At 54.4% G+C, this 45,541-nt stretch carries 44 protein-coding genes (1 of these 44 running past the window's edge); 32 read left to right on the forward strand and 12 right to left on the reverse strand.

Going from position 1 to position 45,541, the window contains the following annotated elements; all coding sequences use genetic code 11:
* On the reverse strand, positions 1-894 hold the 5' portion of the coding sequence (locus BUE18_RS15810; RefSeq protein ID WP_073477172.1) for an ABC transporter substrate-binding protein. The gene continues 366 nt to the left of window position 1, outside the view; the window shows 894 of its 1,260 coding nt (coding positions 1-894); its start codon is at positions 892-894; its stop codon lies beyond the left edge, outside the window.
* 221 nt (positions 895-1,115) lie between these two features.
* Here BUE18_RS15810 and BUE18_RS15815 point away from each other — a divergent pair, with 221 nt between their 5' ends.
* The 9 genes from BUE18_RS15815 (at position 1,116) to BUE18_RS15855 (ending at position 12,890) form a co-directional block, all read left to right on the forward strand.
* Positions 1,116-1,937 carry a purine-nucleoside phosphorylase gene (locus BUE18_RS15815; protein WP_073477173.1) on the forward strand — a complete coding sequence of 274 codons (822 nt, stop codon included), beginning with the start codon at positions 1,116-1,118 and terminating at the stop codon, positions 1,935-1,937.
* A 35-nt stretch (positions 1,938-1,972) separates the two neighbouring features.
* Positions 1,973-3,274 carry an amidohydrolase gene (locus tag BUE18_RS15820; protein WP_073477174.1) on the forward strand — a complete coding sequence of 434 codons (1,302 nt, stop codon included), beginning with the start codon at positions 1,973-1,975 and terminating at the stop codon, positions 3,272-3,274.
* 20 nt (positions 3,275-3,294) lie between these two features.
* The gene (locus BUE18_RS15825; RefSeq protein ID WP_073477175.1) at positions 3,295-4,179 is read left to right on the forward strand and encodes a YitT family protein; all 885 of its coding nucleotides are present in this window, start codon (positions 3,295-3,297) and stop codon (positions 4,177-4,179) included.
* A gap of 416 nt (positions 4,180-4,595) precedes the next feature.
* A complete protein-coding gene (locus BUE18_RS15830; protein WP_073477176.1) occupies positions 4,596-6,074 on the forward strand; it encodes a PAS domain-containing protein in 1,479 nt (492 codons plus the stop codon).
* A 395-nt stretch (positions 6,075-6,469) separates the two neighbouring features.
* A complete protein-coding gene (locus BUE18_RS15835) occupies positions 6,470-8,044 on the forward strand; it encodes a class I adenylate-forming enzyme family protein (RefSeq protein ID WP_073477177.1) in 1,575 nt (524 codons plus the stop codon).
* 114 nt (positions 8,045-8,158) lie between these two features.
* Positions 8,159-10,072, forward strand: coding sequence for a bifunctional acetyl-CoA hydrolase/transferase family protein/GNAT family N-acetyltransferase (locus BUE18_RS15840; protein WP_083611067.1), 1,914 nt, complete (start codon positions 8,159-8,161; stop codon positions 10,070-10,072).
* Entirely contained in the window at positions 10,069-10,542 is a 474-nt protein-coding gene (locus tag BUE18_RS15845) for a hypothetical protein (protein ID WP_073477178.1), read from the forward strand. Before BUE18_RS15840 ends, BUE18_RS15845 begins: the two co-directional genes overlap by 4 nt.
* 240 nt (positions 10,543-10,782) lie before the next feature.
* Entirely contained in the window at positions 10,783-12,162 is a 1,380-nt protein-coding gene (locus tag BUE18_RS15850; protein WP_073477179.1) for a TrkH family potassium uptake protein, read from the forward strand.
* 71 nt (positions 12,163-12,233) lie between these two features.
* Positions 12,234-12,890: a potassium channel family protein gene (locus BUE18_RS15855; RefSeq protein ID WP_073477180.1), complete on the forward strand. Its 657-nt coding sequence runs from the start codon at positions 12,234-12,236 to the stop codon at positions 12,888-12,890.
* Positions 12,891-13,004: 114 nt separating this feature from the next.
* Here the strand turns inward: BUE18_RS15855 and BUE18_RS15860 are convergent, their stop codons facing one another.
* The 7 genes from BUE18_RS15860 to BUE18_RS15890 form a co-directional block, all read right to left on the reverse strand.
* Positions 13,005-13,550, reverse strand: a complete 546-nt coding sequence (locus BUE18_RS15860) for a DUF2284 domain-containing protein (protein ID WP_073477181.1) — start codon at positions 13,548-13,550, stop codon at positions 13,005-13,007.
* A 175-nt stretch (positions 13,551-13,725) separates the two neighbouring features.
* Complete coding sequence (locus BUE18_RS15865) at positions 13,726-14,622, reverse strand: transporter (RefSeq protein ID WP_073477182.1); 897 nt, start codon at positions 14,620-14,622, stop codon at positions 13,726-13,728.
* A 93-nt stretch (positions 14,623-14,715) separates the two neighbouring features.
* On the reverse strand, positions 14,716-16,041 hold the full coding sequence (locus BUE18_RS15870; RefSeq protein ID WP_073477183.1) for a uroporphyrinogen decarboxylase family protein: 1,326 nt from the start codon (positions 16,039-16,041) through the stop codon (positions 14,716-14,718).
* 47 nt (positions 16,042-16,088) lie between these two features.
* Complete coding sequence (locus tag BUE18_RS15875; RefSeq protein WP_073477184.1) at positions 16,089-16,721, reverse strand: cobalamin B12-binding domain-containing protein; 633 nt, start codon at positions 16,719-16,721, stop codon at positions 16,089-16,091.
* 318 nt (positions 16,722-17,039) lie between these two features.
* On the reverse strand, positions 17,040-18,365 hold the full coding sequence (locus BUE18_RS15880; RefSeq protein ID WP_073477185.1) for a uroporphyrinogen decarboxylase family protein: 1,326 nt from the start codon (positions 18,363-18,365) through the stop codon (positions 17,040-17,042).
* A 41-nt stretch (positions 18,366-18,406) separates the two neighbouring features.
* Positions 18,407-19,042 (reverse strand): cobalamin B12-binding domain-containing protein, encoded by a 636-nt coding sequence (locus tag BUE18_RS15885; RefSeq protein WP_073477186.1) that lies wholly within the window; start codon positions 19,040-19,042, stop codon positions 18,407-18,409.
* Between the two features lie 65 nt (positions 19,043-19,107).
* A complete protein-coding gene (locus tag BUE18_RS15890) occupies positions 19,108-19,917 on the reverse strand; it encodes a dihydropteroate synthase (protein WP_073477187.1) in 810 nt (269 codons plus the stop codon).
* A 257-nt stretch (positions 19,918-20,174) separates the two neighbouring features.
* Here BUE18_RS15890 and BUE18_RS15895 point away from each other — a divergent pair, with 257 nt between their 5' ends.
* Positions 20,175-21,737, forward strand: a complete 1,563-nt coding sequence (locus BUE18_RS15895; RefSeq protein WP_073477188.1) for an ASKHA domain-containing protein — start codon at positions 20,175-20,177, stop codon at positions 21,735-21,737.
* Here the strand turns inward: BUE18_RS15895 and BUE18_RS15900 are convergent.
* Both BUE18_RS15900 and BUE18_RS15905 read right to left on the reverse strand, forming a co-directional pair.
* Positions 21,734-22,411 (reverse strand): cobalamin B12-binding domain-containing protein, encoded by a 678-nt coding sequence (locus BUE18_RS15900; protein WP_073477189.1) that lies wholly within the window; start codon positions 22,409-22,411, stop codon positions 21,734-21,736. The two genes, BUE18_RS15895 and BUE18_RS15900, sit on opposite strands and share 4 nt — an antisense overlap.
* Positions 22,404-23,147 carry a GntR family transcriptional regulator gene (locus BUE18_RS15905; protein WP_073477190.1) on the reverse strand — a complete coding sequence of 248 codons (744 nt, stop codon included), beginning with the start codon at positions 23,145-23,147 and terminating at the stop codon, positions 22,404-22,406. The genes BUE18_RS15900 and BUE18_RS15905 overlap by 8 nt, the downstream gene beginning before the upstream one ends.
* A gap of 160 nt (positions 23,148-23,307) precedes the next feature.
* On the opposite strand from BUE18_RS15905, the gene BUE18_RS15910 reads away from it, so the two are divergent.
* On the forward strand, positions 23,308-23,946 hold the full coding sequence (locus BUE18_RS15910; protein ID WP_170868383.1) for a DUF1638 domain-containing protein: 639 nt from the start codon (positions 23,308-23,310) through the stop codon (positions 23,944-23,946).
* A gap of 43 nt (positions 23,947-23,989) precedes the next feature.
* Here BUE18_RS15910 and BUE18_RS15915 read toward each other — a convergent pair whose 3' ends face one another.
* Together BUE18_RS15915 and BUE18_RS15920 are read right to left on the reverse strand one after the other, a co-directional pair.
* Positions 23,990-24,637, reverse strand: a complete 648-nt coding sequence (locus BUE18_RS15915) for a cytidylate kinase-like family protein (protein WP_073477192.1) — start codon at positions 24,635-24,637, stop codon at positions 23,990-23,992.
* A gap of 97 nt (positions 24,638-24,734) precedes the next feature.
* A complete protein-coding gene (locus BUE18_RS15920; RefSeq protein WP_073477193.1) occupies positions 24,735-25,358 on the reverse strand; it encodes a cytidylate kinase-like family protein in 624 nt (207 codons plus the stop codon).
* A 379-nt stretch (positions 25,359-25,737) separates the two neighbouring features.
* On the opposite strand from BUE18_RS15920, the gene BUE18_RS15925 reads away from it, so the two are divergent.
* The 21 genes from BUE18_RS15925 to csx2 all read left to right on the forward strand — a co-directional run bounded on the left by BUE18_RS15925 (position 25,738) and on the right by csx2 (position 45,225).
* Positions 25,738-26,322 (forward strand): Na+/H+ antiporter subunit E, encoded by a 585-nt coding sequence (locus BUE18_RS15925; RefSeq protein ID WP_083611068.1) that lies wholly within the window; start codon positions 25,738-25,740, stop codon positions 26,320-26,322.
* Position 26,323: 1 nt separating this feature from the next.
* A complete protein-coding gene (locus BUE18_RS15930; RefSeq protein WP_073477194.1) occupies positions 26,324-26,632 on the forward strand; it encodes an MrpF/PhaF family protein in 309 nt (102 codons plus the stop codon).
* An 11-nt stretch (positions 26,633-26,643) separates the two neighbouring features.
* Positions 26,644-26,973: a monovalent cation/H(+) antiporter subunit G gene (mnhG, locus tag BUE18_RS15935; RefSeq protein WP_073477195.1), complete on the forward strand. Its 330-nt coding sequence runs from the start codon at positions 26,644-26,646 to the stop codon at positions 26,971-26,973.
* Entirely contained in the window at positions 26,970-27,215 is a 246-nt protein-coding gene (locus BUE18_RS15940) for a Na(+)/H(+) antiporter subunit B (protein WP_073477196.1), read from the forward strand. Before mnhG ends, BUE18_RS15940 begins: the two co-directional genes overlap by 4 nt.
* A gap of 19 nt (positions 27,216-27,234) precedes the next feature.
* Complete coding sequence (locus tag BUE18_RS15945; RefSeq protein WP_244549332.1) at positions 27,235-28,053, forward strand: Na(+)/H(+) antiporter subunit B; 819 nt, start codon at positions 27,235-27,237, stop codon at positions 28,051-28,053.
* 6 nt (positions 28,054-28,059) lie between these two features.
* Positions 28,060-28,458: a cation:proton antiporter subunit C gene (locus BUE18_RS15950; RefSeq protein WP_073477197.1), complete on the forward strand. Its 399-nt coding sequence runs from the start codon at positions 28,060-28,062 to the stop codon at positions 28,456-28,458.
* On the forward strand, positions 28,455-29,930 hold the full coding sequence (locus tag BUE18_RS15955) for a proton-conducting transporter transmembrane domain-containing protein (protein WP_073477198.1): 1,476 nt from the start codon (positions 28,455-28,457) through the stop codon (positions 29,928-29,930). The genes BUE18_RS15950 and BUE18_RS15955 overlap by 4 nt, the downstream gene beginning before the upstream one ends.
* Positions 29,931-29,952: 22 nt before the next feature.
* Positions 29,953-31,431 carry a monovalent cation/H+ antiporter subunit D family protein gene (locus BUE18_RS15960; protein WP_073477199.1) on the forward strand — a complete coding sequence of 493 codons (1,479 nt, stop codon included), beginning with the start codon at positions 29,953-29,955 and terminating at the stop codon, positions 31,429-31,431.
* Between the two features lie 2 nt (positions 31,432-31,433).
* Positions 31,434-31,586, forward strand: a complete 153-nt coding sequence (locus BUE18_RS27985; protein ID WP_157468615.1) for a hypothetical protein — start codon at positions 31,434-31,436, stop codon at positions 31,584-31,586.
* The gene (locus BUE18_RS15965) at positions 31,579-31,824 is read left to right on the forward strand and encodes a hypothetical protein (protein WP_073477200.1); all 246 of its coding nucleotides are present in this window, start codon (positions 31,579-31,581) and stop codon (positions 31,822-31,824) included. The genes BUE18_RS27985 and BUE18_RS15965 overlap by 8 nt, the downstream gene beginning before the upstream one ends.
* A complete protein-coding gene (locus BUE18_RS15970; protein WP_073477201.1) occupies positions 31,814-33,586 on the forward strand; it encodes a Na(+)/H(+) antiporter subunit D in 1,773 nt (590 codons plus the stop codon). The genes BUE18_RS15965 and BUE18_RS15970 overlap by 11 nt, the downstream gene beginning before the upstream one ends.
* A gap of 142 nt (positions 33,587-33,728) precedes the next feature.
* Positions 33,729-34,217 carry a cyclic nucleotide-binding domain-containing protein gene (locus BUE18_RS15975; protein WP_073477202.1) on the forward strand — a complete coding sequence of 163 codons (489 nt, stop codon included), beginning with the start codon at positions 33,729-33,731 and terminating at the stop codon, positions 34,215-34,217.
* Positions 34,218-34,853: 636 nt separating this feature from the next.
* Positions 34,854-35,846 (forward strand): CRISPR system precrRNA processing endoribonuclease RAMP protein Cas6, encoded by a 993-nt coding sequence (cas6, locus tag BUE18_RS15980; RefSeq protein ID WP_051327383.1) that lies wholly within the window; start codon positions 34,854-34,856, stop codon positions 35,844-35,846.
* On the forward strand, positions 35,843-36,973 hold the full coding sequence (csm6, locus tag BUE18_RS15985) for a CRISPR-associated ring nuclease Csm6 (protein WP_073477203.1): 1,131 nt from the start codon (positions 35,843-35,845) through the stop codon (positions 36,971-36,973). The genes cas6 and csm6 overlap by 4 nt, the downstream gene beginning before the upstream one ends.
* 130 nt (positions 36,974-37,103) lie before the next feature.
* The gene (gene cas10, locus BUE18_RS15990; protein WP_073477204.1) at positions 37,104-39,560 is read left to right on the forward strand and encodes a type III-A CRISPR-associated protein Cas10/Csm1; all 2,457 of its coding nucleotides are present in this window, start codon (positions 37,104-37,106) and stop codon (positions 39,558-39,560) included.
* A 42-nt stretch (positions 39,561-39,602) separates the two neighbouring features.
* Entirely contained in the window at positions 39,603-40,022 is a 420-nt protein-coding gene (csm2, locus tag BUE18_RS15995; protein ID WP_073477205.1) for a type III-A CRISPR-associated protein Csm2, read from the forward strand.
* A 16-nt stretch (positions 40,023-40,038) separates the two neighbouring features.
* Positions 40,039-40,737 carry a type III-A CRISPR-associated RAMP protein Csm3 gene (csm3, locus tag BUE18_RS16000; protein WP_073477206.1) on the forward strand — a complete coding sequence of 233 codons (699 nt, stop codon included), beginning with the start codon at positions 40,039-40,041 and terminating at the stop codon, positions 40,735-40,737.
* 13 nt (positions 40,738-40,750) lie between these two features.
* Positions 40,751-41,779, forward strand: a complete 1,029-nt coding sequence (gene csm4 / locus BUE18_RS16005) for a type III-A CRISPR-associated RAMP protein Csm4 (RefSeq protein WP_073477207.1) — start codon at positions 40,751-40,753, stop codon at positions 41,777-41,779.
* Positions 41,760-43,193, forward strand: a complete 1,434-nt coding sequence (csm5, locus tag BUE18_RS16010; protein ID WP_073477208.1) for a type III-A CRISPR-associated RAMP protein Csm5 — start codon at positions 41,760-41,762, stop codon at positions 43,191-43,193. Before csm4 ends, csm5 begins: the two co-directional genes overlap by 20 nt.
* 326 nt (positions 43,194-43,519) lie before the next feature.
* Positions 43,520-43,909 (forward strand): CRISPR-associated protein Csx20, encoded by a 390-nt coding sequence (csx20, locus tag BUE18_RS16015; protein ID WP_028315707.1) that lies wholly within the window; start codon positions 43,520-43,522, stop codon positions 43,907-43,909.
* Between the two features lie 2 nt (positions 43,910-43,911).
* Positions 43,912-45,225, forward strand: a complete 1,314-nt coding sequence (gene csx2 / locus BUE18_RS16020; RefSeq protein ID WP_028315706.1) for a TIGR02221 family CRISPR-associated protein — start codon at positions 43,912-43,914, stop codon at positions 45,223-45,225.
* Positions 45,226-45,541: the final 316 nt, after the last annotated feature.

Consider the following 45,541-nt stretch of genomic DNA (forward strand, 5'->3'; position numbering starts at 1 on the left):
CCTGGCGTACGGGGCCAGCTTGGAGTAATCCGTCATGCCGAAATATTTTTCCACGGCAGGCCCCAGTTCCTCGACAAATTGGCGGGAAATCATTGTAGCCCCCATGTTGACAAGGGGGATGTCCATCCCGCTCGCCTCCATGGCCCGGGCGGCCAACAGGCTGTCGTGGTCGTACATGGCCGTCAGGATGGCGTCCGGTTTGGCGTCCAGCGCCTTTTCGACCTCCTGGGTCATATCAACGACCCCGGCGGCGCGGTAGCTCACTTCCCCGGCAATTTCCAGGTCCGTGCTTGTCAGGTGCTTTTTCAGGGCAAAGGCGCATGCAGTGCCATAGGCCGTGTTTTCGTACAGCAGCGCCGTTTTGTGTAAGGAACGGTTTGTCAAGCGGGAAAAATCCAAGAGAAATGACACCATATCGCGGCCGAAATGCTCCGCCTTCGCCATAAGCCTGAAGGTGTATTGGAATCCTCGATCCGTAATGATGTCAGCCATGCCCGAGCTTATAATTATGGGCGCGCCCAGCCTCTCGCAAACCTTGGCCGCCGCCTCGGCCGCGCTGCTTTGATAGGCTCCTATAATGACCAAAACCCCTTCTTCACTAATCAGGCGTTCGGCCTCCCGGGCGGCTATCAGGCTTTGCCCCCGGGTGTCGCCGTAAACCAACTCCAGGGGCTGCCCGCCCATGGACCGGACGCCTCCGCCGGAGTTTATCTTTTCAACGGCCAGGCGAATGGCCTGAAGATTGGAAAGCCCCGCCTCTTCCAGGGAGCCGCTCATGGGAAAAAGCACGCCGATTCGCAAGGGGTTTTCTACAACATTTTTCCGATTGCACGCCAGCGGCTGAAATAAAAGCATGACGACGACGAACGCACAAAATCTTTGGAATCCGGTCATGGGTTCACTCCTTCCGCCTTTTGAGTCAGGCCCTTTGGGTGCAGTATGAATTATGCAAAATGCATGCACAATCAGACTGAGACGCCGCCAGGGAAAGCGCGAGGGCCTTTTCAGGGATTGCGTTTTTGAGGTGGATACGCTGTTGATTTTCCGGCTGTTTTGGGTAATGTTGTTTTGTTTCCAGTCAGAGGGAGACCTTACCACATAACGGAGGTTTATACATGACCGTATACAAAGAGCAAGTGGAACAGGCGGCGGCCTGGATCCGGGAGCGATTCGGCCGCGCCCCGGCTTTTGGATTCATCTTCGGGACGGGCCTTGGGGCCAGCGTGCAAACCCTGAAAGTGGAGACAAGCCTGGACTACGCCGACATTCCGAATTTTCCCGTGTCCACGGTCCAGAGCCATGAGGGGCGCCTTTTATGCGGGACCGCGGGGGACCAGGCCTTTGTCGCCCTCCAGGGGCGTTTCCACTTGTATGAAGGATATTCCGCCAAGCAAATCACCTTTCCCATCCGGGTCATGCAGGAGCTTGGGGTGAAAACCCTGATATTCGCCAGTGCGGTGGGCGGCCTCAATCCGGAATTCACTCCCGGAGACATAATGATTGTGGAGGACCACATCAATCTGTCGGGGGAAAACCCCTTAGTGGGCGAAAATGTCGACTCCTGGGGGGTTCGCTTTCCCGAAATGTTTGAGGCCTATGATAACGGGCTTATCCAAAAAGCGCAAAGCGCTTCGGAAAAGCTGGACATTCCGTTGCGCCGGGGAGTCTACGTGGGTTTGAAGGGCCCCTCTTTGGAAACCCCCGCGGAAATGCGCTTTTTACGCGCCATCGGAGCGGACGCCGTGGGTCTTTCCACCGTCAACGAGGTGATAGCCGCAGTGCACGGAGGCATGAAAGTCCTGGGCTTTGCCATCATCACCAACGTCAATGTGCCCGGCATGCTCACCCCGGCATCCATTGATGAAATCGTAGCCGTGGCGGACGCCGCCTCCCCCCGGGTGGGGGCGATAATCAACCGGGTCCTGCAAAATCTCTAGCAGATGCGAAAAATAAGCCTTTAAGGAAGGATGCCATGAACGCGGATATTCTTATAAAAAATGGAATCGTACTGACCATGGATGAAAATGGCGCCGTTGTGGACAAAGGCGCGGTCGTCGTCAAAGACTCCCTCATCGCCTGGATCGGGCCGGACGACCAGGCCGGCGATATTCAGGCGGAAAAGGTTCTGGATGCGGAAGGCGGAATCATCATGCCGGGCCTCATCAACGCCCATACCCACGCCTCCATGACCTGCTTCAGGGGGCTTGCTGACGACCTGCCTCTCATGACGTGGCTGAACGATCATATTTTTCCCGCGGAAGCCAAGCTGACCGAGGACATGGTTTACAAGGGCGCCATACTGGCCTGCGCCGAAATGATTCTTTCCGGGACCACCAGCTTTTGCGACATGTACCTGTTTGAGGGCGCCGTGGCAAAGGCCGCCCATGACGCGGGAATGCGGGCCGTTGTGGGCGAAGTGCTGTACGACTTCCCCTCCCCCAATTACGGTCCTCTGGAAAACGGATTCGCCTACACCCGGGACTTGTTGGAGGAGTACAAGGGGAACGACCGGGTCCGTATTGCGGTGGAGCCTCATTCCCCTTATCTTTGCGCTCCGGATTTATTAAAGAAAGCCCGGGAAATTGCCGAGGAGTGGAACGCGCCTTTGGTGATTCACGCATCCGAATCGGAAAACGAAGTCGCACAGATTAAGGAAAAGTACGGCTGTACGCCTATTGAGCATCTGGCCAAAATCGGCTTTTTATGCCCCAGGCTTATGGCGGACCATTGCGTGGTTCTGACCGACAACGACATCAGCTTGCTGGCGAAAAATGAGGTGAAGGCGGTGCACAACCCGGAAAGCAATATGAAGCTGGCTTCCGGCATTGCTCCGGTTCCGGCCCTCCTGGAAGCGGGAGTATGCGTTTCCCTGGGTACGGACGGATGCGCCAGCAACAACAATCTGGACATGATGGCGGAAATGGATGCAGCGGCGAAAATCCACAAGGCGGCGGCCTTGGATCCGACGGTCATGGATGCAAAGACGGTTTTGACGATGGCCACCCAAAACGGCGCCTCCGCTTTAGGGCTGGACGGACGGTGTGGAGCCATCGAGCAGGGCAAACTGGCGGATGTCATTATTCTTGACGTCAACCGGCCCCACCTCGTACCCATGTACAATCCCATGTCTCATGTGGTGTATTCGGCGCGGGGAGGCGACGTGCGCCATTCCATCATCCATGGAAAACTGGTTATGGAGGACCGCCGGGTCCTGACCATTGATGTAAAACAAGCCATGGCCCACGTCCGTGAGCTGGCCAAGGCCATCGCCTGATTAGTCCGGAGCCCTGTAACATGACATTTAAGCAGCAACTGGAGTGCGCGACGCAGGATGGCGGAGGCGCCTATGCATGGGCCTGGAACGTTCTGCTGATTACCGTAGGCAGCCTGGTGGTGGCCATGGGATTGAAGGCCATTGCCTTGCCCCACAATTTCGTCTCCGGGGGCATTTTCGGCACGGCCCTTTTGTTTGATTACGCAACGGGCCTGCTTTCCCCCGGCTACGGATACTTCTTGTTGAACATCCCCTTGTTCATTCTTGGCTGGCTGTACGTCAGCCGCCGATTCATATTCTATACGATATACGCGGTTGTGGTCGCCACCCTGGCCTTTGAGTTTATGCCCTGGAATTTTCATATCAAGCAGCAGATATACGCCGCCATTGCCTGCGGAGGCATTAACGGCGCCGGATGCGGATTGGTGTTGCGCAGCCTGGGCTCCAACGGCGGGCTGGACATCATGGCCGTCATCCTGAACCAAAAATTCAACCTGGGCATCGGCAAGTTTTATTTTGCATTCAACCTGGTGCTCTTCAGCGCGGCCTCCATATTTCTGGACATCGACCAGGTCATCGCCAGCCTCATCGTCGTCTTTGTGACCTCCGTGGTCCTGGATTATGTGCTTTCCCTCTTTAACCAGAGGAAGCTGGTTCTCATTATCTCGGAGCAAAACGAGCAAATCGCCGAAACCGTCATGAGCCTTGGCCTTGGAGCCACCTACCTGAAAGGCAAAGGCGCCTACACCGGGCAGGAAAAAGACATCCTGATGACCATCACCAATAACGTGAGGCTGAAAAGGCTGGAGGAAATCGTTTTTTGTGCGGACCCGGACGCCATTTTTATTGTGGAAAACACCTTCAACGTTTTGGGCTCCGGTTTTTCCAAACGAAAAATCTACTGACCCCTCAAAAAACATACGCAAGCCAAAGAAAAAGCCCCTGAGCCGCCTGATATTTTGAGCGCAGGGGTTTTTTTTAGGTCCAGAGATAAAAAAGACTTGGAAAAAAACTTGATCATACAAAGCCCCGGAGAGTATCCTGCCCTTTCTAACGACGAATACCCCTGAGTGCGACTACACAAACCGGGCGATTTGGTTCGCAAAGCCAGTCGAACACAAAGCCAATCGGTTACTGAAGAACGAAGATAGCATGGCGGAAATAGCACAAAAAGCAACTTTGGAAACTACACTATACGTTTTAAAGCCCCCGGGATATCCATTTTCGTTAAACTTTCCCCGCGTTGCTGTTGAAAACCGCCCGGGCTGCAAATCGCCCTCAGCCGGCATAAACCCTTTGCCCCCGCCAAAGAGACGCGACCATGCCTGAAAAGCCTTGTTACAAAGAGCCAGATGAAAACCTACGTCTGTTAAAAAAGCCGCCGGCCAGGAGGAGCAGTTCCTATGATGACGGCGAAGAAGACAGGATCAAGTACAAAAACCTGTTCGAGGACGCGCCTATCGGCATCGGCGCCGTGGAGAAAGAAAACCGCATAACCTCCGCCAACCCATGCCTTTGCCGTCTGTTGGGCCGCCGAAAGGACGAATTGGTCGGACTGCGATTCGAAGACATCGCCCATCCGGACGACTACCAACAAATCAAGGATTTCGTGGAGGCAAAAGCGGCAAAAGGGCTCCCATTAAGCAGTATTCGCCGCGAAGTCCGCCTCCTTAAAAAAGACGGCCAATACGTGTGGACCGAACTGGTCACGTCGGCGATGGAATATGAGGACGGCCAACTGTCCTTCGGCATGGGCATGATTGTGGATTTGAGCGAACGCAAACACACGGAACAGGCCCTGAAGCAGAGTGAAAAGAGATACCGCTCCATCTACTCCCAATCGCCCATAGCCATAGAACTTTTTGACCGGAACGGGGTGTTGCTTGACGTCAATCAGGCCTGTCTGGATATTTTCGGCGTCCAATCCATTGAAAGCGTTCAGGAGCACAATCTTTTCGACGCTCGAAGCATTCCCCCCGAGCAACAAGAAATTCTGCAATGCGGCGAGCCGGTGCGATTTCAAACCATTTTTGACTTTGAAGTCGTTAAGAAGCATCATTTATACCCAACCTCCAAAAACGGCAAAATCTGGCTGGATGTCTTCATCACGCCCACCGGCCCTCCCAACTTTGAATATTTACTTCAAATTCAAGATATTACTTTAAGAAAACTCACCGAGATCAAGCTACAGGAAAGCGAGAGCCGCTGGAAGTTCGCCCTGGAAGGCGCCGGGGACGGCGTGTGGGACTGGAACGTACAAACCAGTGAAGTGTATTTTTCGAACCAGTGGAAAGCCATGTTAGGCTATAATGACGAAGACATCGGCCCCACCCTGGAGGAATGGGAAAAGCGGGTCCATCCTGAAGATCGGAAGGAAACCTTGGAGGATGTGCGCGATCATTTATCCGGAAAAACCCGGGTCTATCAAAACGAACACAGGGTGCTGTGCAAGGACGGCTCTTACAAGTGGGTATTGGACCGGGGGAAAACTGTGGAAAGGAGCGGGGACGGGACTCCCTTAAGGGTAATCGGAACCCACAGCGACATCTCTGATCGTAAGGAATGGGAGCTTGAAAGAGAGCATCTCATTCAAGAGTTGAGGCAAACCCTGGACCAGGTGAAAACCTTGAGCGGGCTGCTTCCCATTTGCTCATTTTGCAAAAAGATACGGAACGACGAAGGATCGTGGGATAAACTGGAGTCCTATATTCAAAAGCACTCCGAAGCCACGTTCAGCCATGGCGTGTGTAAAGAATGCGCAAAAATCCATTATCCTGAATTGAAACTTTATGAAGAATAGAGGCATTACGGATTGATCTGCCGCTTAAGGCCTTGATATCCTTATGCCGGGCTTCCTGAGCTTCGCATTCGCGTCCGTCCAAGGAGAGGTTTGGACGCCCAGCCAAGTCGAGATTGAAGAAAACAGCTCCGAAACATGAAAAAAAATTTTCCATGTCCTGTCCCTGGCGGGCGTTTCCGCAGTTTTTGCTTTTTGGGTTATAGACATCCTGAAACAGGATTACGGCGACCTATTTCCATACACAGCCCTCCATGACCATGAAGCTCCACGAAGGCGGCGCTTAGCCATACAGCTATTCCTCCCCCATGATTCGCCAAACTTGACCCCATGCTCCTTTCCATGTATCTAACCAACAACACGGTGCTTTTTGCGCCATTCATGAAAGGAATATCGTTGTGATCATAACGGAAATACTCGCCAGAAACGCCCGAATGTACGGGAAGGAAACGGCTCTGGTGGAAAGGGAGCCGGAAAAACGAAGCCGCCGGGAAATCACATGGAATCATTTTAAGGAGGACGCCGACACCCTGGCGTACGCCTTAGCCATGGCCGGCGTTTCCAAAGGGGACAAGGTCGTTCAGCTCATGACCAATTGTCTGGAATGGCTGCCTGTCTATTTCGGCATTCTTTCGTCCGGCGCCGTGGCCGTTCCTTTGAACTTCAGGTTCACTGGCGAGGACATCGCCTTATGCTGCGACATCGCCGAGGCCAAGGTATTCATATTCGGCCCTGAGTTTGTGGAGCGCGTCTCAAAAATCAAGGGCAGCCTGGACAAGACGGTTGGAACCTACATTTTTTACGGCCCCAAAGAGGCCTGCCCGGATTTTGCGATCCACGCCTCCCTTTTTGTGGAAAAGGCCCAGGCTCGCGCCCCCAAAGTGGACCTCTTCCTGCGGGATGACGCAGCCATCTATTTCACGTCCGGCACCACAGGCACGCCCAAGGCGACCCTTTTGAACCATCGCAACCTGGAATTCGCCTGCTACCTGGAAAACCGCCACCACAACCAGACCCACGAAGACAATTTCTTGTGCATCCCGCCCTTGTACCATACGGGCGCCAAGATGCACTGGTTCGGCAACTTTATTGTGGGCGCCAAGGCGGTCATACTCAAAGGCGTGACCAGCGAATGGATTTTGGAGGCGGTTTCCGAAGAAAAGGTCACCATTGTCTGGCTGCTGGTTCCCTGGGCCTTGGACATACTGTTCGCCATCGAGTCCGGCGAGGTGAAGCTGAAAAACTATGAGCTTGACCAGTGGCGGCTTATGCACATCGGCGCCCAGCCCGTGCCTCCCAGCCTGATCAAGGAATGGCTCAACGTGTTCCCCCACCATCAATACGACACCAATTACGGCCTCACCGAGTCCACAGGGCCCGGCTGCGTGCACCTTGGCCTGGGCAATATCCACAAGGTGGGCGCCATCGGCAAGCCGGGCTTTGACTGGGAGTACGCCATCGTGGACGCGGACCGAAACCCGGTTCCTCAGGGAAGCCCGGGCGAACTCATGGTGCGCGGCCCCGGAATGATGCAGGAGTATTACAAGAATCCCCAGGCCACCCGGGAAACCCTCATCAACGGCTGGCTGGCCACGGGCGATGTGGCCAAGGTGGACGAGGACGGGTTCATCTGGCTGGTGGACCGGAAAAAAGACGTGATCATCACCGGGGGCGAGAACATCTATCCCGTGGAAATCGAAGATTTTCTCCAGGCCCACCCTGACGTGGCGGACGCCGCCGTCATCGGGGTTCCCAGCCTGCGTCTGGGCGAGCTGCCCGCCGCTGTCGTCAAATTAAAGCCGGGCAGGGAGTTGACCAAAGAGCAACTGGCCGAGTATTGCCAGGAACTGCCCCGGTACAAAAGGCCCAGGAGGTTCTTTTTCGGCGATGTGCCGCGCAACCCCACGGGCAAGATCGAAAAGCCCAAGCTCAGAAAACAATATGCTGGCATTGAAAAAAGTTTCCGGGTATGATGAAGCCAAAGCCGTGTTTTTCCAGAGAACCATCTTTGCCGGACAAACCGGCCTTGTATAGCAGGGGCAATTTAGGGGCGGGCTGCGTTATTTAGCGTGCGGAGGCAAAAAAACATGATGGATCACTTCAAATGGCTGACCGAGCAAAACTACCAAAGAAAGGTGGTTTCGCCGGCCGAAGCCGTCAGTCATATCAAACGGGGAAGCCGTGTTTTTATCGGCACGGGCTGCGGAGAGCCCCAGGCGCTCATCCACGCCATGGTGGCCGACCCCTCCATACAGGACGTGAGCATTCACCAAATGCTGTCCCTGACCTTGTCCCTGTATGTGGACGACCCCAGTTTCCTGAGGCGCTTTTCCGTCAAAGCCTTTTTCGTGAGCGAAAGCATGCGAAAAGCCACGTATGAAGGCAAAATCGACTATGTGCCCGCCTATTTGTCCCAGATTCCCCGCTTATTCGAAAGCCAGCGGCTGGGCATTGACGTGGCCCTCATCCAGGTTTCCCCCCCGGACAGATACGGGTATTGCAGCCTGGGAGTTTCCGTGGACGTCACCCGGTCCGGGGCGAAAAACGCCCACATGGTCATCGCTCAGATAAACCATCAGATGCCCCGCACCTGGGGCGACTGCTTCATCCATGTCAACGACATCGACTACATGGTCCTGCAGGATGAGCCCCTGGTCAATTGGGGGGCCAACATCAAGGATTCGGAAGTGGCGCGCCGCATCGGCATGTACGTTTCCCAGCTTGTGGAGGACGGCGCCACGCTGCAGATAGGCTTCGGCCGCCTTCCCAACGCCATTTTAAGCCATTTGAAAGACAAAAAGGACCTGGGCATTCACACCCAGGTCATCACTGACGCCTTTCTGCCCTTAATCGAACGGGGCGCCATCACCAACCGCAAAAAAAACTATCTGCCCGACAAAATCGTGGCATCCCTGTGCATGGGGTCGGAAAAGCTCTACCGCCAGGTGGACAACAATCCATTATTCTACTTCCGGGGCTCGGAGTTCGTAAACGATCCCGTGGTCATCGCCCGGAACGACAACCTGGTGTCCATATCCTCGGCCCTGGAGGTGGACCTCACGGGCCAGGTCTGCAGCGACTCGGCCGGCCGGATATTCTACAGCGGCATCGGCGACCAGGTTGACTTCCTCAGGGGCAGCGCCATGTCCAACGGCGGATTCTCCATTGTAGCCCTGCCCTCCACGGCCAAAGGCGGCAAGGTTTCCAGGATTGTGCCTCAGCTTTCCGAAGGCGCCGGCGTGGCCACCACCCGCGGCGACGTCAATTTTGTGGTGACCGAATACGGCATCGCCGAACTCCAGGGGCAAAGCATTTATCAGAGAGTCATGGAACTGGCCCAGATCGCCCATCCCAAGTTCCGCAAGGAGCTTATTGAGATGGCCAAGGAGCGGCGTTACATCTTCGCCGACCAGCTTCCTCCGCCGGAGGACGACCTCCTGTTTCTGGAGCAATACAAGTCCAGCCGCCTGCTTCCCAACGGAAAGGTGGTGGAATTCCGGCCCTTATTGCCTTCGGATGAAATCGACTACCGGAACTTTTTCTATTCCCTGAAGGAAGAAACCATCTATTACCGCTTCTTCCATAACAAAAAGACTTTCTCCCACGAGGTGGTTCAAAAGCAATGGGCGGCCGTGGACTATCGCAAGAACATGTCCATTATCGGCCTGGGCCCCAAAGGCGGATACAAGGAGATTATCGCCATCGGCTCTTATGCGGAATCGGAAAACGGTTTCGCCGAAGTGGCTTTTGTCACCAGCGAGTCCTACCAGAAGCAGGGCATCGCATCCTACATCATAGAAGTGCTGGAACGCATCGCCCGGGAAAACGGATACAAGGGATTTGTGGCCACGGTCATTCGGGACAACATCCCCATGCTCCGGGTTTTTGAAAAACGCTATCCCAATCTTAAATCCTGTTTTGACGGCGGTGAAATCACTCTGGAAATGCCCTTCGCCCATGCGGAGGAAAAAGCGGAGGCTTCCCAGGAGGGGAATAAATGAAACGACTGATTCGGGCTTCCATGGCGGCGGTTTTGGCGGCTATGCTTTGCATGACGGCTTCCTGCGCAGCCAAATCCACTTACGGAAGCATCAGGCCCAGCGACGCCGTGACGCAAAGTTTCAAGGAATTCAAAGTCAACCCCGAATACAACTATTACACCAAGGGGTCGGGCGCCCAGCCCAAAGCCGTGCTGGGGATTGACAAAAAATACACCCTGGGCTCCTCCGCCTGGACGGCGACGGACATGACTCCCGAAAAACTGAAGTCCATAGTCTACCTGGTGAACCTGGGCGCTCCGAACGATAGCCGCTATGTGGGCTCCAATGTCCTGGACGCCCAAAAAACGGTTGTGGGGGTTTTCTACTCCGAATGGCGGCGAGGCATGGTGTTAGTGGATCCGGAAAAAATGACGGTGGTTGTCCGCCCGGATAAACGGTCCAAATTCGACTTGCCGAAAATGCTGCGGTAATTAGCGCCCATCAGTTAGGAGATTTCCACGCCATGTCCTGGGCGAGAATTCTTATCTGTTCCCTTCTTGCCGCTTTGGCGGCCTTTTATACAGGCTGCGTTTCAGCGGATCAATTCGGCAGCCTGCATAACGACCTGGAGGTGCGGAACGCCCCTGACGGAACTCAAGGCGGGGGCGGCCCCGCAATCTTATTACGGAGATCTTGACCGGCCATTAGCAGAGCGGCCGGTTGCATGCGCCATGCAATCCAATCCGGAAAAAACCGTTTATCCATTCAGGCCCAACGCCAACCAACTTGCGGTCATGGGGTTTATGGCCCTGATTGTCCTCGGGGCTCTGCTTCTCATGCTTCCCATCTCCTCACGGGGAGAAAGCCTGAACTTGCTTGACGCCTTGTTCACGGCCACTTCGGCTGTCTGCGTGACGGGTCTGGCCGTGGTGGACACGGGAACCCACTTCACCGGATTCGGCCAGGCCGTCATCCTGATTCTGATCCAGGCCGGCGGCCTGGGTATAATGATTCTGACATCCTCCATCCTGTTCATGTTGGGCAAACGGCTCTCCCTCACCCTGAGCGACGGAGTTAGCGGCGCTTTTTTGCCGGCCAGGCATATCAGCATGGGCGGCATGATAAAAATCACCCTGGCCTGGACCTTTCTTTTTGAACTGACGGCGGCCGTCATTCTATTCGCACGCTGGGCCGTGGACTTTTCGCCCGGCAAGGCCCTGTGGCTGGCGGTCTTCCATTCGGTGTCGGCGTTCTGCAACGCAGGCTTTTCCCTGTTTCCGGACAGCCTCTCGGGCTACGTGAACGATCCGCTGATCAACGGGGTGATCATGGCTTTGATCGTCTGCGGCGGCATCGGCTTTTTCGTCATGATCGATTTTTGGGTCTGCGCCAGAAGCAGATTCAGGCCCGGCAGGCGCCTGAGCTTTCATTCCCGGATCGTCCTGACTGCCACGTTGTTTCTGATTTTCTTCGGCGCCCTCGCCATCTGGGCCATCGAGCACAACCACAATCTCCAGGGGCTTTCCCTGCATCAAAGCATCATGCGGTCTTTGTTCCAATCCATTACCGCACGCACCGCCGGGTTCAACACCATGGAAATCCCCGAGCTTGCCAACGCCAGCCTGTTTTTGCTGATCATGCTTATGTTCATCGGCGGAGCGCCCGGGTCCACGGCGGGCGGAATCAAGGTTACGGCGGCTTTCGTGCTTGTGATCGCCGTGCGCGCCCGTCTTCAGGGAATGCAAAAAGCCTCCTGGGCGGGCAGGTCCTTGTCCCGGGCGGACCTGGAAAGGGCTTTGGTGCTGATTTTGTTGTCCGGCGCCCTGGTGGGGCTTATTACCATGCTTTTGCTCATCACCGAACTGGGGGGCGCCGCCCATACGCAAAGCCGCGGACTTTTTTTGGAACTGCTTTTTGAAAGCGTTTCCGCCTTCGGCACCGTGGGACTGACGACCGGGGTCACTCCGGGACTGACCCCCACGGGCAGGCTGCTGGTTATCTTCGCCATGTTCATAGGCCGTTTGGGGCCGTTCACCCTGGTCTACGCCATGGAAAGCCGCCGGGAGCCGGTGCGCATGCAATACCCGGAAGAAAAAATCATGATCGGATAGATGGGGTCAAATCTACGTTTGACGTTTGAGAGTCAACCCTCTAAATATACGGCAAAAATGAGGATGGAAAAATGGCGCAAATCGCGGTTATCGGAATGAACAGCTTTGGATTTCATGTGGCCAAGTCCTTGACCATAAACGGCAACGAAGTCCTGGTCATGGACCAGCAGGAAGCCATTATCGACCGGATTAAAACCTACGTCTCCAAAGCCGTGGTCGCTGACGCCACGGACAAAACCGTGCTGCGTGAATTGAACATGTCCCAGATGGACGCCGTGGTCCTGAGCCTGGGCTCTAAGCTGGACGCCAGCATCCTGGTGGCCATGCACCTGTTGGACCTGGACGTCAAAAACATCGTGGCCAAAGCCGTCTCCGAAGACCATGTAAAAATCCTGGAACGCATCGGCGTACACAAGGTGGTCTTCCTGGAGCGGGACATGGGCGAACGCATCGCCGCCAGCCTCCAGGGCGTGCATATTATGGACTATTTGCCCATCGGCAAGGATTTATCCATCATCGAAATGAGCCCGCTCAAGGAGATGCACTACAAAAACCTCATCGAACTGGACTTTCGCAACCGCTACAACTGCCAGGTCCTGGCCGTCCGGGACACCCAAACCGGCCTGACCCTGACACCGCCCGAGCCCACCACCAGCATTGAGCCCCACCACGTACTTACCATCATGGGCGCCAAAGACCTAATCGCCAAGCTAAGCAAAAAGAGTTAACAGTTTTTGATCATATTTTTTTTGCCGTTTTGCGGCGTCAGGATAAGAAGTTCGCCGCCGGAGGCAAAATTTTTTTTTACGCGGTTAATCAGTTCACCGCCAGTGTATGTTTTTTCATGATTGCGATAGAAAAAACACCCCGCCGATGTAGGTGACGGTGTTGGGGCCGTTGTAATATTTCAGCCCGGCGTCCTTCATCATTTTCATGGCGTCGATGCCGTAGGCTTCCACGGAGTAGAGGGCCTTTTCCGGAAAGCGGCAGGGCTCGCCGTTTGCGTAGGAGCAGGTCTCGCACACCTGGCAGGCGCCCACGCCCAGGATGACAAAATCCTCGAGGGACAGGCTTTCCCTGATGGCATTGCGCAGGTTTTGGATGCGATCCTGGAAGTCCTTGGCGCCAGCCATCATGCCTTTCCAATCGTAGCTGCTTTCCAGTTCGTACACCTTGTCGATGATCAAAAACCGGTCGAATTTCTCAAGCCCGGCCAGAAGTTCCTCCACGGAGGCAAGGGCTGGAGGGCAGGTCCAGCTTTTACCCACGCTGCCGCACCGGTTGGCCTCGCACATTTTACGGACCATGGGGTTAAAGGGGACGTCTTCGCGGGCGATTTCCTTATGGTGATCAAAACGATCTTGAACGATATTGGATAGTGGGTGCATGGAGTTCTCTCAGGTCAGGAAAAATTTTTTGCATATGAAAATTAAAACGGCTGAAGCCCGCCGGAAGGCTCCAGCCGCTTATGGAAAGGCGTTTATAGGGCGAAAGGGGGAGAGAGATAGATTCCTGCTATTGGGTCTTTCGCCCATGCCAATCCGTCTTGTCCTTAATTAGGGTTTAGAAGCAGAATGCCATTCTGCCGCCGATATAGTTTTGGTCCACCCCATTATCCCGGTCCACGTCCGTGTTGTACTGAAGCAACAGTTGCACGGTGGGCGCCAGTTGGTAATTGGCGGAGAACCTGAGGGTTTGGGTCAGCGCATCGTCATTCTGATTGATTCCGGCCAGGGTGGTTTCGCCTCCGGTGAGGTAATAATAGCTGATCCCCAGCCAAAAGGAATCGGACAGGTTGTAGCTGACATGGTTTTGGATGTGGTAAACGGCTTCCTTTTCCTCTTCCAAGTGCAGGGAAGTGCATTCATCATTGTCCGAAAAGAGCTGCACTTCACCGGTGAGCTCATAAACAAAGGGGCCTTTGATGAAAACCACGGGAGTAGCTTCCAACCGGTAAGTCCAGCGGTTGCTGCCGACGTTCGCCGCTTTTTCGGAATGGTATTCCCCTGTGGGCGCTGTCAGATAAAATCCTGCGGACATACCGAATTTCGTATCCCCCTCATCATAAAGGAATGGGGTGTTGATGTGGGTTGTCACGGTTGTATCTCCAATGCCATCCGAATTGGAGCCGCTGGTCGTCGGGAACAGGATGTCCGAGTCAAACTCCATGGATGCAAAAGGCTGGACCACGTCCGCACTCCAGATCCATCCACCGCCTATATCCCAAAAATGGGCGAGCCGGAACATGCCGAACTGCATATCAAAGTCTGCGTTGCTATCCAGGTTTTGTCCATCCACATAAAAACTGCCGCCATAGTAATTTCTGTAATAAAACAGGAACAAATTCGTGCCGCCGGGCGCTGCAATAGCGTCTCTTGGGTCGTTTTCAGCCATCGCTGATACCGGAAGCAACATTGTTGCAATCAATATCACCGCCACAAAAAATCTTTTTCCTCTCATCTTTTCTCCTCTCCTTTTTCAGGACGCCGCCGGCCTCCATAGGCAAGGGGCGTTTTCCTTAAACAACAATACTGCTTGAAGCAAATTTTAATGTTAATACACGCCGTACTTTTTAGCGGCGTTGCAGAAGGCTAACATGGTGTCGTGCTTGCCTTCGTCCAGGGCGCATCCGATGCTCAGGATGTAGCCCTTGTCTTTTCCAGCCATGTCGACCATTTTCTTGGTTTCCTCTTCGACTTTCTCCGGCGTGGATGTCAAAATCATGGAAACCGGGAATCCGCCGGCGATGCATACTTTGCCGCCCAAGGTTTCGGCGGCCTTGGCCATGTCGGTGCGGTCGAACAGGTACATGCAGCGGATGTCGGAGGTGTCGGCCAGGTATTCCAGGCGCTGGTTGTACCCGCCTTCCACAAAGCATCCGGGGATGCATCCGGCCTCGGCCAGCCCGTACATGACCTTTTTCAGGGTCGGCCAATAAAACTTTTCGAACTGAGCGTTGGACATGAAGCCGTCAGCCCCTTTGTGCAAAGGGATAAAAACAATGGGGTTGTTGTTGGCCACGGCGCCCGCAATCCCGGTTTGAATCATGGGCTCCACCAGCCTTTCCACGGCTTCCAGAACCTTGTCGGGCTTCCGGTACAGATCCATCATCAACTGGGTGGTTCCCCTAAAGGAATCGCTGATGACGTCAAAAGGCGCCTTGCAGGCGCCGCCCGCGTAAAAGGGAAAGCCCATGGCCATGATCTTGCCAAGGTAAGCGCCCATGGTGTTGATCCAGTCAAAGCACTGCTTGCCCGCTTCCATGAGGGCCTTGAGAGCTTCCTGCATGGGGGGCGCGCCGATGCCGATGAGCCAGGGGCCCAGCATGGGCAGTTCCATGGCGCCGTAAACGGGAGGCATATCGGCGAAAGGCGCCAAAGCCCCATGGGTCCTGGGCATCCAGGTGCGCAGATAGAAGTCCGTGGGATCGCTGATCAACTTGTCGTACTCATCGGCCGTCATGTATTCCTTTTCGTGGAACTGGTAGGACAACTCATCAGGAACGCCCTGGCCGGGCCACTTGTACAGGTTGTACTTGAGGGTCTCCAGGGCCGGGCCGTACATGAGCATGGGCGCGGCGCCGGCGGCGTCCGGCTGATAGGTTTCGCAAAAATCCACGTAGGCCTGGCCTGCGGCGTCCGGATTGTACATGGCTTCCTTGCCGGAAATGCCCTTCATCATGGTCGGCGCAAAGGTGGTCATGGGCATGACAGGCACGCGCTTGATGGATTCGTCGATTCGGAAGGCTGCGGCCAGCAGGCCGGCGCGTTCCTGGTAAAGGGCTTTTGCTTCTTCGCTGACGAATTCAATGCCTTCCCCGGAAACCCACTTGTCCAAAAAGGCGTCTTGCTTTTTCCTGACTTCACTCATATCTGACATATTCGGTTCTCCATATGCAGTCTTGCAGTTTACAGTTTTGCTATGTGTTAGGCGGCCATCCATTCCTTGCAGATGTTCACGCCCGCCACGGCATCCGTCACAAAGGCGTCTGCGCCCACGTATTCGGACACTTGTTCGTCGATCTGGGCGCCTCCGATCAGCACTTTAAACCCGTCCCGCAGACCAGCTTCCTGCAGCTTTTCCACCAGGCCTTTCATGGGATCGAAAGCCAGGGTCAGCAGGCCGCTGACGCCAATGATGTCAGGGTTGAACTCCCTGGCCTTTTCAATGATGACGTCGGCGGGAACGTCCACGCCCAGGTCCATGACTTCAAAGCCGTTCAGATCCATCATCATGCCCACGATGTTCTTGCCGATGTCGTGGATGTCGCCTTCGATGGTGGCCAGCAGAAACTTGCCGATTTTGGCCGGGCCGTCTTCTGCATCGTTTTTCAGGTGGGGCTTGATGAGTTCGGAGCCCGTCTTCATCATTTCGCCGGCCATTATGAGTTCCGGCACGAAATACGTGTTGGCTTCAAAGCGCCTGCCAATTTCCTCCATGGCTTCCTGATACGCACGGAAGATGGCGACCGGATCCTGACCTTCATCAAGATACTGGTTGGTCAGCTCGATCACTTTGTCTTCCATCATGTCGGCCATGGCATTCACTAAGTCCTGCATAATGTTACGCCTCCTAAGTAATGGTGGTTCTCGCTCCCATTGCAGGAGCGTTGCAGCTGTTTTTGCGGCCCCGGACATACGACCGAGATCCTGCGTCTATCAATCCGCATTAAGGAGCTGATGCGGAAATATTATTAAATACTCAATTAAATTAAATATTTATCTCTATTTTTACGTAGGCGCAAATATAGCGTCCGCAATACTGAAAATATTGACCCGGTTAGGTCTTCAAAAACGCCCCTTGCTTTTTAATTAGCAAACAAGGGGCGCATTATTTTTACCTTAAGCCTATGACTTGCTACGGAAAAACAGACGGTATTAGTACTGACCGTATTTCTTGGCAGCGTTGCAGAAGGCTAACATGGTGTCGTGCTTGCCTTCGTCCAGGGCGCATCCAATGCTCAGGATGTAGCCCTTGTCTTTTCCGGCTACGTCGATCATTTTCTTGGTTTCCTCTTCGACTTTTTCCGGCGTGGAAGTCAAAATCATGGAAACCGGAAATCCGCCGGCGATGCATACTTTGCCGCCCAAGGTTTCGGCGGCCTTGGCCATGTCGGTGCGATCGAACAGGTACATGCAGCGGATGTCGGAGGTGTCGGCCAGGTATTCCAGGCGCTGGTTGTATCCGCCTTCCACAAAGCATCCCGGGATGCATCCGGCTTCGGCCAGGCCGTACATGACCTTTTTCAGGGTCGGCCAATAGAACTTTTCGAACTGAGCGTTGGACATGAACCCGTCAGCCCCTTTGTGCAAAGGAATGAACACGATGGGGTTGTTGTTGGCCACGGCGCCGGCGACGCCTGCGTCGATCATGGGCTGAACCAGCCTTTCCACGGCTTCCAGAACCTTGTCGGGCTTGCGGTACAGATCCATCATCAGTTGGGTGGTCCCCCTAAAAGAGTCGCTGATGACGTCAAAAGGCGCCTTGCAGGCGCCGCCCGCGTAAAAGGGAAAGCCCATGGCCATGATCTTGTTCAGGTAGGCGCCCATGGTGTTGATCCAGTCAAAGCACTGCTTGCCCGCTTCCATGAGGGCCTTGAGAGCTTCCTGCATGGGGGGCGCGCCGATGCCGATGAGCCAGGGCCCCAGCATGGGCAGTTCCATGGCGCCGTAAACGGGAGGCATATCGGCGAAAGGCGCCAAAGCCCCATGGGTCCTGGGCATCCAGGTGCGCAGATAGAAGTCCGTGGGATCGCTGATCAACTTGTCGTACTCATCGGCCGTCATGTATTCCTTTTCGTGGAACTGGTAGGACAAATTTTCCGGAACGCCCTGGCCGGGCCATTTGTACAGATTGTACTTCAGGGTTTCCAGGGCCGGGCCGTACATGAGCATGGGCGCGGCGCCGGCGGCGTCCGGCTGGTAGGTTTCGCAGAAATCCACATAGGCCTGGCCTGCGGCGTCCGGGTTGTACATGGCTTCCCTGCCGGAAATGCCCTTCATCATGGTCGGCGCAAAGGTGGTCATGGGCATGACAGGCACGCGCTTGATGGAGTCGTCAAGCCTGAAAGCGGCGGCCAGCAGGCCGGCGCGCTCCTGGTAGGCGGCTTTTGTTTCTTCGCTGACGAACTCGATGCCTTCTCCCGAAATCCATTTATCCAGGAAGGCGTCTTGTTTTTTTCTGACTTCGCTCATATCTGACATTGTCTCTCTCCTCCAAGAGTAAATTTGAGATTACGGGGTGATTAGGCGGCCAGCCATTCTTTGCTCTTGTTTACGCCCGCCACAGCGTCGGTCACCCAGGCATCGGCGCCGATGTATTCGCATACCTGCTGATCCATCTGGGCGCCGCCGATCATAACCTTGAACTTGTCTCTCAGTCCTTCGGCCGTCAGTTTTTCCACAAAAGCCTTCATGGGGTCGAAAGCCAGGGTCAGAAGTCCGCTCAGGCCGATGATGTCCGGCTGAAACTCCTTGGCCGCTTCGATGATTTTGTCCGCAGGAACGTCCACGCCCAGGTCCATGACCTCAAAGCCGTTCAGGTCCAGAATCATACCCACAATGTTCTTGCCGATGTCGTGGATGTCGCCTTCGATGGTGGCGATGAGGTATTTGCCGATTTTTCCGGACTTGTCTCCGGCCGCGTCTTCCTTCAAATGGGGTTTGATGAGCTCGGACCCGGCCTTCATCATTTCCCCGGCCATGATCAGCTCGGGCACAAAGTACGTGTTGGCTTCAAAACGCCTTCCGATTTCCTCCATGGCGCTTTGGTAAGCGTCGAAAATTTCAGCAGGGTCCTTGCCTTCATCAAGGTACTTTTGGGTCAGTTCCAAGACTTTGTCTTCCATCATGTCGGCGATGGCGTCGATTAATTCTTGCATGTTTTGTTGCCTCCTTGGGATGTGGTGTATTAAGGCGCCGTCCGCTCAACGGGCGCCTTTTCCAATTATTTTTCCGGTTTGGGACCGATAAGACCGGCCCTGAACGCCTTGTTGAAACTCATGCAGAACTTGTCGCGGCCCATGAGCATTTCGGATGTCATGATGGCGCCTTTGAGCTCGCGATCGTTGGGGTTGATGATGGCGCTGTCCAGGCCGGCCTGCACGGCCATGGCGATGAAGTAACGGTTGATCAGGGGGCGCAAAGGCATGCCGAACGAAATATTGCTGGCGCCGCCCGTGATATGCACCTTGGGAAACTCCTGGGCGATGGTCTTGATGGTGTCGTACGTGACCATGGCGTTGTCCGTGCCCGTGCTGATGGCGATTACCAGAGGATCGATGTACAGCTTTTCGTCCTCCAGGCCGCCGTCCCGTGCCATGCCGATCAACTGGCGGATGATCTCCATACGGCCTTCTACGGTTGCGGGAATGCCCTTGTCATTCAAGGCCAGCAGAATCAGGTCGGTCTTATGCTCCAGGGCCAGGGGCAGAACCCCGTCAATGCGGGCCTGCTCGCCGCTGACCGAGTTGATCATGGGAGTCTTTTTCACCACTTCCAGGCCGGCTTTGATAGCCGCAGGATTGGCGCTGTCCAGGCAAAGGGGCAGATCGGAAACTTCCTGGATTTGATTCACCATCCAGACCATGTCTTCAGGCTCCCTGTCCGGGGCCGTGCCTGCATTGGCATCCAAAAAGGCGGAGCCGCCTTCATCCTGCTCCTTGGCCAAATTCTTGATGAACCCGGCGTCCCTCTCCCGGATCGCGGCCGCCACCGCCTTGCGTGTCCCGTTAAGTTTTTCTCCGATGATTATCATTGTTTCCTCCTCACGAGTTCTCGTTCTTCGATTTCTCGGATTGGTTTGTTTTCTATTCCGGCATTTTCCCTTGTTTCCCAAAAGAGAAGATGCTATCAGTCTTCTATAGGACTTGTAGCAAAAGTCTTATAGATGAGTAAAGCACTTTTTTAGGGCCTTGTTATTTTTTTGGGGAAGCCGCCCCCATGCCAATTCCAAAATCGTGCCATTTTAAGGGGCGCCGGGAACTTAGGCGGGTTGTAACTTAAGGATTTTCAATGAAAAACAAAGAGACTACTATTCGGATTCTGCCTGACGGCAATGAAATAAAAAGCAATCCAGATATGACCTTGCTCGAGTCCCTTATGCATCAGGGAATATTTTTAAGGTCCGACTGCGGGGGCAAGGGCAGGTGCGGGAAGTGCAAGGTGCTGGTGGAAAAGGGCGCCGGAAGTTTTGGAGAAGTGAAAGCCTGCGTGCACAAAGTGGAGGAGGACGTCTCCATTAAGATTCCCGCGGCTTCGCTTCTTTCCTCCCATGTCATGGACAAGGCGCCCTTGTCCTTTCCCGAGTCTTTTATTCAAAGGATGGCGGCGAAAAAAGGGCAAACGCCCCGGTACGGCGCCGCCGTTGACCTGGGAACCACCACCATCGCCGTGTATCTTTGCGACTGGGCCAATGGAGAGGTGCTTGGCTCCGTCGCCTTGAAGAATCCCCAGTCCATGTACGGCGCGGACGTGATCAGCCGGATTAACGCGATAGTGAAAAATCCCGAGAACCTGGCTTATTTGCAGCAGTTGGTTGTCAACAGCATTGAGTGGGGCCTGGATAAGCTGATGCAGACTTCCCAGGCGGGTGCCATCAGCAAGATGGTCGTGGCGGGCAACCCTGCCATGATTCATATTTTCGCCGGAGTCAATCCGGAATCCATTGGAAGAGCTCCCTACGAACCGGCATTTTACGAGGCCAGGGAATGGGATTCCGCCGCCCTGGGCTTCACTTTGGAGCCCTTTACCGTGCACACTTTGCCCATGGTTTCGGGCTTTATCGGCGGGGACACCCTGGCGGCGGCGCTTGCGGCGGTTTTCGACCACCAGCCGGACGGCGCCTTGTTGATCGACCTGGGCACCAACGGGGAATTGCTTTTCAAAAACAACGGCTCGTTTTACGCCGCGTCCTGCGCCACAGGCCCTGCCTTTGAAGGCGCTGAGCTTGACTGCGGCATGCAGGCCACGCCAGGGGCTATAAACGGCGTCGAAATCACTGGAGATCAGAAAGTGGCTTCCCTGTCGGTGATCGGCGCGAATGAGGGAAACGGCGTGCAGCCGGCCGGCATTTGCGGTCCGGGAGTCATAAGCGCCCTGGCCGAGTTGTATCGCAAGGGTGTGGTCAAATCCGGCGGAGGATTTTCGGCCGGAGAACGGGAGTTTGTTTTATTCGAAGGCGATCCCAATAACGGGAGTCATTCGGTATACATCTCCCAAAAGGACATCCGTTCCATTCAATTGGGCAAGGGCGCCTTGGCCACGGGCATCGAGTTTCTGCTCATGGAAGCCGGGCTGGTTCAACCGGAAAAGATTCTTATCGCCGGGGCCTTCGGCAACCATTTAAATAAAGAGGATGTCATTTGTCTGGGCATGATTCCCAATTTGAAGTCCGAAAAAATCGAGATGGCCGGGAATTCCGCGGGCGCCGGGGCGGTGATGGCGCTTTGCGACGACCTTTATTTGCAAAAAGCCATTGAAATGGCGAAAAAGATTCAAACCATCGACCTGGCGGGCAACGTGGAATTTCAAAAGAAATTCGTCTACAATCTCAGCTTTCCGGAGGGCGCCTGCTAAGATTTTTTGGATTCCAGGGCGTCCTTGCAGAATTGAACGGCCAGGGCGGCGTCGGTGAACCACCGGTCCGCCTTCACATGATCGTTGATGAGTTCGTCCAGGCAATTGCCGCCCACGATGATCAGGTCCTTGGATTCGGGCTTGGCCTTGCGGACCAGTTCGACCGCTTCGGCCAGGTTGCCCAGGCAGTTGGTCAGCAGGCAGCTGATGGCCACGAAATCGGGCTCCAGTTCCAACGCCTTATCCACAAAGGTTTGGGGAGGAACGTCCACGCCCAGGTCCGTGACTTTGAACCCATTGCACACCAGCATGTCTTTAAGAATGTTCTTGCCCAGGTCGTGAATGTCGCCCTTGATGGTGCCCAGTAAGATGTGGCCCAGATCCTTGGCGCTTCTCACTGTCGGCAGGAAGGAGTTCAGGTACTCCGCGGACTGCCTCATGATTTCTCCGGCCATGATCAGGGCGGAGATATAATACTCGCCTTTTTCAAAACCGACTCCCACCCGTCTGACCCCTTCCATGCAATAGGTGAGAAGCTCCTCCGTGTCATAACCCTCTTGGTGGAGTTTTTTCAATTGCCGGAGGCTTTCCTTTTCCTGCAACGAGGAAATCAACTCGATTAAAAGGGCTTTTTCAGCCGGCGGAATTTCCTTTTTGGGTTGAGAATCATTCATTCCATACTCCAACCATACTTACCAAAGGCATTTTTTCATGAGGGATGATAAACCAGCCGTAGGCGCAGGGTTTATCCTTGAAGTCAAAATAGATGTATTCCAACTTAAAGGCGGCCCCGTCTCCTTCCTCTTGCAAAAGCTCTGCCTCCTGCTCCTCCATCGGGGCGGGCAGCAGCCTTAAGGTCCCTTTCTTGTACCCATGCTGCTTTTTGCTGAAAAACAGATCCGACAGGCCCGTGGTCTCCAACATGCTTTCCACCACCGGCGCCCGGGGGTCGAAAGGCAAATAAGCCGTCTGCAGGCAAAAAGGGCGGTTATTATGAATAATCAATCGCTTTACCAGGATAACCGGGGCTTCCTCCTCCAACTCCAGGATTCCGCCTTCCGTTCCTCCGGCTCTCGCCACATTGGTCTGCAAAACCCTGACCTGCAACCCGTTGGTGTCGGTCAATACGTTGTGCAGCCCGTCCAGGCCGAAAGTCGTGGATCCCACCTCTATTCTTCGGACAAAGGTTCCGCTGCCATGAACCCGCTTGACCAAACCCTCTTCCACCAGTACGCCAATAGCCTGGCGGATCGTCATTAAGCTGACGTTATATTGTTTGGCCAGCTTGGATTCCGAAGGAATGCGAATGCCCGGCTGAAGCCGGCCCGTCGCAATATCCTCTTTGATGATCATCGCAAGCTGCGAGTAAACAGGCAGGGATCCCCTTTTCTTTTCAACTGCCTTCTCCAATGTGCCTTGTCTCCATTTTTTTAAAAATACTCCATCCGGGCAGAGTGTATAGCATGCCGGAAAAAACAATGAAAGCAATTATTTCTATACACATCTATAAGAATTTGATAGAGTGGCGGCCTTGTGGAGGAAAGGCTGCGGAATGAAAAAGGAAAAGAACGTGAAGCTAATTAGTTGCCGGGCTCTGGCCCACATTATCGAGCCCATGGTGGACCCCGGCATGGAGCGGGTCATTTTGGATATCGGGCTGCACCTGAACCCGGACAAGTTGCGTGAGCGGGTGATCGAAGAAATCGCCCGGATGGAAGAGGATGGGGACGACATCATTTTGGGTTACGGCCTGTGCGGCCGGGCTTTGGAAGGCGTGTATGCAAGCAAGGCCCGCTTGATCCTGCCGCGTGTGGACGATTGCGTGGGGGCCTTGTTAGGCTCTCAAAAGCGCCATAAAAAAGTGATGTCGGAAAATCCCGGATGTTTTTTTCTGGAGCCGGCCTGGATCGGCTCGGAAGTGGATATTTTCGAGCAATGCCAAAAAGGGCTTGAGCGGATTCCCGAGGAAAGAAGGCCTCAAATAATTGAGTTGGCGCTTAAGCATTATTCCAAGCTGGGCTTGTTGGACCACGGCTGGGAGGATACGGACCGGGCGGTAATCCAATGCAGGGAATTGGCGGAAAAGCATCAATTGGAATTCATCCGATTTCCGTCGGACCTGACGCTGGTTCAGGATTTAACCTCGGGCCTGTGGACCCCGGAGCGATTCGTCATCGCCCATCCCGGCGAAAAGATCCCTTTTTTTTAATAAGGCGGCTTTTAAACCGCCTGTCGGCTATGATCGTTCGTATTCAGGCGCTTTTTGCAGGGGCGCCGTTTTCGTAAATTTTTTCCATGAGGTGAACCACCAGTTCCTCCACCTCTTCAATTTTTAGGGACGAGGTATTAAACACCAAGGTGTACAGGTTGGGGTCGTCGGCGTTTCCGTCGTAGAAAAGCCCCAGGGTTTTGGCCCGGCGCTTGTCCTCCCGCCGCACCAGCTCCGTGGCCTTTGCCGTACTCATCTTATAATGCTCTTCCAGGAACTTGATCCGGTCCGGGAGGTCGGCCACCAAGAGCACTTTGACGATGTCCTCGCTGTCCGGCAGAATGAACTGGGCGCCCCGGCCCACGATGACCACCTTGCCTCCTTCCTGCCATAGGTTAGTCACAACGCTTTTCAGGAATTTGATATAGCGCTCCTCGCTAAAGTCCTGGCGATCATCGCCCAGCAGCCGGTCAATGAAGCTGGAGCTGACCATGGAGTTCACCAGCTTCATGAGCAGTCCGCCGGCTTCGCGTTCTATGGCTTCCACCCATTTTACGGAAACCTTGGCCTCTTCGGCGATCTTTTCTATAAGCAGGCGATCCACGAGTTCATAGCCCAGCCTTTGAGACAGGGTTTCCGCAAGGGTGTGCCCCCCTGCACCGAATTGACGAGATATTGTGACCACGGACATGATTCTCTCCTTCTGCGTCTGGGTGGAAAAGGCGGCGCGCCGCCATGGCCCCCTTGGCTGGAAACGGCGGCGCCTCGGCGGCTCAGTCCTGGGGCTTTTAGTTGGACGAGCGCATTTGGACAAGCTCGCAAATCAGGGATTCGGCCCGATCCATGGAAATATGACTGGTGTTGAGGCACAAGTCGTACAAGCTGGGGTCGTCCGGGTCCCTGTCGGTGATCTTTTTCAGAAAGGCCGCACGGTTTTTATCCCAGTCCTTGATGGTGATCCGCGCCTCATCCGCGGAAAGGCGGTGGTGTTGAACAAGGAAGTCCTCCCGCCAGGATACCGGCGCCACAAGGAGAATGCGAATGAGATCCTTGGCGTCCTTGCAATAGAACTGGCTTCCCCGCCCGACAAAGACCACTTGCCCTTGGGCGGCCGTCTCCGGTATGAGGCGGCAGAGAGATTCCCGGACTTTGGCGGCCATGCCGCTTGAATCCTGATCTCCTCCCCGGATCCGGCCAAGGATCTTCGCCACCGTGCCGGTGGAGACCAGGCTGTCCTCACCGTGCCCCTCCCGTTCCGTGACGGCGAACCATTCATCGGAGATGCCCAGTTCCTTGGACACCTTTTCCATAAGTTCATGATCAGCGAAGCGGTATCCAAGCCTTTTGGCGAGACTAACGCCTAAGGTTCGACCGCCCGCCCCAAATTGCCTGGAAATGCAGATAACGGCCATGGACAATCTCCTTAGTGTTTCAAATTAATATGAATTCTATGTTATATTAATACGGTGTATTTGCTGCTGGCAAGAAAAAATATTTCCCACTTACACAAACGATCAATTTTTTAGTTTCAGCAATGTTCTTTCCCGCCGTAAAAAATAATATGCAAAGCGGCGTTCCCCTTCAAATGAGCGCTTTTTTCAAGCAATACTTAATAGCGCTGCATTGTCCTGTGAAAACAGGCGACTTTTTTTCTTGAACTCCGCTTAGCCTTCATGCAATCATTAGCCCAATGACTTAGCGTATCGACTAAGCCAAAGTCAGGTTAACGCTTAAAATTGGAACCCTGTCCCGAACTCTTTTTTAAAAGACGTGAGCCGCGGAGTTCTCATTATGAAGCCTATTGACCTGGAAGAGTTATCAACAAACCGCCGGGAAATCCTACAGGCCACTCAGCCTCCTCCCAAAAATCCCTATGTCCAAAAGGGCTTGTCCCTGGGGATTTCCTTTCTTTTACTGTTCGGCGCCTGGGTTCTTTTGTCCGGCAAGTTCGACGCTTTTCACCTGAGTTTGGGCGCGGCCTCAAGCCTCTTCGTCGCCTGGATTTCCCGGGACCTCCTTTTTCCGTCCGGGGACGTTGCAACCCTGGCGCGGTCCATGGCGGGCGTGGCGGCTTATACGCCCTGGCTTCTGCTGCAAATCGTCAAATCCAATATCCATGTTTTACGCATAGCTTTTGCGCGCAATCCTGAACGTCTTATTCATCCGCACATAATCAGCATGCACACAAAACTGAAGGGGGAAATCCCTTTGGTCACCTTTGCCAATTCCATCACCCTCACCCCCGGCACCATTACCATCCAGGTATCCGCCGGAAATGAGGTGAGAATTCATGCCCTGGACTACACCACCGGAGACATGGACGCTCTACGTGAAATGGAGTCCCGCGTGGCCAGGGCTTTTGGGGAGTCTGACTAACATGCATGGTTTTCTGTTGGGCGCGGCATTATTTCTAATTCTGCTCATGGCGCTGTCGCTGTACAGGGCGGCTTACGGCCCCACCGTGGTGGACCGCCTGGTCGGCGCCAACGCCATCGGCTCCAAAACCGTGGTCCTGCTGATCATCATCGGCCATCTTTTTTCGCGGGAGGACATGTTCGTGGATATCGCCCTGGCCTACGCCATGCTGAATTTCATCGCGGTGCTGGCCGCCTCGCGCTACTTTCACAAACGCAAAGGCCTGGACGCCGTGGAGGAGGAAATTACTCCTCGAATTCATTGGGATTAAGGGAAGATGATATGTTGGACGTATTGACCGTATTGTTGACTTTGGGGGGCTTGGTTTTTTTCGCCGGCGCCACTATGGGAATTCTCCGATTTCCCGACTTTTACACAAGGCTGCACGCCGCGGGAAAACTGGACACCCTGGGGGCTCTGCTCACCATGGCGGGCTTGGCCGTCTATAATCTGGATCCTTTTTCCATGGCAACGCTTTTGACCAGCCTGAAGATCGGCTTGGCGGTGGGCTTTATTTTCATAGCCAGCCCCACGGCCACCCACGCCATTGTGGACGCCGGGGTGCGCGCCGGTCTGCGCCCCTGGGTTAAACAAGAGGACGAACAACAATGATCTGGCAAGTGGATCTGGCTATTCTGGCGCTGGTGGTCATTTGCGCCATAGCGGCCGTTACTGTGCGCGATTTGTTGGGCGCTGGCATTTTGTTTGGCGCTTACAGCTTCATGCTGTGCCTGTTGTGGGCTGCCATGGGGGCCGTGGACGTGGCCTTTACCGAGGCTTCCGTGGGCGCGGGGGTCAGCACCGTATTTTTTATCGCCGCCGTGTTCCGAACCACAAGGAGGACGAAAGATTAAACGCTTCTGGCTAATACCGGTGTTGTGCTGCTGGGGCATGCTGGTGCATGCGACCCTGGACTTTCCGGGTTGGGGGGATCCCAATGCCCCGGCTCATTTGCACGTGGCGCCCGAGTACCTGGAGCAAGCCTACGAAAAAACCGCCACGCCCAACGTCGTCACCGCCGTCCTGGCCGACTATCGCAGTTACGACACCATGTTCGAAACCGCCGTTGTTTTTTCCGCCGGCCTTGCCTGCTTCTTCCTGCTTCGAGTCCAGTCAAGAAAAAAGGAGGAGGAGGAGGAGGAAGACCGTTATTTTCGGCACCTTGCCACGGACATGGTCATCCGAATACGAACCCCGTCCATGCATGTGCCCGACTCCCCCTATTTGCAGCAACTGGACCCCTACTGGACGCCTCGAAGCCTCATTGTAAGGGCGGCCTGCAGGGTCCTCACGCCGTTCATCCAGCTATTTGCGCTGTACGTGGTGGCGCATGGGCACCACAGCCCGGGGGGAGGCTTCCAGGGAGGCGTCATCCTGGGAGCTTCACTGATTTTGGTCGCCCTGTCCCATGATTTGCGGACCAGCATGAAAATGACCCCGGAAAAGCTCATGGGCGTGTTGAGCCCGGCGGGAGTATTGATCTATGCGGGAGTGGGCGCCCTGTGTGTTGCGGCCGGACATAATTTTTTGGATTACGGCGCCTTGGCGGAATGGCTCGGGACGGCTCCGGAAGCCGCCCGTTCGTTGGGAATATTATTCGTGGAAGTGGGAGTGGCCGTCTGCGTCATGGCCACCATGATAATCATCTACGCCAATCTGTCTTCAGCCGGCGGCCACAAACAAGGACTGTAATCAGACATGGAATCGATAACCGGCCTCATCCTCGCAAAATACAACTACTGGATGTATATATCGCTTATGATGGTAGGCCTTTACGCCATGATCGCCAAGAACAATCTGGTTAAGAAGATCATCGGCATGAACATCCTGCAGACGGCCATCATCTTGTTTTACATCTCCATCGGCGCAAAAAAAGGCGCAACCATCCCCATCATCATGCATTCGGAGGGCCACGGGCATGAGGCTGTGCATGCCGTCCAGTACATAAATCCTTTGCCCCATGTGCTTATGTTGACGGCTATCGTGGTTTCGGTGGCCACCTTAGGGGTGGCGTTGGCCCTGGCGATCCGTTTGTACGCCCGTTTCGGGACCCTGGAGGAGGACGAAATCAACGATCAGGTACGGGAGGCCCCGTGAACCAATATCCGGCCTTTCTCATCATAGCGCCGCTTCTCGCGGCATGCCTGATTGCATCTGCGGCATGGCTGCGCAGGTCCTTGTGCTTCCCCATAGCGGTCCTGGGTTTGGGGACGTCCTTTCTTTCCTCCCTGGGCGTCGCCGCGCGCGTCCTGACTGACGGCCATTTTCAATACCGCATGGGCGGATGGGCGCCGCCTTTGGGCATCGCCCTGGAAGTGGATTACCTGAACGCCCCGGTGCTGGTTGCCGTCTCCGGGGCCGCCCTGGTCAGCCTGATTGCAACGCGTCAAATCATAGAAAGGGAACAGGGGCCTAAAGCGCCCGTTTTTTACACCTTGATGCTGCTGGCCGTCACCGGCATGCTGGGCATGACCGCCACGGGAGACGCCTTCAACTTGTACGTTCTGCTGGAAATCTCCTCCATCACCGGATACGCTCTCACCGCTTCGGGTGATCGTTTAGCGCCGCTCGCCAGCCTGCGGTATCTGCTGCTTGGCACGATCGGGGCTTCGTTTTACCTTCTGGGCGTAGGGCTCCTTTATATGATGACCGGCACCCTGAACATGGCGGATTTAAGCCATCTTTTGCCGGCATTATACGGCTCGGACGCCATTTTCGCCGCCTTCCTGCTTATCCTTTGCGGAATCTGGTTGAAGGCGGCTTTGTTTCCCCTGCACGCCTGGCTGCCGGGCGCCTATTCCCATGCAAGCCACGCCTCCGCCTGCCTTTTGGCCCCCCTCATGACCAAGGTGATGATTTACGTCATGCTGCGGGTCATGTTCACTGTTTTCACCCCCGCTTACGTGTTTGAACAAATATCCCTGGAGGGATTTGTGGTGACCCTCGCTTCCGTCGCCGTCGTCGCCGGCTCGCTCATGGCCCTGGCCCAGCGCAACTTACGGCGTATGGCCGTGTACATCGTGGTTGCGGAAGTGGGCTACATGGTCGGGGGCGCCTGGCTGGGAAACCAGACCGCATGGACCGGCGCCATCCTGCATCTCTTGAACGACGTCCTCATGACCTTGTGCCTGTTTTTGGCCATAGCCGCCCTGGCCGGCAGGATGGAAACCACGGATTTCAAGAATCTTAAAGGCCTTTTTTCAACCATGCCGTTTTCCATGGGCGCCCTGGTTCTGGGCGCCATGTCCATCATCGGCGTTCCGCCCGCGTGCGGGTTCTTCAGCAAATGGTTCTTGCTGAAAGGCGCCATCGAGGCGGGGAGGTTCGACTTCCTGGCGGCCCTTTTGTTTTCCAGCTTGATCAACGTGGTCCTTTTTTTCCGGTTGTTCGAGTGCGCCCTGTATTCCGGGGACGATCATCACGGCCCCGGGGAGCACGGACATATTGAGATTCATGAGGCGCCGCTGTCCCTGGTTGCTTCCTTATGGGCGGCGGCGGCCGGAATACTGGCCGTGGGGTTTTATTCCGGCTCAATCGTAAACAATTTCATCAAACCGGCGCTTATGTGACGGCGCATCCCGGAGCCTGAGAGTGCACGAAATCGTCTCCATTCGGCCCCTTCTTGCGGTGATCGCGTCTTTGGCTGTGACGCCCATCCTGCTCTCCGCCCGGTCTCCCAATGTCCGGGAGGGATGGACCTTTGCGGCGGGCGCCGTCAAGTTGGGAATCGTCCTTTCCATGCTGCCCGCCGTGTTAGGCGGAAACGTTTTTTGTTTTGCTCTGACAGAGGTGATCCCTGGAATTCGCCTGGCTTTTCGTGTGGACGCCATGGGCATGTTGTTCGCCCTGGTTGCTTCCACCCTGTGGATCGTGACCTCGGCCTATTCCATCGGCTACATGCGCGGCCTGGACGAGCACTCCCAAACCCGGTACTTCTGTTTTTTCGCCATTGCGCTTTCCGCAACCATTGGGGCGGCCTTCGCCGCTAACCTCGTCACCCTGTATATGTTCTACGAAATTCTTTCGTTCGCCACCTATCCCCTGGTCACCCATCACCAGGATGAAGAGGCCAAAATTTCCGGCCGCAAATACTTGTTTTTCATTGTAGGCGGATCCGTGGTGCTGGTTTTGCCGGCCATGATCATCTGCCACATGAAGGCCGGAACCCTGGATTTTGCGCCCCAGGGATTTTTGGCCGGACATGTGACGCAGGGCTTGGCGACAGCACTTCTTCTTTTGTTCGTATTCGGCCTGGCCAAAGCCGCGCTCATGCCCATGCATTCCTGGCTGCCGGCCGCCATGGTGGCGCCGACTCCGGTGTCCGCGCTGCTGCACGCGGTGGCGGTGGTCAAGGTGGGGGCTTTTTCCGTAGCCCGGGTTCTCACCGGGGTTTTCGGCGTCGACCTTTTAGCGCAATACGGGCTGGGTACCCTTTTGGCCGTGCTGGCTTCCATCACCATTTTGGTCGCTTCCTTTATCGCCCTTTCCCAGGACGGACTCAAAAGGCGGCTGGCCTTTTCCACCATTGGGCAATTATCGTACATCCTTTTGGGCGTGGCCCTTCTAACGCCCAAAGGCATAACCGGCGGCCTGGTGCACATCGCCATGCACGCCTTTGGGAAGATCACCCTATTCTTTTGCGCGGGAGCGATTTTTGTGGCTGCGGGTATAAAAAACATCTCCGAAATGAAAGGACTCGGCCGGCGCATGCCCATAACCATGGGCGCTTTTTTTATCGGCAGCCTGTCCGTGATCGGGCTGCCGCCCGGCGGCGGATTTATTTCCAAGTGGTTCCTGGCCCTGGGCGCCCTGGAATCCCATGAACTGGCCTTTTTATGCGTGCTGCTTTTCAGCTCTTTCTTAAACGCGGCCTATTTTCTGCCCATCGCCTACAACGCGTTTTTCGCCAATCCGCCGGATGACGCCAAGGATGCGGGCATTCAGGAAGCCCCGCCCTGGTGCGTGGCCCCTCTGGCGTTCACCGCAATGGCTTCGGTGTGGCTTTTTTTCAATCCCTGGCCCTTTCTCGATCTGGCGCGGCTCGCCGCGGCTCAGGTTACAGGAGGTTAAGCATGGCCGACAAAAAGCCCGGGCCGGACCGGGAGGAAATCATGATTCTGGACCACGAACCCCAGCCGGGCTATCGCACAGCGCTCATCGCAGTCGTGATAGCGGGCGTTTTATGGCTTGCAGTCTGCTTTATGGGGGTGTTTCACCATGGCTGATAAAACCGGCTGGTTTGACAAACCTGGCAACTTTAAAAAGTTTTTACGGGGCTTTTTTGCCATCCTCATCGTCCTTTTAATCGTGGATCTTTTTGTGCCCAAGCATCCCCATTTTCCCTGGGAGTATGCGCCGAATTTCTCAGCCGCCTACGGGTTCATATCCTGCGTGCTTTTGGTGGTAGTGGCCCGGGGGCTGCGGCGCATCGTAATGCGAAAAGAGGATTATTATGATTCCTGACATCCCGCCCGGACTCCTGATCGTCTGCGGAGCGTTCCTGGCTCCCTTTCTCAGAGGGGGAGTGCGCAAGGCATGGGTGTTGATTCTGCCCTTGACGGCGCTGGCCATCGCCGTCACCGCCCCGGAGGGCGCCCGGTGGACCGTCGACTTTCTGGGGCAGAAGATGGTCCTGTTTCACATGGACCGCTTGTCCCGGGTTTTTGGAATCATTTTTTCCCTGATCACGGTTATCGGTTTCGTTTTTGCGCTTAAAGTCGAAGACTCCCTCCAGCATACCGCGGCCCTGGTGTATGCCGGAAGCGCCCTGGGCGTGACCTTCGCCGGAGATTTCCTTTCCCTGTACGTGTACTGGGAATTCATGGCCGTGGCCTCCACCTTCCTGGTTCTGGCCCGGCGAACCCCGGAAGCCCGGGCGGCCGCGTTTCGCTATATTCTGGTGCACCTGGCCGGGGGATTGGTTCTGCTGGCGGGAATCGTCCTATGGTATTTTGAAACCGGCAGCTTGGCCGTCGGCCATATCGGCCTTCACGGATCGGCTTCCTGGCTTATTTTTCTGGGAATCGCCGTGAATGCGGCCATCCCCCCCCTGCATCCGTGGTTAAAGGACGCCTATCCCCAAAGCACGGCCACGGGAGCGGTCTTTCTTTCCGCATTCACCACCAAAAGCGCCGTCTATCTGATGGCCCGCACCTTTGCGGGAACCGAATTGCTCATCTGGCTGGGCGCGATCATGACTTTCGTCCCCATCTTCTACGCGGTGCTGGAAAACGACATCCGAAGCGTTTTGTCATACAGCCTGATCAACCAGGTTGGCTTCATGATGTGCGGCGTGGGGATCGGCACGGAACTGGCCATCAACGGAACCGTGGCCCATGCTTTTTGCCATATTTTGTACAAGGCGCTGTTGTTCATGGCCGCCGGAAGCGTACTGCACGTCACCGGACGCATCCGATGCACGGACCTGGGCGGGCTATACAAATCCATGCCGCTCACCTGCCTCTTTTGCATTGTGGGCGCGGCGTCCATATCCGCCTTTCCGTTGTTTTCCGGGTTTGTCAGCAAGTCCATGATCGTCTCCGCCGCCGGATACGGACATCTTGCCGTGATTTGGCTTATGCTTCAATTCGCCTCGGCGGGCGTATTCCATCATGCAGGCATCAAGGTGCCGTTTTTTATGTTTTTCTCCCACGACCAGGGAATTAAGGCCAAGGAGCCGCCCCTGAACATGCTTTTGGCCATGGGCGCGGCCGCCTTTTTGTGCATTGCGGTGGGCGTGTATCCCAAGCCTTTGTACGCCATTCTGCCTTTTCCCGTGGACTACGTCCCGTACACGGCGGCCCACGTGGTCGGGCAATTGCAGCTCCTGTTGTTCGGCGCCCTGGCCTTCGCCCTGCTCATGCTGTCCGGCGTGTACCCTCCGGAAATCAGGGCGATCAACTTGGATACGGACTGGTTCTACCGCAAAGGCTTCCGCGTTGCGGACAAGACTTTGGGAACCGTTTTGAACGGAGTCAATAAAGCGGCGGCGGGACTTTTCTTCGGAATGATTCCCGGAGCCGCGGCGCGATTTTCTTCAAACGCCCCGGTGCGCATTGCCGGCGCGCCATTGGCCGGGCTGTTCTGGTTGCTGGGATGCAGGGGCCAATACCTGAAATTCAGGTTGGATTTTTTGCGGAAATCCTATGAAAAGGAGTCCCTTCCCGTGGGATGGGCGGCCGCGGCCGTGGCCGTGATGTTCGTGCTTTTATATATTTGGAATTAATCCCCTATGCGGTGAACGGAGGGGAGATTCCGGATGCATAAACTTATCTCTCAGGCCCTCATTTGACATTTTTTCAAGAACCTGGAGATAAGCATCGCGTCCCCTGAAATCTGTAATGAATTGTAAAACCCGGAGGCGAATTATGCCGTCACTGGCCCAAATGAAAAACATCCGCATGATGTCTATTTTGTCCGACGAAATGTTGAATCGAATCCTCCCCTTGATTACGGAGGAAAGCTACGACGCCGAACAGGAAATATTTTGCGAGGGCGACCCTGCGGACGCCGTTTATGTGCTTGTGAAGGGCAAGGCCCTGTTGAACAAGTCCGCTTCCAACTCCGTGTGCGTTGCCGTATCGGCCGTAGATCCCGGCGACGCCTTTGGCTGGAGCGCCATCCTGGGGCGTTGCATATACAGCGCCACGGCCACCTGCGTGGAGCAAAGCCTGCTTTGGAGGTTGCCGGGCAAGGCGTTTTTGGATCTGTTGAACGAGGATTCGGTCATGGGACACAAGATCATGGAGTTTTTAGCGCAAACCCTGAACGAACGCCTGGAAAAGCGCACCACCCAACTCTTTAAAACCCTGCTGGAACATATCGAAATGGTCTGCGGCCTGGAAGGGGTTGGTTGATTTTGCGTCAACCGTTGTCGTTAAACCGATAAACGGGATGCCAGGCCTTTATTGATTAGTGACTTCCGCAAAACTCATCGAAACAAAAAAAAGCCCCATCGAACGCACATGTTGCATTCGCATGGGACCATGAGAAGAAGGATGGTGCCCGGGACGAGAATCGAACTCGTACAGTGCGCAGCACCGAGGGATTTTAAGTACGAAAAATCTTGAACAAGAAATTTTTAGGTTTTTCAAACACTTGAAATCATTGATAGTCTAAGCATGGCCGTTTGGCCCTGTTTGATATTTTTAGAACTTTTTTGAGCCTGGCGGGCACAATTTAGGCACAGGGCCAGGACGTAGAAAGCCCTTGGAGCCCTGCTTCTCTCAGGAATTTCCTATTTGGAAACTGCTGCAATAAAATAGATTCATTCAATACTGCACTAAGTTTGACGTTTAACACGGTTAGTGATAGGCGTTTATACATACTCGTGAATTTTCCCGGAAATAATTTTCGGCGACATTTTGCAGCCGGATTGAAAAGCTCGATCATGGAAACGTTTCCTTTATTGCCGTTTGCCCCATACGATAATAATTTTGCTTCCCAAGATGGCCCCCAAACATCAAGCATTCATTTATTGAAAGGTTATCCAAATGTCTATTTTACGCCAAACTGACCAGAAAACGGAAGTGGAAAACGGCCCCGGAATGGTTGTTGGCGACTATCACTTCCGGTGCACCCTTACCAGAGAAGCGTTGTTGCCTGCTTATAAGGGGTCCACTTTTCGGGGGGTATTCGGCCATTCCCTTAAAAGGGTGGTGTGCACTTTTAAGAACAAAGAGTGCCATGAGTGCCTGCTTAATAACCGGTGTCTTTACGCCAAGATATTCATTGATGAGAGTACGTTCGATCCCGAGCAAAAGGGGGCCCCAAGCATACCAAAGCCTTATGTGATCAAGCCTCCGAAAACTATTAACAGCCATATGCTCGAAGGAGATGCCTTTGATTTTCATCTTTTGCTTTTTGGAGATGTAAACAAGGAGCTGCCCTACTTTGTGTATGCGTTTTCGGAAATAGGGAATTTGGGGATCGGAAAGCGGATTGACGGGCATAGGGCGGGATTCGTTGTAAACGAAATACTGCATAATGAAGAAGTCATATACACCGATGAGGAGAAAACCTTGACAGGGGGGACTTACGGAAATTCAGTTGGACTGGGAAAAACTCCGGCCCCCAAGGACGAACCTTTTGTAGTCCAAGTTTTTTTGGAAACGCCCCTGCGACTTAAGTTTGGGAATCATCTTCAGGCGGATCTTCCGTTTCACGTACTTATCCGGGCGGCGCTTCGCAGAATATCCACCCTCTTCAACCAGTATGGAGAAGGGGAGCCGGACCTGGATTACAAGGGATTGGTGAAAAGGGCTCAGGAAGTGGAAGCAGTAGATTCCAACCTCCATTGGTATGATTGGAAACGGTATTCTAACAGGCAGGACAAATCCATGCTCATGGGAGGGATAAGCGGCTCCGTGGATTATTTTGGGAAGTTGGAAGAGTTTCTTCCTATCCTGCGTCTGGCGGAACTGCTTCATGTAGGTAAGCAGACCACTTTCGGTTTAGGCGAATTTCGTATGGAGGTGATGCGATGAAAAATATTCTTCTGGCGGTTGTCGGCCTAAGCCCCCAGGTGGTTACAGAGACCCTGTATGCTCTGCACCAGCAGCAAAAAGAGGTTCATGCCATTCACATAATCACGACGCGTGATGGGAAGGAACAAGTCTACGCAAATCTTCTTGGAGGAGAAAACAGCGCCTACCAGAAATATTTGAGGGATTATGAAATCGATCCGGCTTCAATCGAATTCACCCACCATAATGTCCACGTGATTCATGATTCCGTCGGGAACGAAATTCCCGACATTATTGACGGGGAAGACAATGAACTATTGCTGCGGCTGTGCATGGACAAAGCCTTTCATTTAACAAAAGACCCTGAATCCGCAGTCTTCTTCTCCGTTGCCGGAGGAAGGAAGACCATGAGTTCATGCCTGGCCTTGGCTGCACAGATGTATGGCCGGCCCCAGGACAGGCTTTATCATGTCCTGGTAAGCCCGCAGTTTGAAAGCAACAGAGACTTTTATTTTCCGCCTAAAGAATCAGCCCTCATTGAGGTCCGTGATAAAGACAACCTCCCCATACATATGGAGACCGGGCGTGCTCAGGTAAGTCTTATACCATTGCCTTTCATCTCCGTTCGTGACCGTCTGACCCCGGCGCATTTGATAGAACCGGCTGATCCTGCGACCCTGATGCTTTCTCTGGTGAAAGGCGGCCAGCAGCCGGTTACCGTCAGTCTGGCTGACAAAAAAATAAAATATAAAGGAAGGGAGTGCGATTTAAGGCCGGCGCATATGGCGCTGTACTTTTTCCTGGCTTCACAAAAAAAGGAATGCAGGCCCGAGAAAAAGGATGCTTCCTGCAAAAATTGTACGGATTGTTTTGTGGAGTGGGACGACATTGAAGAGAAGCATCCTGAAATCACAAATGTGTACCAAAAAATTGCTGGGACTCGCCCTGTCGGCGAGATGAGCAAAGACGGAATAATGTCAATCTCTTACGAAAATTTTAATGGCTACAAATCTAAGGCGAATAAACAACTAATCAGTAGTTTTGGGGAGTTCGCCAAAAAATTTCTTGTCATAGCCTCAGATCGATCCGGGGACAACATCCGATACGGGATCCATTTGGACAAGGAGCTTCTCAGGCTGGAATATTAGGCAGACGGAAACGTTTCCAAACTTTAACATGTGTTTTTTGCGTGCTTAAAATGAAATCGAAAACCGATGCTAAAGGGCGCAACAGCCTTTTTACCCTGGATCTTAAAGCAATCGGGAAAGGACGATAATCATGGAGGAATTAAAACGGGTTGTACTTGCAGCGCTGCTTCACGACATCGGCAAGTTCGCCCAAAGGGCGAAAAGGCCGTACTCCAAGGACATGGAGGGAGAGTACCTTACAAACTACAAGGGCAAAGCCGGGCACTGGCACACAGTCTATACAGACTACTTTATTGAAAATGACCTCCCCCTCCCCAAGGACATAAGGGAGGACAGGTCCAAGGTTGCCAGGATGGCTTCAGCCCACCACAAACCCAACCATGACGACGCGGCCGAAATGTCCATCATGATAGCGGACCGGTTGAGTTCAGGTGAAAGGGAAGAACACGCACATTCCGAAGAGCCGCCTTCTTTCAGGGAAGCCCGGCTGGTTTCCGTCTTTGACCAGGTCCAGATGGGACGGCATGAGTTCAACCCGCCAGGGGAATGGTTTCACCGTCTCGTTCCATTGGATCCGCAGGAAGACCAATTTTTTCCGATCCAGGCCAAAGCATCCGGGGATCCTGAAGAATATGCAGCGCTTTTTGACAGCTTTATGTCGGACATAGAAAAGATCAGCCAGGACTTGCCCTTTGATCTGTATCTTGAAGCTCTGGCCACGACCTTGGAATCATATACATGGTGCATCCCGTCATCCACGTATAAGACCCTGGCTGACATCTCGCTGTACGACCACGGATTTACAACAGCGTCCATCGCCCAGGCTTTGTTCCTGTTTCACAAGAACAAAGGGACGGCGCCCAGGGAAAAGGATGAGGAAGACAAATTCATCATCCTGGGAGGCGATTTATCCGGCATACAGGATTATATATTCGGCATAAGCAAAAACTCCGGCAGAGGCGTTTCAAAGATTTTCCGCGCCCGTTCGTTTTACCTGCAGGCGGTGGTGCGTTCCGTCATCCTCTCCATATGTCAGCGCCTGGGTGTTCATGGCGTGTGCCGGCTTATGGACTCGGGCGGGAAGTTCATGCTGCTCCTCCCCCTGCTGCCGGAAGTGCAGGAAAAACTGTCTGTCCTCGAGAAAGAGGTGCACAGCTGGTTCAAGGGACGCTTTAAAGGGCTGTTAAGCATGAGCCTGTCCTGGCAAACCACGCTGTCTCAAAAGGATTTCGAACCGGAAACATTCAGGAAGAAACTGGATCAAACCCACGACGCGCTGGAAGTCGCCAAGCTCAGAAAGCTGAAAACAGCCATAGCAAATGACGGCCCCGTCATCACAGAAGATTACGACGAGCGGGAAGGCGGCAATTGCACCATATGCGGGTACAATCCATCCGACGTGGAATGCACCGAATCAATCGCAAAAAAGGAAGGCCAGGAAGTCAGTCTGTGCAGGGAGTGTTTCCAGCAGATTGTGGAAATCGGCGCCAACCTGCCTAAAAAGCAATATTACACCTATGCGGACAAGGGCGATATTGAACTGTTCGACGGAGTGCATTTCTCCATGCTCGCAAAGCCACCTGCTCATTTCCAAGGCGTATTAGCCATGGAGACGCCGGCCATTACGCCCGGCATGGCCCATGCCCGCATAGCCAGAAGCCTTCCTTCCATCACTGAAGAAGAACTTATGGACAATGACTGGTTTTCCGCCCTGGACAATGAAAACGGAGAAATCCCCCTGGAGGCTGGTCAGGTGAAAACCTTTGGAATGATAGCCGCCAAGGCCAGGAAAAAGACCGGAGAGGGGCTGGTGGGCAGAGCGCTGTTGAGCTTCATGAAAGCAGACGTCGACAACCTGGGGCTGGTATTCAGCATGGGATTGGGAGACAGGCTTTCCGTGGCGCGTTTTTCGTTTTTGTCACGAATGCTCAGTTTCTTTTTTTCCGACTACCTGACCACATTGTGTGAACAGCGCTTTCCCGACATCTACACCGTGTTTGCCGGAGGGGACGACCTGTTCATGGTGGGGCCATGGAATCAGACTCTGGAGTTTGCGCTCAGGGTCAGGGAGGATTTCGCAAAATTTTGCGGAAACAACCCGGACCTGACCCTGTCCGCGGCGGTGATGCCGGCCAAGCCTCGCCTGCCTATGCGCAAAGCGGCCGCTTTGGTGGAGGACTGGCTCGATAAAGCAAAAGACTCCGGCCCGGAAAAAGACAAGCTGTGCTTCCTGGATGAGGCCTTTTCCTGGGCGGACATGCGGGATCTGATGATTCTGGGCGGCAACTTTGAAAAAGCCATGGAAGAAAAAGACCGAACCAGGTTTACTCCCAGCTTTGTTTATCGCCTGCTTGAATATCAGAGGATGTACAAACGGTTCATCCAGGAAAACAAAATCCGTTTTGGCAGATACCTCTCCCACGCTCACTATGACATCGGGAGGAACATTGTAGACCCCAGGGGAGGCAACCAGGTTGAGGTGGACATGCTTTATTCCATTTTTGCGGTAGGCGCCGAGTCCCGGCCCCTACTGGATAACCTGCATGTGCCCCTTTATTACGCCATTAACCGAAACAGGAAAGAATAACCAAACGTTTTTTCTATATAAAACCCCAAAGGAGGTTCGAAGATGAGCTACTATCGCGATGAGAATAATAACATTAGATGCAACCTTTTAGATGAGGATGCTCTAAAGCTGGCTCGCAGCTTTATAAAGTACAAGCCTCACAGAGACAATGAGCCTGACAAGAAAGGTTCGCTAACCCCTACCCAGTTGCGCCGCTTCTATAAGGACTTCAAGCAACTGGAAAAAAAGGTCAAATCCAAAACGAATTTTGAAGCTGTCAAGCCGCTCATAAAAATGGTGAAATCCAAGGCCAATTATGCAGCCAGAGAAGACAATCCCAAAATCCCTCGTAATTTCAAGTCGTTCTTGGTTGAAAATATTGATAGGATAGACATGTCGGAAGACTTCGAGGCCTTCATGCTTCATTTTGAGGCTGTGGTAGGCTTTTACTATGGATTACCGGGTATTAAAAAGCTGCGATAAAATCAAGGAGGATAGAATGAAACTGGAAAAAATCATCAAGATTTCCGGCAAAATAAAAGTGATCACCGGTCTGCATATCGGGGCCGCCAGTGAAACCATCGAAATCGGCGGCATGGACAATCCCATCATCAAGGACCCCTTGCCGGAAAGCGGCGCGCCTTATATTCCCGGCTCGTCCCTTAAAGGCAAACTCCGCAGCCTGTTGGAGATCAAGGAAGGCCGCTTTGTAATGGGAAAAGGGAGGGCCGACGGCGCCCCTTGCGATTGCGGGCAAAAAGACTGCCCGGTCTGTCCGGTCTTTGGAACCTCCGCCTCAAAAGACAAGGGGCGGAACGGCAACGATGTGCAGGGGCCCACCCGTGTGGTGGTCCGGGACGCCATGCTTTCCAGCGACTGGAAAAAGCGGTTCGAAGAGGGCGATCTCCCCATGGAGGTGAAATACGAAAACTCCATCAACCGCATTTCCTGCATGGCCAATCCCCGGCCCTTGGAAAGGGTTCCCGCGGGCGTGGAGTTTGATTTCAACATCTCCTTCAAAAAATTCGACGAAGACCCGGACAATTACTTCCAGAACCTGCTCAAGGCCATGAAAATGCTGGAACTGGACGCTCTGGGAGGAGCAGGCTCTCGGGGATGCGGGCAAATAAAATTTTGCCCACTGCTGATCGACGGCGTGGAACAGTCGGAAGATTTCCTGGAATCCCTGAGCCTGTAAACAGGAGGCGCCCATGTTGCACAGGTATAAAATCACGCCTCGCTCGCCGGTCATCACGCCGTTGGCGTCCGATACCCTTTTCGGCCATTTGTGCTGGGCCATTCGGTATCGGGATGGCGAGGAGGCTTTGGAAAAGTTCCTGCTGGAATACGGCCAGGGGCCGGCGCCGATCATATTTTCATCCTGCTTTGCCGCCGACACCCTGCCCAGGCCTGTTTTGCCTCCTCCCACAAGGGAACAGACCGCTCAATTTGTAAAGTCCGGGTTTGGCGAAACCCAACAGGACCTGTTCAACGGCCTCTCCGCCATTAAAAAATGGAACAAGGCGGGCCGGATATCCCTGGAAGACTGGCAAAGCCTTAAGGGCGAGTACGATCCGCTGAAATTGTACTCTCTGTTCTTGAGCCGGCGGGACTCCGAGGGCGAGGCAAAAGCCTCTGCGCCCGTTCAGGACTCCACCATGCACAACACCATCAACAGGGAGAGCGGGACCGTGCAGGAAGGCGGCCTTTTTGTCAGGGATAAAACCTGGTACGCCCGGGATACCGTACTGGACCTGTACGTCAGGACCAGAGACTCGGAAGCAGCCGCCGTTGCGGACTGGTTCTTGACGGAATATCTTCCGGCCTCCGGCTACGGGGCGGACAAGTCGGCGGGCATGGGGGTCCTGGACATTGAAAAGGATTCGAACTTTGATCCTTCATCCCTGGAAGCCGAAAACCCCAATGTGCAGATGTCGCTCTCCTTTTGCGCTTTCAGCGGAATGGAAGAGCTTCCTGCACTGTACCGCCTGACAACCCGCTTTGGAAAGCTGGGGGGCGACTTTGCCTATTCCAGCCCCACGGGCGGGCCTCCCAGGCCCTTTAAAAAGCCCATCCTCATGTTTGCTCCGGGGGCGGTCTTTGGCGGCGACAGCCGGTTGGACGAGGTCGGCCTGCTTAAAAACGTGCACTCGGATGAGAGGATCCGCCATTGCGGCATCCCCTTAACCATACCGTTTTCCATCAAAGAGGAAAATTTCCATGAATGGTTTGCAATTTGAAAAACACAGGGCGGAGTTTGAACTCCTGACTCCCGTCCACATCGGAACCGGGGAGGAACTGGATCCCTTTTCCTACGTGATCCGGGACGGAAGCCTGCATTTCATCGATCTGGTTAAATGGATGGAATCCTATGAAGACCAGGAAACCCTGCTGCGTATGACGGATACGGACAACTTTGCGGCCCTGCGCTCTTTTGTGGCCGAAAATGTCTCCATTGAAAAGGCCGGCATGGGATCCGTCAAGGTGGAGTCCCATAAGCTCCTAAAAACCTATGAAAAGGCCATCAAAGAACGGGACCCCAAAAACCAGGTGCTGGTGGGCCCCATGATGCGAAACTTCGTCACAGGCCAGGCATACATACCGGGATCCAGCGTCAAAGGCGCCATTCGGACGGCCCTGGCCAACCCCTGCGTGGGCCCTGCCCGCGTGAGAAAAGGAGACAGGGACGCCTCGGAAAAAATATTTGGGAGAATCAAGGACGATCCCATGCGCTGGCTCAAAATCCCGGACATTTCCCTGGGCCCGGACGCCACCGTCATTGTGGAGCCCGTGGAAGTGTCAAACAAGCCGGACAAGTCTCCCACCCCCAAAGGCCATGTGGAAGCCGCTCACGCCCTGGCGACAGGCAGACCCAACAAGCGCTCGGCGGTTTTATCCCTGGCCCCGTTTCCCCTCCATGGAAACACGGTGGACGCCCAGTACCTCCTGGATGCGCTGAACGATTTTTATGTGCATAAGTATGTTCAGGAAGCCTTGAGGTTTTATAATGCAGGCCCTGTCGCCAGAGTGGGGAAAATTCTGGAGCCCGTCAACTGCATTGTCAAAAACCTCGCCTCCAACGAAGCGATCCTCCGGGTCGGCAGATTCTCCCATGTGGAATGCATGACCCTGGATGATGTGCTGGATCCCATAACCCGTAAAAAAAATGGCAAACGCATGCCGTACGGAACCACGCGGACCCTGGCCAATCAGCTTTATCCCTTTGGGTGGATAAAGGTGCGCTTTCCCGCACTTCCCCTGAAGGACAAAAAGCCCTATCCCTGGCCCAATAATCTGGCCGCCTCCGAGAACGCTCCGGTGCAAAAACTGTCCGCTGCGGCCGCCCCGGGTCAAGCCGGCGCATCGCCTCAAGCCCCCACAAAAACCGGGGAGGCGGCAAAATCCGCCATGTCCAGGATTCCTCCGGCCCAGGTGAAGGAAACCTCCCGACTGGAGCCCTTACTAAAACAGTTGACGTTGCTCAAACCCAACGACAAGGTGGGCATGGACCGCATGATAGATGCCCTGGAAAGGCTGTCGGAAGTTCAGGACAAAAACGCCTTGGGCAATGCCATCATTGCCAAGCTCAAAAAAGCGGGCATGTGGAAAAAGCATCCCCGCAAGCTGGATGTCCTGTCCAACATGGACGACTAACCGCCTGGTTGGGCGAATATCCGGGAATGGTTCTTTGACAATTTATTTCCAGGCCTGATTCAGGCGATAATCATGGATAATCCATGTTTTCGCAAATATCAGGCTATTGGAAAATGATGCAGAAATTGACCTGACCTATGAAGGGTTTGCGACCCCGGAGCCTTGAAGCTCACTTCGACCGTTTGGCCACTTTCGTAGAAATTGACCTGGCTCACGAAGGGATTGCGACAGCATCAGGAAGATTAGCATTACAAAGATTAGCATGTAGAAATTGACCTGATTTTGAAGGGATGAAAAAACCAACCATTTGACATGCAGGAGGAAGATTGAAAAAATTGTTTTTATTGTTCAACCACAAATTCACCCCGGAGCAGGAGGCGGACGCCAGGGCCTCCCTGGAGGTGGAGGAGATTGTGGAACTGCCCCCGGACCTGGCCCGGCTGTGGCGCCAGATCCCGGCGGACATGTCGGAGATAGGCGATTTCCTGGAGCCTGTGCGCCAGTGGCTGGCCCGGGAATCCGTCGCCGGGGATGCGGCTTTGATCCAGGGGGATTTTGGGGCGTGTGCGCTGATGGTGGAGTACGCCCGGGAACGGGGGCTGGTTCCCGTGTATTCCACAACCGAACGCAAGGCCCGGGAAGAAACGCTTCCCGACGGCTCCGTGCGCATGAGCCATCAATTCAAACACACCTTGTTCAGAAAATATGGAGAATAACCATGGCCCGTCATTTTATATCTTTTTTGGGAACCAACGATTACCTGCCCTGCACCTATTACCGGACCGGCGAGGAAATGACGCCGGAAGTGCGGTTCGTCCAGGAAGCCATGGCGGAGATCCTGTGCCGCCGCTGGAGCGGGGAGGACCGGATCACCGTCTTTACAACCCGGGACGCCTTGGAAAAAAACTGGCGGGACAACGGACAAAGAGACCGGGAAGGCAAGCCCTTGGAAAGGCTTGGGCTGGAGCAGGCATTGTCCCGGCGCGGCCTGCCCTGCAAGGTGGAGAGCATCATCATCCCCGAAGGCGGGAGCGAGGACGAAATCTGGCAAATTTTTTCCACGGTTCTGGACGCAATCCAGGATCAAAGCAGCCTGTACCTGGACATCACCCACGCCTTCCGTTCCATCCCTTTATTAGGAACCGTGGTGCTGCACTATGCCAAGGTGGTGAAGGAGGCATCCATTGAAGGGATTTACTACGGCGCTTTTGAGGCGTTGGGAACGCCGTGGGAGGTCAAAAGCATTCCCGTGGAAGAGCGGCTGGTCCCCATTTTCGATCTCACTCCCTTTGTAACTTTGCTGGACTGGTCTCTGGCCTTCGACCGCTTTATCGGCGCCGGCGACGCCAAACCCGTCAGCGATCTGGCCCGCAAGGGCGTCATGCCCATGCTTAAGGCCACCCAGGGCAAGGACGCCGTGGCGTCCGCCGTAAGAATTATGGCGGATCGCTTGGAGGATTTCACCCTCACCCTGGCCACGTGCCGGGGAAAGGGCATTTCAGGCGCCGCATCCAGGCTGCAGGAACGACTGAACGACTGCAAAAAAGTGGATGTTCAGGCGGAAATGATTCCCCTTTTGGAAAAGGTGGAAACCCGCATGGCCCCATTCGCGGGGGACGCCACGCGGGACGGCGTGGCCGCCGCCCGCTGGTGCCTGGACCATAGCCTCTATCAACAGGGATTCACCATTTTGTCGGAAACCCTGGTCTCCCATGTTGCGGCGGAAGCCGGGCTGAACCCTGAGGAACGGAAGGACCGGATTATCGCCAACCAGGCCGCCAAAATTTTCAAGGATAACCTCCTGGAGGACCTTTGGAAGCCGGAAGCCAGATCCAATGCGGAAAAAACAAAAAAGTGCTTGGCGTTTTTTGACGGTTCAGAAGGCCTTGCAGATAAAATTCTGGAATTGGCGGGCCTGCGCAATGACATCAACCACGCGGGTTTCACCCAATCGGCCATGCCGCCAAGATCCGTGGAAAGCAAATTGAAAAACATCCTGGAAGACGTGGAGTCGGCCCTGGGCCTGTCATGATGCCTTACATGGATTCATGTGTTCGGGGAATGATTTGGAAAAACTGATATACAGCGGCGCCTGTCCGGCGGGATGGGCGGCTTCCGCAGACCTCCGGGCAAAAACGGACGATTTTTATAACATACTGAAATAACTATGTTTACAGAAATCGACCATCAGGAGGTCTGCGGAAATGCGAAATCATACATGTTTTCAAATAGTTAAGCTCTATACCCATAACTAAAAAGGAGGCGTTTTATGGAATACATGAGTTTTTTCCCGGAGGTCTGCGGAAATGGGGTTGCAATAGGCTGGTTTTTAAGCCTATTCTAAGGGT

Origin of the sequence: Desulfatibacillum alkenivorans DSM 16219 (assembly GCF_900142135.1) — a bacterium.
Lineage (GTDB): Bacteria > Desulfobacterota > Desulfobacteria > Desulfobacterales > Desulfatibacillaceae > Desulfatibacillum > Desulfatibacillum alkenivorans.

Excerpts from the sequence above, each read along its gene's own strand:
- BUE18_RS15815 (WP_073477173.1), top strand. The coding sequence starts at position 1,116 with ATGACCGTATACAAAGAGCAAGTGGAACAGGCGGCGGCCTGGATCCGG.
- BUE18_RS15820 (WP_073477174.1), top strand. The coding sequence starts at position 1,973 with ATGAACGCGGATATTCTTATAAAAAATGGAATCGTACTGACCATGGAT.
- BUE18_RS15825 (WP_073477175.1), top strand. The coding sequence starts at position 3,295 with ATGACATTTAAGCAGCAACTGGAGTGCGCGACGCAGGATGGCGGAGGC.
- BUE18_RS15830 (WP_073477176.1), top strand. The coding sequence starts at position 4,596 with ATGCCTGAAAAGCCTTGTTACAAAGAGCCAGATGAAAACCTACGTCTG.
- BUE18_RS15840 (WP_083611067.1), top strand. The coding sequence starts at position 8,159 with ATGATGGATCACTTCAAATGGCTGACCGAGCAAAACTACCAAAGAAAG.
- BUE18_RS15845 (WP_073477178.1), top strand. The coding sequence starts at position 10,069 with ATGAAACGACTGATTCGGGCTTCCATGGCGGCGGTTTTGGCGGCTATG.
- BUE18_RS15850 (WP_073477179.1), top strand. The coding sequence starts at position 10,783 with ATGCAATCCAATCCGGAAAAAACCGTTTATCCATTCAGGCCCAACGCC.
- BUE18_RS15855 (WP_073477180.1), top strand. The coding sequence starts at position 12,234 with ATGGCGCAAATCGCGGTTATCGGAATGAACAGCTTTGGATTTCATGTG.
- BUE18_RS15860 (WP_073477181.1), bottom strand. The coding sequence starts at position 13,550 with ATGCACCCACTATCCAATATCGTTCAAGATCGTTTTGATCACCATAAG.
- BUE18_RS15865 (WP_073477182.1), bottom strand. The coding sequence starts at position 14,622 with ATGAGAGGAAAAAGATTTTTTGTGGCGGTGATATTGATTGCAACAATG.
- BUE18_RS15870 (WP_073477183.1), bottom strand. The coding sequence starts at position 16,041 with ATGTCAGATATGAGTGAAGTCAGGAAAAAGCAAGACGCCTTTTTGGAC.
- BUE18_RS15875 (WP_073477184.1), bottom strand. The coding sequence starts at position 16,721 with ATGCAGGACTTAGTGAATGCCATGGCCGACATGATGGAAGACAAAGTG.
- BUE18_RS15880 (WP_073477185.1), bottom strand. The coding sequence starts at position 18,365 with ATGTCAGATATGAGCGAAGTCAGAAAAAAACAAGACGCCTTCCTGGAT.
- BUE18_RS15885 (WP_073477186.1), bottom strand. The coding sequence starts at position 19,042 with ATGCAAGAATTAATCGACGCCATCGCCGACATGATGGAAGACAAAGTC.
- BUE18_RS15890 (WP_073477187.1), bottom strand. The coding sequence starts at position 19,917 with ATGATAATCATCGGAGAAAAACTTAACGGGACACGCAAGGCGGTGGCG.
- BUE18_RS15895 (WP_073477188.1), top strand. The coding sequence starts at position 20,175 with ATGAAAAACAAAGAGACTACTATTCGGATTCTGCCTGACGGCAATGAA.
- BUE18_RS15900 (WP_073477189.1), bottom strand. The coding sequence starts at position 22,411 with ATGAATGATTCTCAACCCAAAAAGGAAATTCCGCCGGCTGAAAAAGCC.
- BUE18_RS15915 (WP_073477192.1), bottom strand. The coding sequence starts at position 24,637 with ATGTCCGTGGTCACAATATCTCGTCAATTCGGTGCAGGGGGGCACACC.
- BUE18_RS15920 (WP_073477193.1), bottom strand. The coding sequence starts at position 25,358 with ATGGCCGTTATCTGCATTTCCAGGCAATTTGGGGCGGGCGGTCGAACC.
- BUE18_RS15925 (WP_083611068.1), top strand. The coding sequence starts at position 25,738 with ATGAAGCCTATTGACCTGGAAGAGTTATCAACAAACCGCCGGGAAATC.
- BUE18_RS15930 (WP_073477194.1), top strand. The coding sequence starts at position 26,324 with ATGCATGGTTTTCTGTTGGGCGCGGCATTATTTCTAATTCTGCTCATG.
- mnhG (WP_073477195.1), top strand. The coding sequence starts at position 26,644 with ATGTTGGACGTATTGACCGTATTGTTGACTTTGGGGGGCTTGGTTTTT.
- BUE18_RS15940 (WP_073477196.1), top strand. The coding sequence starts at position 26,970 with ATGATCTGGCAAGTGGATCTGGCTATTCTGGCGCTGGTGGTCATTTGC.
- BUE18_RS15950 (WP_073477197.1), top strand. The coding sequence starts at position 28,060 with ATGGAATCGATAACCGGCCTCATCCTCGCAAAATACAACTACTGGATG.
- BUE18_RS27985 (WP_157468615.1), top strand. The coding sequence starts at position 31,434 with ATGGCCGACAAAAAGCCCGGGCCGGACCGGGAGGAAATCATGATTCTG.
- BUE18_RS15965 (WP_073477200.1), top strand. The coding sequence starts at position 31,579 with ATGGCTGATAAAACCGGCTGGTTTGACAAACCTGGCAACTTTAAAAAG.
- BUE18_RS15970 (WP_073477201.1), top strand. The coding sequence starts at position 31,814 with ATGATTCCTGACATCCCGCCCGGACTCCTGATCGTCTGCGGAGCGTTC.
- BUE18_RS15975 (WP_073477202.1), top strand. The coding sequence starts at position 33,729 with ATGCCGTCACTGGCCCAAATGAAAAACATCCGCATGATGTCTATTTTG.
- cas6 (WP_051327383.1), top strand. The coding sequence starts at position 34,854 with ATGTCTATTTTACGCCAAACTGACCAGAAAACGGAAGTGGAAAACGGC.
- csm6 (WP_073477203.1), top strand. The coding sequence starts at position 35,843 with ATGAAAAATATTCTTCTGGCGGTTGTCGGCCTAAGCCCCCAGGTGGTT.
- cas10 (WP_073477204.1), top strand. The coding sequence starts at position 37,104 with ATGGAGGAATTAAAACGGGTTGTACTTGCAGCGCTGCTTCACGACATC.
- csm2 (WP_073477205.1), top strand. The coding sequence starts at position 39,603 with ATGAGCTACTATCGCGATGAGAATAATAACATTAGATGCAACCTTTTA.
- csm3 (WP_073477206.1), top strand. The coding sequence starts at position 40,039 with ATGAAACTGGAAAAAATCATCAAGATTTCCGGCAAAATAAAAGTGATC.
- csm4 (WP_073477207.1), top strand. The coding sequence starts at position 40,751 with ATGTTGCACAGGTATAAAATCACGCCTCGCTCGCCGGTCATCACGCCG.
- csm5 (WP_073477208.1), top strand. The coding sequence starts at position 41,760 with ATGAATGGTTTGCAATTTGAAAAACACAGGGCGGAGTTTGAACTCCTG.
- csx2 (WP_028315706.1), top strand. The coding sequence starts at position 43,912 with ATGGCCCGTCATTTTATATCTTTTTTGGGAACCAACGATTACCTGCCC.